The 57,671-nt window shown below is 65.4% G+C and carries 46 protein-coding genes (2 of these 46 cut by a window edge); 21 read left to right on the top strand and 25 right to left on the bottom strand.

Features of this window, described 5'->3' with window-relative positions; genetic code table 11:
• The 5 genes in view from ABZO33_RS13860 to rfbB are tightly spaced (at most 39 nt apart) and all read right to left on the bottom strand, a layout consistent with a single transcriptional unit that may run on beyond the window.
• Positions 1-89: the start of a sensor histidine kinase gene (locus ABZO33_RS13860; RefSeq protein ID WP_414536494.1), read on the bottom strand. 1,726 nt of this gene lie to the left of the window's left edge; 89 of the gene's 1,815 nt are visible here — the first part of the coding sequence; it begins with the start codon at positions 87-89; its stop codon lies beyond the left edge, outside the window.
• Positions 90-128: 39 nt separating this feature from the next.
• Positions 129-989: a dTDP-4-dehydrorhamnose reductase gene (gene rfbD / locus ABZO33_RS13855; RefSeq protein ID WP_414536493.1), complete on the bottom strand. Its 861-nt coding sequence runs from the start codon at positions 987-989 to the stop codon at positions 129-131.
• A complete protein-coding gene (rfbC, locus tag ABZO33_RS13850) occupies positions 986-1,531 on the bottom strand; it encodes a dTDP-4-dehydrorhamnose 3,5-epimerase (protein ID WP_414536492.1) in 546 nt (181 codons plus the stop codon). Before rfbC ends, rfbD begins: the two co-directional genes overlap by 4 nt.
• Positions 1,528-2,403, bottom strand: coding sequence for a glucose-1-phosphate thymidylyltransferase RfbA (rfbA, locus tag ABZO33_RS13845; RefSeq protein WP_414536491.1), 876 nt, complete (start codon positions 2,401-2,403; stop codon positions 1,528-1,530). Before rfbA ends, rfbC begins: the two co-directional genes overlap by 4 nt.
• Positions 2,400-3,482 carry a dTDP-glucose 4,6-dehydratase gene (gene rfbB, locus ABZO33_RS13840; protein ID WP_414536490.1) on the bottom strand — a complete coding sequence of 361 codons (1,083 nt, stop codon included), beginning with the start codon at positions 3,480-3,482 and terminating at the stop codon, positions 2,400-2,402. The genes rfbA and rfbB overlap by 4 nt, the downstream gene beginning before the upstream one ends.
• Before the next feature lie 187 nt (positions 3,483-3,669).
• Here rfbB and ABZO33_RS13835 point away from each other — a divergent pair, with 187 nt between their 5' ends.
• A complete protein-coding gene (locus tag ABZO33_RS13835) occupies positions 3,670-6,570 on the top strand; it encodes an aminotransferase (protein ID WP_414536489.1) in 2,901 nt (966 codons plus the stop codon).
• A 204-nt stretch (positions 6,571-6,774) separates the two neighbouring features.
• Complete coding sequence (gene aguA / locus ABZO33_RS13830) at positions 6,775-7,881, top strand: agmatine deiminase (protein ID WP_414536488.1); 1,107 nt, start codon at positions 6,775-6,777, stop codon at positions 7,879-7,881.
• A 478-nt stretch (positions 7,882-8,359) separates the two neighbouring features.
• Here the strand turns inward: aguA and ABZO33_RS13825 are convergent, their stop codons facing one another.
• Positions 8,360-10,450 (bottom strand): TonB-dependent receptor, encoded by a 2,091-nt coding sequence (locus ABZO33_RS13825; RefSeq protein ID WP_414536487.1) that lies wholly within the window; start codon positions 10,448-10,450, stop codon positions 8,360-8,362.
• Positions 10,451-11,059: 609 nt separating this feature from the next.
• On the opposite strand from ABZO33_RS13825, the gene ABZO33_RS13820 reads away from it, so the two are divergent.
• Positions 11,060-12,379: an OprD family porin gene (locus tag ABZO33_RS13820; RefSeq protein WP_414536486.1), complete on the top strand. Its 1,320-nt coding sequence runs from the start codon at positions 11,060-11,062 to the stop codon at positions 12,377-12,379.
• 30 nt (positions 12,380-12,409) lie between these two features.
• Here ABZO33_RS13820 and ABZO33_RS13815 read toward each other — a convergent pair whose 3' ends face one another.
• From ABZO33_RS13815 to tssA, 17 genes are all read right to left on the bottom strand, one after another.
• The gene (locus ABZO33_RS13815) at positions 12,410-14,080 is read right to left on the bottom strand and encodes an FMN-binding glutamate synthase family protein (protein WP_414536485.1); all 1,671 of its coding nucleotides are present in this window, start codon (positions 14,078-14,080) and stop codon (positions 12,410-12,412) included.
• A 150-nt stretch (positions 14,081-14,230) separates the two neighbouring features.
• Positions 14,231-14,896 carry a hypothetical protein gene (locus ABZO33_RS13810; RefSeq protein ID WP_414536484.1) on the bottom strand — a complete coding sequence of 222 codons (666 nt, stop codon included), beginning with the start codon at positions 14,894-14,896 and terminating at the stop codon, positions 14,231-14,233.
• Between the two features lie 89 nt (positions 14,897-14,985).
• Positions 14,986-15,771 carry a hypothetical protein gene (locus tag ABZO33_RS13805; RefSeq protein ID WP_414536483.1) on the bottom strand — a complete coding sequence of 262 codons (786 nt, stop codon included), beginning with the start codon at positions 15,769-15,771 and terminating at the stop codon, positions 14,986-14,988.
• A gap of 60 nt (positions 15,772-15,831) precedes the next feature.
• On the bottom strand, positions 15,832-16,431 hold the full coding sequence (locus ABZO33_RS13800; RefSeq protein ID WP_414536482.1) for a hypothetical protein: 600 nt from the start codon (positions 16,429-16,431) through the stop codon (positions 15,832-15,834).
• 1 nt (position 16,432) lies between these two features.
• Positions 16,433-20,839: an RHS repeat-associated core domain-containing protein gene (locus ABZO33_RS13795; RefSeq protein WP_414536481.1), complete on the bottom strand. Its 4,407-nt coding sequence runs from the start codon at positions 20,837-20,839 to the stop codon at positions 16,433-16,435.
• 9 nt (positions 20,840-20,848) lie between these two features.
• Positions 20,849-21,283 (bottom strand): DcrB-related protein, encoded by a 435-nt coding sequence (locus ABZO33_RS13790; RefSeq protein ID WP_414536480.1) that lies wholly within the window; start codon positions 21,281-21,283, stop codon positions 20,849-20,851.
• A gap of 12 nt (positions 21,284-21,295) precedes the next feature.
• Positions 21,296-23,233: a type VI secretion system Vgr family protein gene (locus ABZO33_RS13785; RefSeq protein ID WP_414536479.1), complete on the bottom strand. Its 1,938-nt coding sequence runs from the start codon at positions 23,231-23,233 to the stop codon at positions 21,296-21,298.
• 11 nt (positions 23,234-23,244) lie between these two features.
• On the bottom strand, positions 23,245-25,920 hold the full coding sequence (gene tssH / locus ABZO33_RS13780; protein ID WP_414536478.1) for a type VI secretion system ATPase TssH: 2,676 nt from the start codon (positions 25,918-25,920) through the stop codon (positions 23,245-23,247).
• A complete protein-coding gene (gene tssG / locus ABZO33_RS13775) occupies positions 25,913-26,962 on the bottom strand; it encodes a type VI secretion system baseplate subunit TssG (protein WP_038707645.1) in 1,050 nt (349 codons plus the stop codon). The genes tssH and tssG overlap by 8 nt, the downstream gene beginning before the upstream one ends.
• On the bottom strand, positions 26,926-28,788 hold the full coding sequence (gene tssF, locus ABZO33_RS13770) for a type VI secretion system baseplate subunit TssF (RefSeq protein WP_414536477.1): 1,863 nt from the start codon (positions 28,786-28,788) through the stop codon (positions 26,926-26,928). Before tssF ends, tssG begins: the two co-directional genes overlap by 37 nt.
• Entirely contained in the window at positions 28,785-29,300 is a 516-nt protein-coding gene (gene tssE, locus ABZO33_RS13765) for a type VI secretion system baseplate subunit TssE (RefSeq protein WP_038707176.1), read from the bottom strand. The genes tssF and tssE overlap by 4 nt, the downstream gene beginning before the upstream one ends.
• Positions 29,294-29,704 carry a hypothetical protein gene (locus ABZO33_RS13760; RefSeq protein ID WP_414536476.1) on the bottom strand — a complete coding sequence of 137 codons (411 nt, stop codon included), beginning with the start codon at positions 29,702-29,704 and terminating at the stop codon, positions 29,294-29,296. The genes tssE and ABZO33_RS13760 overlap by 7 nt, the downstream gene beginning before the upstream one ends.
• Entirely contained in the window at positions 29,701-30,135 is a 435-nt protein-coding gene (locus ABZO33_RS13755; RefSeq protein ID WP_414536475.1) for a type VI secretion system amidase effector protein Tae4, read from the bottom strand. Before ABZO33_RS13755 ends, ABZO33_RS13760 begins: the two co-directional genes overlap by 4 nt.
• Positions 30,136-30,210: 75 nt before the next feature.
• Complete coding sequence (locus ABZO33_RS13750) at positions 30,211-30,699, bottom strand: Hcp family type VI secretion system effector (RefSeq protein WP_023632508.1); 489 nt, start codon at positions 30,697-30,699, stop codon at positions 30,211-30,213.
• A 94-nt stretch (positions 30,700-30,793) separates the two neighbouring features.
• The gene (gene tssC, locus ABZO33_RS13745; RefSeq protein ID WP_414536474.1) at positions 30,794-32,287 is read right to left on the bottom strand and encodes a type VI secretion system contractile sheath large subunit; all 1,494 of its coding nucleotides are present in this window, start codon (positions 32,285-32,287) and stop codon (positions 30,794-30,796) included.
• 11 nt (positions 32,288-32,298) lie between these two features.
• Entirely contained in the window at positions 32,299-32,814 is a 516-nt protein-coding gene (gene tssB, locus ABZO33_RS13740) for a type VI secretion system contractile sheath small subunit (protein ID WP_023632506.1), read from the bottom strand.
• A gap of 72 nt (positions 32,815-32,886) precedes the next feature.
• Positions 32,887-33,921 carry a type VI secretion system protein TssA gene (gene tssA / locus ABZO33_RS13735; RefSeq protein ID WP_414536473.1) on the bottom strand — a complete coding sequence of 345 codons (1,035 nt, stop codon included), beginning with the start codon at positions 33,919-33,921 and terminating at the stop codon, positions 32,887-32,889.
• A gap of 398 nt (positions 33,922-34,319) precedes the next feature.
• Between tssA and tagH the strand changes: the two genes are divergently transcribed.
• The 15 genes from tagH to ABZO33_RS13660 all read left to right on the top strand — a co-directional run bounded on the left by tagH (position 34,320) and on the right by ABZO33_RS13660 (position 53,273).
• Positions 34,320-35,693: a type VI secretion system-associated FHA domain protein TagH gene (gene tagH, locus ABZO33_RS13730; protein WP_414536472.1), complete on the top strand. Its 1,374-nt coding sequence runs from the start codon at positions 34,320-34,322 to the stop codon at positions 35,691-35,693.
• A gap of 49 nt (positions 35,694-35,742) precedes the next feature.
• On the top strand, positions 35,743-36,237 hold the full coding sequence (gene tssJ, locus ABZO33_RS13725; protein ID WP_414536471.1) for a type VI secretion system lipoprotein TssJ: 495 nt from the start codon (positions 35,743-35,745) through the stop codon (positions 36,235-36,237).
• Between the two features lie 15 nt (positions 36,238-36,252).
• Positions 36,253-37,587 carry a type VI secretion system baseplate subunit TssK gene (gene tssK / locus ABZO33_RS13720; RefSeq protein ID WP_414536470.1) on the top strand — a complete coding sequence of 445 codons (1,335 nt, stop codon included), beginning with the start codon at positions 36,253-36,255 and terminating at the stop codon, positions 37,585-37,587.
• Positions 37,588-37,593: 6 nt separating this feature from the next.
• Complete coding sequence (locus ABZO33_RS13715; RefSeq protein WP_038707182.1) at positions 37,594-38,910, top strand: DotU family type VI secretion system protein; 1,317 nt, start codon at positions 37,594-37,596, stop codon at positions 38,908-38,910.
• Positions 38,907-42,413, top strand: coding sequence for a type VI secretion system membrane subunit TssM (gene tssM / locus ABZO33_RS13710; protein WP_414536469.1), 3,507 nt, complete (start codon positions 38,907-38,909; stop codon positions 42,411-42,413). The genes ABZO33_RS13715 and tssM overlap by 4 nt, the downstream gene beginning before the upstream one ends.
• Positions 42,410-43,066: a type VI secretion system-associated protein TagF gene (gene tagF / locus ABZO33_RS13705; protein ID WP_414536468.1), complete on the top strand. Its 657-nt coding sequence runs from the start codon at positions 42,410-42,412 to the stop codon at positions 43,064-43,066. Before tssM ends, tagF begins: the two co-directional genes overlap by 4 nt.
• Positions 43,063-43,782 carry a PP2C family protein-serine/threonine phosphatase gene (locus ABZO33_RS13700; RefSeq protein ID WP_414536467.1) on the top strand — a complete coding sequence of 240 codons (720 nt, stop codon included), beginning with the start codon at positions 43,063-43,065 and terminating at the stop codon, positions 43,780-43,782. The genes tagF and ABZO33_RS13700 overlap by 4 nt, the downstream gene beginning before the upstream one ends.
• A gap of 7 nt (positions 43,783-43,789) precedes the next feature.
• Positions 43,790-46,792 (top strand): protein kinase domain-containing protein, encoded by a 3,003-nt coding sequence (locus ABZO33_RS13695; RefSeq protein WP_414536466.1) that lies wholly within the window; start codon positions 43,790-43,792, stop codon positions 46,790-46,792.
• The gene (locus ABZO33_RS13690) at positions 46,792-47,496 is read left to right on the top strand and encodes an ABC transporter ATP-binding protein (RefSeq protein ID WP_414536555.1); all 705 of its coding nucleotides are present in this window, start codon (positions 46,792-46,794) and stop codon (positions 47,494-47,496) included. The genes ABZO33_RS13695 and ABZO33_RS13690 overlap by 1 nt, the downstream gene beginning before the upstream one ends.
• Positions 47,496-48,698, top strand: coding sequence for an FtsX-like permease family protein (locus tag ABZO33_RS13685; RefSeq protein WP_414536465.1), 1,203 nt, complete (start codon positions 47,496-47,498; stop codon positions 48,696-48,698). The genes ABZO33_RS13690 and ABZO33_RS13685 overlap by 1 nt, the downstream gene beginning before the upstream one ends.
• Positions 48,691-50,457, top strand: a complete 1,767-nt coding sequence (locus ABZO33_RS13680; protein ID WP_414536464.1) for a formylglycine-generating enzyme family protein — start codon at positions 48,691-48,693, stop codon at positions 50,455-50,457. Before ABZO33_RS13685 ends, ABZO33_RS13680 begins: the two co-directional genes overlap by 8 nt.
• Positions 50,458-50,535: 78 nt before the next feature.
• Entirely contained in the window at positions 50,536-51,462 is a 927-nt protein-coding gene (gene tagQ, locus ABZO33_RS13675; protein ID WP_414536463.1) for a type VI secretion system-associated lipoprotein TagQ, read from the top strand.
• Positions 51,463-51,536: 74 nt separating this feature from the next.
• Positions 51,537-52,439 carry an NAD synthetase gene (locus tag ABZO33_RS13670; protein ID WP_414536462.1) on the top strand — a complete coding sequence of 301 codons (903 nt, stop codon included), beginning with the start codon at positions 51,537-51,539 and terminating at the stop codon, positions 52,437-52,439.
• A complete protein-coding gene (locus tag ABZO33_RS13665; protein ID WP_414536461.1) occupies positions 52,439-52,855 on the top strand; it encodes a hypothetical protein in 417 nt (138 codons plus the stop codon). Before ABZO33_RS13670 ends, ABZO33_RS13665 begins: the two co-directional genes overlap by 1 nt.
• A gap of 4 nt (positions 52,856-52,859) precedes the next feature.
• Positions 52,860-53,273 (top strand): hypothetical protein, encoded by a 414-nt coding sequence (locus ABZO33_RS13660; protein ID WP_414536460.1) that lies wholly within the window; start codon positions 52,860-52,862, stop codon positions 53,271-53,273.
• A 31-nt stretch (positions 53,274-53,304) separates the two neighbouring features.
• Here the strand turns inward: ABZO33_RS13660 and ABZO33_RS13655 are convergent, their stop codons facing one another.
• Complete coding sequence (locus ABZO33_RS13655) at positions 53,305-54,669, bottom strand: GTPase/DUF3482 domain-containing protein (RefSeq protein WP_414536459.1); 1,365 nt, start codon at positions 54,667-54,669, stop codon at positions 53,305-53,307.
• Positions 54,662-56,053 carry a DUF2868 domain-containing protein gene (locus ABZO33_RS13650; protein WP_414536458.1) on the bottom strand — a complete coding sequence of 464 codons (1,392 nt, stop codon included), beginning with the start codon at positions 56,051-56,053 and terminating at the stop codon, positions 54,662-54,664. Before ABZO33_RS13650 ends, ABZO33_RS13655 begins: the two co-directional genes overlap by 8 nt.
• Before the next feature lie 54 nt (positions 56,054-56,107).
• Between ABZO33_RS13650 and ABZO33_RS13645 the strand changes: the two genes are divergently transcribed.
• The 3 genes from ABZO33_RS13645 to ABZO33_RS13635 form a co-directional block, all read left to right on the top strand.
• Positions 56,108-56,623, top strand: a complete 516-nt coding sequence (locus ABZO33_RS13645) for a dihydrofolate reductase (protein WP_414536457.1) — start codon at positions 56,108-56,110, stop codon at positions 56,621-56,623.
• Between the two features lie 100 nt (positions 56,624-56,723).
• Positions 56,724-57,257 (top strand): RNA polymerase sigma factor, encoded by a 534-nt coding sequence (locus ABZO33_RS13640; protein WP_414536456.1) that lies wholly within the window; start codon positions 56,724-56,726, stop codon positions 57,255-57,257.
• Positions 57,254-57,671 carry the 5' end (the start) of a FecR family protein gene (locus tag ABZO33_RS13635; RefSeq protein ID WP_414536455.1) on the top strand. It continues 566 nt past the right edge of the window, so 418 of the gene's 984 nt are visible here — the first part of the coding sequence; its start codon is at positions 57,254-57,256; its stop codon lies off the right edge, out of view. Before ABZO33_RS13640 ends, ABZO33_RS13635 begins: the two co-directional genes overlap by 4 nt.

Genomic DNA, 57,671 nt, shown 5'->3' with positions numbered 1-57,671 from the left:
AGCGGCCACAGCAGCGGGGCCAGGCACAGCGCCAGCAGGGCCAGGCTGCGCCAGCGGGGGCGGCGGGGAGGCGTGGGTCTTGGGATCATCGCAATAAGGGCGCCAGTAGGATCTGGCGCAATTATGCGCTACTTGAGGCAGTCGATGAGTGCATCGTGCCAGTGCGGTTGGCTGACCTGCCATTCACGGGCCAGACGCGAACAGTCCAGACGCGAGTTGAGCGGCCGTTGCGCCGGCGTCGGGTACTCGCTCGAGGGGATCGGCAGCAGTTCGGCGCAGGGCAGCCCGCGCGCCTTCAGCTGTTCACCGATGGCCTGGGCGAAGCCGAACCAGGAGGTCTCACCCTGGGCGGTCAAGTGGTAGGTGCCCCAGGCGCCAGCCTCGCCGTTACGCCAGCGCTCGATCAGTGTGCGGGTGCTGATGGCGATGGTGGCGGCCCACGTTGGAGCACCGATCTGATCGTCTACGACTTTCAGCTGTGGGCGTTCCTGAAGCAATCGTTGCATGGTCAGCAGGAAATTGCGCCCATGCAGCGAATAGACCCAGCTGGTGCGCAGGATCAGGTGTTCTGCGCCTGCTGCGCGGATTGCCTGCTCTCCGGCCAACTTGCTGTGTCCGTAGATTCCCAGGGGGTGTGGCGCGTCGTCCTCGTCGTATGGCGTGGCCTTGCTGCCGTCGAAGACATAGTCGGTGGAGTAGTGGATCAGTGGCACGCCGAGGCGTGCGGCTTCTTCGGCCAATATGCCCGGCGCCTCGGCATTGATGGCAAAGGCCTGTTCCGGCTCGTTCTCGGCCTGATCCACCGCAGTGTGGGCCGCCGCATTGATGATCAGATCTGGCGCCTGTCGGCGCAGTGGTTCGCGCAGCTGTTCCGGTCGGGCCATGTCGAACTGGTCGCGGCCAACCAGGCACACCTCGCCCAATCCGGCCAGGGCGCCCTGCAACGCCTGGGCAACCTGGCCACTGTGGCCGCAGACAAGGATTTTCACGGGAACAGCTCCGCATCCTTGAACAATTTGCCGGCCTGGTCCTTGGCGGACAGGGTCGGTGCTTCCAGCAGGCCCCAGTCGATCGCCAGCTGCGGGTCATCCCAGCGGATGCAGCGTTCGGCGCTCGGGGTGTAGTAATCGGTGGTCTTGTAGAGGAAGTCGGCCGACTCGCTTAGTACCAGGAAGCCATGGGCAAATCCTGGTGGTATCCAGAATTGACGGTGTTCCACGGCGCTCAGCCGCGTCGCGACCCATTTTCCACAGGTAGGTGAGCTTTGACGCAGGTCCACGGCGACGTCGAGGACCTCGCCCTGCATGACCCGCACCAGTTTCCCCTGGGGATTGTCGATCTGGTAGTGCAGGCCGCGCAGCACGCCCTTTTGCGAGCGTGAGTGGTTGTCCTGCACGAAGTTCACGTCAACGCCAGCCTTGTCGGAAAAGTCCCGTGCGTTGAAGCTTTCGAAGAAGAAGCCACGGCTATCACCAAAAATCTTCGGTTCGATGATCAGAACATCCGGGATTGCCGTGGCGATGATATTCATGGGGTCTCTGCTATCAATTTACTAAGGTACTGTCCGTACCCCGTCTTCTTCAGTTCTTCGGCCTTCTTCTGCAATTCTTGACGGCTGATCCAGCCTTTCTGATGAGCGATCTCTTCCAGACACGCGATTTTCAGTCCCTGCAGGTGCTCGATGGTCCGCACATACTGGGAAGCTTCCAGGAGACTGTCGTGGGTGCCGGTGTCGAGCCATGCAAGGCCGCGCCCCAAGCGCTCCACGCGCAGGTCGCCACGCTCCAGGTAGGCGTTGTTGATATCGGTGATCTCCAGTTCGCCCCGTGGGGAAGGCTTGACCCCCTTGGCAATCTTCACCACATCGTTGTCGTAGAAGTACAGGCCGGTAACCGCGTAGTTGGACCTTGGCTGGGCAGGCTTTTCTTCGATCGACAAGGCCCGGCCATTGCCGTCGAACTCGACCACGCCGAAGCGCTCGGGGTCCTTGACCCAGTAGCCGAATACCGTGGCGCCGGCCTGGTGCTTGACCGCGCGCTGGAGCTGTTCGCTGAAACCCTGGCCATGGAAGATGTTGTCGCCCAGGATCAGGCATACCGAGTCGTTGCCGATGAACTCTTCGCCAATCAGGAAGGCCTGGGCCAGGCCGTCGGGCGACGGTTGCTCGGCATAGCTGAGGTTGATGCCGAACTGGTTGCCGTCACCGAACAGTTGACGGTACTGCGGAAGGTCGGCGGGCGTGGAGATCAGGAGGATATCGCGGATACCTGCCAGCATCAGGACAGAGAGCGGATAGTAAATCATCGGCTTGTCGTAGATGGGCAGCAGTTGCTTGGAGGTGGCCAGTGTGATCGGGTGCAGGCGAGTACCGGAGCCGCCGGCGAGGATGATGCCCTTGGTCATGCGATCAAATCCTTGTAATCGTTATTGCCCAGTCGTTCACGCTGATAACTGCCATCCTGGACATGGCGGCACCATACAAGGTTGTCCAGGTACCACTGAACGGTCTTGCGCAGGCCTGTCTCGAAGGTCTCCTCGGGAACCCAGCCCAACTCGCGCTCGATCTTGCTGGCATCGATGGCATAGCGCTGGTCGTGGCCCGGGCGATCCTTGACGAAGGTTATCAGGTCAGTGTAGTTCGCAATTCCTGCCGGGTGTTGCGGGGCCAGTTCCTCGAGCAGGGCACAGATGCCGCGCACCACATCGATGTTCTTCTGCTCGTTGTGGCCACCGATGTTGTAGGTTTCGCCTACTTCGCCTTCGCTAACCACCTTGAACAGCGCGCGGGCGTGATCCTCGACGAACAGCCAGTCACGCACTTGCAGGCCGTCGCCATAGACCGGCAGCGGCTTGCCTTCGAGGGCGTTGAGAATGACCAGTGGAATGAGCTTCTCGGGGAAGTGGAACGGCCCATAGTTGTTGGAGCAGTTGGTCAGCAGCACCGGCAATCCATAGGTACGGTGCCAGGCGCGGACCAGGTGGTCGGAGGCCGCTTTGCTCGCCGAATAGGGCGAACTGGGGGCGTAGGGCGTGGTTTCGGTGAACAGGTCGTCGACCCCGTGAAGGTCACCGTAGACCTCGTCGGTGGAAATGTGATGGAAGCGGAAAGACTTGCGCTCCTCCTCGCCCAGTGTGTTCCAGTAACCCCGGGTTGCCTCCAGCAGACTGTAGGTACCGACGATGTTGGTCTGGATGAAGTCCGAAGGGCCGTCGATGGAGCGATCCACATGCGATTCCGCGGCCAGGTGCATGATGGCGTGTGGCTGGAAGCGGGCGAGTACTGCACTCACGGCGGCCTGGTCGACGATATCGACCTGGGCGAACTCATAGCGCGAATTGCTGGCGATGCTCAACAATGATTCCAGGTTGCCTGCATAAGTCAGCTTGTCGAGATTGAGGACTTCATGCTCGGTACTGCTGATGAGGTGGCGTACCAGGGCGGATCCGATGAAACCGGCTCCCCCGGTAATGAGAATACGCATGTTGGATTCCCTTTCCTTCCAATAATGACGGTGGCTAGCGGGCTCACAGCTTGTCGGCTGACAAGACTATAGGCAAGTTGAATGTGCTGGGCTGCAAGGCCTATGCGACGAAACGCCAATTGTACGCTGCCGGCTTGCCAATTTGCCTGCCTGATGGCGATATACGAGAAAAACGAGAGCTTTCGCCATGCCGCTTTCCATCCTGATCCAGCGTTCCAGTCTACCCGTCCCCTTACTGAGCGGGGCGCAGGCCCATGCCATGCTGCGGGCGCATTACGATCTGGACGGTGGTTTGCAGCCTTTGGGTAGCCAACAGGACCTGAACTTCCAGGTCAACGGCAGCGGTGCGTGTTATGTGCTCAAGATCTGTCACGCAAACTATGCCCGGCAGGAGTTGGAAGCACAGCATGCCGCGTTGACTCATTTGCGTGACTGCGGCCTGCCGGTACCTGCGGTACGCCTGGCCAGCAACGGGCAGGACCTGTTGGCGCTGGATGTCGACGGCCAGACCTTGCGCGTGCGCCTGCTCGACTACATCGACGGGCAGCCGTTGACCCGCCTGGGCCACCTGCCGGGGCGGGTAATGGTGGAACTCGGTGCGCTTTGCGCCCGCGTCGACAAGGGCCTGGCCGACTTCGACCATCCCGGCCTCGAGCGCACCCTGCAGTGGGATCCGCGCCATGCCCAGGCCCTGATCCAGCATCTGTTGCCGGTGTTGCGGGATGCACAGCGCCGGGAGCGGGTGGAGTACGTGGCCAAGGCGGCAAGCGCACGATTGCAGCCGCTGGTCGAACAGTTGCCAATCCAGGCCGTGCACCTGGACATCACCGACGACAACGTGGTCTGGTCGCGTGATGCCGAGCGGCAGTGGCAGGTGCAGGGTGTCATCGACTTCGGTGACCTGGTGCGTACCTGGCGCATCGCCGATCTGTCGGTGACCTGCGCGGCCTTGCTGCATCACGCCGAGGGCGACCCGCTGCGAATCCTGCCGGTGGTCCGCGCCTATCATGCCGTGAATCCCCTGCAGGACGCCGAGTTGCGCGCCCTCTGGCCGCTGGTGCTGAACCGCGCCGCGGTGCTGGTGCTCAGCAGCGAGCAGCAACTGGCCATAGATCCGGACAACCAGTACACCCGCGACAACATCGCCCATGAGTGGGAGATCTTCGATACGGCCTGTGCCGTGCCCGCCGCTTTGATGGAGGCGGCGATCCTTCAGGCGGCTGGGCGCAAGCCTGCCAGCATCGATCTTGGCGATTGCGCCGTGTTGCTGCCGTCGCTCAATGGCAAGTCGGTGAGCCGGGTCGACCTGGGTGTGCTCAGCCTTCACTGCGAGGCGGGCAATTGGGAGCAACCGGGCTTTGACCAGCGTCTGCTTGCTGCCCAGCCGGGGCCGGCGTGCAGCCTGCATGGGCAGTACCGCCTGTCGCAAACCCACATCGACCGGCCCGAAGAACCGGCCACCTGCGCCCTGGGCGTGGAGTTGAACCTGTCGTCCGGCACTGCGTTGCAGGCGCCCGAGGCTGGGGTATGGCAACACATCGGCGATGGCCGTGGCTGCCTGCGCACCGCGCGCTGGAACCTGTGGCTCGATGGTCTGGAAGAGGCGCCGAGCGATGGCCAGGCGCTGCTCAAGGGGCAGGCCCTCGGCGCGACCTGTGGGTTCCTCCGCGTGCAACTGTGCGTGGATACCGATATCCGTCCACCCTTCTTTGCCATGCCCTCCCACGCTGCCGCCTGGCTGGCCCTGTGCCCGTCACCGCGCACCCTGCTCGGCTTCGACTGCGACGCCGAGCCACTGGCTGACGCGCAGGCCCTGCTGGCCCGTCGCGATGCCAGCTTCGCCCGCTCGCAGAAGCATTACTACGCCCAGCCGCCGCATATCGAGCGCGGCTGGCGCAACTACCTGATCGACATGCAGGGCCGTTCGTACCTGGACATGCTCAACAACGTCGCGGTGCTTGGCCATGGCCATCCGCGCATGGTCGCCGAGTCGGCGCGCCAGTGGTCGCTGGTCAACACCAACTCGCGCTTTCACTACGCAGCCATCGCCGAGTTTTCCGAACGCCTTCTGGAGGTGGCCCCGGAGGGCTTCGACCGGGTGTTCCTGGTCAACAGCGGCACCGAGGCCAATGACCTGGCGATCCGCCTGGCCTGGGCCTACAGCGGCGGACGCGACCTGCTCAGCGTGCTGGAGGCCTACCACGGCTGGTCGGTGGCCACCGACGCGATCTCCACCTCGATCGCCGACAACCCCCAGGCCCTGGAGACTCGTCCGGACTGGGTACACCCGGTGGAGGCGCCGAACACCTTCCGCGGGCGCTACCGGGGCGCCGACAGCGCCGCCGACTACCTACGCGATGTCGATGCCAAGCTGGCCGACCTCGACGCCCGTGGTCGCCAGTTGGCGGGGATGATCTGCGAGCCGGTTTATGGCAACGCCGGCGGCATCTCGCTGCCGCCGGGCTACCTGCGCGAGGCTTACGCCAAGGTGCGCCAGCGCGGCGGGGTGTGCATCGCCGACGAGGTGCAGGTCGGTTACGGGCGCCTGGGCGAGTACTTCTGGGGCTTCGAGGAGCAGGGCGTGGCGCCGGACATCATCACCATGGCCAAGGGCATGGGCAACGGCCAGCCGCTGGGCGCGGTGATCACCCGGCGCGAGATCGCCGAGGCGCTGGAGGCCGAGGGTTACTTCTTCTCGTCGGCCGGTGGCAGCCCGGTCAGTTGCCGTATCGGCATGGCGGTGCTGGAGGTGATGCGCGACGAAGGGTTGTGGGACAACGCCCGTGACGTGGGCCGTTACTTCAAGGCACGTCTTCAGGCATTGATCGATAAATATCCGCTTGCCGGCGCCGCCCATGGTTCCGGGTTCTACTTGGGGCTGGAGCTGGTGCGCGATCGCCAGACGCTGGAGCCAGCGACCGAGGAAACCATGATCCTGTGCGATCGCCTGCGTGACCTGGGGATTTTCATGCAGCCGACCGGCGACTATCTGAACATCCTCAAGATCAAGCCACCGATGTGTACCACGCGGGCCAGCGTGGACTATTTCGTCGACAGCGTGGAGCGGGTCCTCGGCGAAGGGCTCTGATTCAAGGCATACAGGCCTGGCAAGTCGATTGTTATCGGTTCACCAGGCATTTTTATGCCTAAATATTTTGTGTTCATCTATTTAAAGTCGATATTTATCGGTTGTAATATCGGCTGATCATTACGCTGCCTATACTGGCGAGCCTGCATCTTTTTCGCTCACTGACCTGGCGCCCCTGGCCCCGGGCCTTCGCAGAGGTTACCCATGAAGACCCTCAACTCGACCCCCCGCGCCGACGGTTTCCACATGCCCGCCGAGTGGGCCCCGCAGACCCAGGTGTGGATGGTCTGGCCGGAGCGCCCGGACAACTGGCGCCTGGGCGGCAAGCCGGCGCAGGCCGCGCACGTGACCCTGGCCAAGGCCATCGCCCGCTTCGAGCCGGTCACCGTGGCGGTGTCCGCCGGCCAGTACGAGAACGCCCGTCGCCAGCTCGAGCTGCCCAACATCCGCGTGGTCGAGATCAGCAACGATGACGCCTGGGTGCGTGACACCGGCCCGACCTTCGTCATCAACGACCACGGTGAAGTGCGTGGCGTGGACTGGGGCTTCAATGCCTGGGGCGGTTTCGACGGCGGCCTGTACGCACCCTGGAACCGCGACGAAGAGCTGGCCGCCAAGGTCATGGAAATGGAACGCGTGCAGCGTTACCACACCGAGGGCTTCGTGCTCGAGGGCGGTTCGATCCATGTCGACGGTGAGGGCACCCTGATCACCACCGAGGAATGCCTGCTCAACCGCAACCGTAACCCGCACCTGAACCGCGAGCAGATCGAGGACGTCCTGCGCGAGCACCTGGCGGTGGAGACTGTCGTCTGGCTGCCGGATGGCCTGTACAACGACGAGACCGATGGCCACGTCGACAACTTCTGCTGTTACGTCAGCCCAGGCGAAGTGTTACTGGCCTGGACCGATGATTCCAATGACCCCAACTATGCGCGCTGCCACGCCGCCTACGAGGTGCTGAAAAACACCCGCGACGCCAAAGGGCGCGAGTTCGTGGTGCACAAGATGCCGATCCCCGGGCCGCTGTACGCCACCCAGGCAGAATGCGACGGTGTCGATCATGTGGCGGGCAGCCAGGAGCGCGACCCTTCGGTACACCTGGCCGGCTCCTACGTGAACTTCCTGATCGTCAACGGCGGCATCATCGCCCCGAGCTTCGACGACCCGGCTGATGCGCAAGCCAGAGCGATCCTGGCCAAGGTCTTCCCGGACCACGAAGTGGTGATGATCCCGGGGCGTGAGCTGCTGCTTGGCGGTGGCAACATTCACTGCCTGACCCAGCAGCAGCCGGCACCGGTCAAACGCTGATCGGCCATTGAGAGAAAAGCCCGTCGCAAGACGGGCTTTTTTTTGCTGGCGATATTCGGACAGTTGGAATGGCACAGCAATTGTATTGATTTTTCCTCGTACTTCAGGGGAATCGGCCTACGCCGTTCTGTAACGTGCCTGAAGTAACTTAGCCGCTCACTCGGCCCAGGGAGTACGTGAGGAAATGAACGCAGCAAGTGAGTCGGCTTTGCCCTCAACGGCGGCCAGTCACCAATCGCTCAGAATCCTGGCTCAGTGGTTGAAACGTCATGGAGACAATCGGGTCAGGACGACCGACCCACGGCGCCTGCTGGATGGGCGATACCCCCAAGGCTTGATCAGCGAGGAAGAGTTCGAAGCTCTGCTGGCTGTCTGGCATTGACCGGGAAGGATCCCGTCGCAGAAAAGAACGCCACCGCATTCGCGGTGGCGTTTTCGTTTGGACGACCCATCCTTGACGTCCGCTCCTGATTGCAACTCAGAAGCTGTAGGTTCCGGTCACCACCAGGCTACGTGGGTCGCCCACCTGGATCTGCGCCGCACTGGTGGCCGAGCTGTAGTAGGTCTTGTCGGTGATGTTGCTCAGCGCCGCGCGAACATCCCAGTCGTGGGTGCGATAACCCGCCAGCGCGTCCCAACGGCCGTAGCCCGGCAGCTTCACAGTATTCTGCGTATCCGCGAAACGGTCGCCAACCAGCGTCAGTCCCGTCTCCGCATACCAGCCAAGTTCAGGTTTCCATGTTACGAACAAACTGGCGTTGCGTTTGGCGACATCGTTGATCCGATTGCCTTCCTGGCCATTGTTGTCCTTGACGATGGTCGCATCCTGCAAGCCGATGCCGCCGCGAACATACCAGTTACCAATGACATTTCCGGTTGCTGTCAGCTCGATACCCTTGGAGCGTTGCAGGCCGGTCATCAGGATGATGTCGCGATCGAGCGGATCACGGGTGCGGCGGTTGTACAACTCGATTTCATACAGTGCGAGGGTAGTGCTCAGGCGCTCGTCGAACCATTCACTCTTGACCCCGATTTCCTTCTGACGCGTCTGCTCGGGATCGGTCTGGTTGGTGTTGCCCGCTGCCTGAGGCGTGACGCCGATCAAGCCGCCACCCACGGGGGCATAGCTCCTGCTCCAGGACGCGTAGAACGAGTGATCCTGCCATGGGGTATAGACCACTCCTACCCGGGGGCTGACACTGTTGTCATCGACCTTTTCGGAAAGGTTGCTGAGCTTGCTGGTCGTCTCCACTTCAAAGCGGTCGAAGCGCACGCCGGCCAGCAGTTGCCACTGGTCGTTGAGGCGGATCTGGTCCTGCAGGTAGACACCGCTGCTCTGGACGTCGGTGTGGTTGTTGCTGGATACCCGCATCGTGCCGTTGTGCAGTTGGCTGGCAGTGGCCCCCTGCAGCGGTACCGGGAGCACGCCAACGCCTTGGTGCAGCAGCGAGTTGCGACGCTGCTCGCCCACTTCCAGGCCCACCAGCAGTGTGTGTTCCAGGCCGAACGTTTCTACATGGCCTTCGAGTTCGACGGTGTTGTAGAGGTTGCGGGTGCTCAGGTCCTGTTGCCAGCGCTGGCGATCCACCAGCCCGGCAGCCGGGCGGTAGGCGGTCAGGTAGGTGTTGTCGAAGTCGCTCTCCAGGGTGAACAGGCTGAAGGTGTGGCGCAGTTGCCACTGGTCGTTCAGCTCGTAGTTCAGGCGCGAGCGCATCGACTCGGCGCGGTCGTTGATGTAGTCGCGCTGGGTGTCGCCGTAGGTGGTCTTGCGGCTGACGTCGGCCGGGCGCCCGGTGAGCGGGTTGCCGGGGATGCCACGGTCGGGGGTACGGTCGTAGCGGCTGTACTCGTACTGCACCAGCCAGTTCAGCTCGGGGCTGATCTGCCAGCTCATGGACGGGGCGAACAGTTGGCGGTGGTTGCCGTCGATACCGTCGCGGAAGCTGTTCTTGTCCTCGTTGCCCAGGTTCAGGCGCAGGCTGAGGGTATCGCTGGGGTCGGCACTGAGGTCGGCGTACAGGCTGCGCAGGTCCTGGCTGCCACCCTGGGCTTCGATGGTCGAGCGGCGGCTGTGTTCCGGCGCCTTGCTGATCCGGTTGACGATGCCGCCCTGGCTGCCACGGCCATAGAGCACCGCCGCCGGGCCCTTGAGCACCTCGACGCGTTCGATGTTGTGCAGGTCGCGGGTGTACTGGCTGTCGTCGCGGACACCGTCCAGGTAGAAGTCGTTGCTGGCGTCGAAGCCGCGAATGCGCAGGCTGTCGAAGCGGGTGTCGGCGCCGCTGCTGACGTTGGGGATGCCTTCCAGCGCCTTGCCCAGGTTGCTGCTGCCGTAGTCCAGCACGTTGCGGGTCTTCACCGAATCGATGGCCTGTGGCACGTAGCGCGCCGGGGTCGAGGTGCGGGTCGCGGTGCTCACATCCTTGACCCGCGGGTTGTCCTCTTCGCGGGTGCTGTCGGCGGTCACCGCGGTTTCCGGCAGGGTCGTGGTGGCAGCACTGGCCAGGCCGGCGCTGAACAGCAGCGACAGGCCCAGAGTCAAGGGTGAAAGGCGGCAGGGGGCAGGCATCGAGGGCGTCCAAGGGAGGGAGTGAGAAATTGGGCGCGAATGGTAATGCTTGCTATTTACTGTTGCATCGACATTTGTAAAGGGTTGTCTTTACATATGTTTCAAGATGTTGCTATTCACTTGGATTGATTTGAAATTGTCTTGGTATTCATGGGGGTGCATTACGGAATGGCTTGTGGAAGCGACGGTGCGTGCAACGCTGCTCTGCGCGTGACTGCGCAGCCGGAAGGGCAGGGCTCTTTTCAACAGGCTTTTGCCAGGCCTGCGGAAGCATGGCCGTATGACGGTTTTATGGATTTCGCCCGCTTTCCACAAAAGAGACAAATTTGCGCTGACCCACGGCAGATATGCATGGAAATGCACCAGCGCCGACCTTGTTTTTGGTTATATCAACCTGCATTTCACGTTTTTTTGACATGTATAAGCAGGCAGGGCTAGGATTCGGGCTCTACGCCTGCTGGCCATTCTCTGGCCATGCGGCTGCAAGGCCCGTTGCAGACCATTGGCGGGCCTTCGGCTTGGATCCGCATAGCGTCGAACCTACGAAGGGGCGTTGGTTCCTGGCGTTCTGATGCAGAGCGTTTTTGAATACGAAATAAGGAAAATAACATGTTGAAAACCAGGATCAGCCTGGTCGCCCTGGCGATGATCGCCGCGACCCAGGCACAGGCCAATGAGCAGGCCGAAAGCAAGGGCTTCATCGAGGACAGCCACGCCAACGTCCTTCTGCGCAACGCCTTCATCAACCGTGACAAGAAGCATCACACCAACGACCAGTCCCAGTGGGGCCAGGGCGTCATCGCCAACTTCTCCTCCGGTTTCACCCAGGGTACCGTCGGTGTCGGTGTCGACGCCTTCGGTCTGTACGCCTTGCGCCTGGATGGCGGCAAAGGCCGTAACCAGGGTGGCGGTGTCGACTTCTTCAAGCGCTCCGATCCCACTTTCGATGGTGAAAAGACCAACGCTCCGCACAACCTGGCCCGTGGTGGCGCTGCGGTGAAGTTCCGTGTTTCGAACACCGTACTCAAATACGGTGACCAGATGCCGGCCCTGCCGGTCCTGCAGTACGACGACGGTCGCCTGCTGCCAGAAAGCTTCACCGGCACCATGATCACCTCCAAGGAGATCAAGGGCCTGGAAATCAACGCCGGCCGCTTCACCCAGGAAGCGCGCAAGAGCGCCGAGCGTCGTGATGGCGGCGGCCTGAAGTCGATCAACGTGCTCGGCGGCAGCTACAAGTTCACCGACAACTTCACCGCGTCGCTGTACACCGCCGACAACGAAGACGTGATGAAGAAGCACTACCTGGGCTTGAACTACGTCTTCCCGATTGCCAGCGACCAGTCCCTGACCCTGGACTTCAACGGCTACAAGTCGGACATCGACAACAAATACGTGCGTGCCGCCAAGCTCAACGGCGACTCCAACACCATCTGGAGCCTGGCCGCCACCTACGCCTACGGCCCGCACTCGTTCACCCTGGCGCACCAGCGCAGCACCGGCAGCACCGGCTACAACTACGGCTGGTACCAGAACGAAGGTGGCGTGGGTGACGGTGGCTCGACCATCTACCTGGCCAACTCCTACTGGTCCGACTTCAACGCCGAGGACGAGCGTTCCTGGCAGCTGGGCTACGGCCTGGACTTTGGCGCCTTCGGCGTACCAGGGCTGACCTACAAGTTTGCCTATGTCGTGGGTGACAACATCAACACCCGTAAGGTCGGCGCCCCACAAGGCTTCGGTGAAGGTAAAGAGCGCGAGATCTTCAACCAGATCCGTTACGTGGTTCAGGAAGGCCCGGCCAAGGACCTGTCCGTCAAACTGCGTAGCTCCTTCCTGCGGACCAACAATGCTGTCCAGCAGAACGGTTACAACGACGACGGCAACGAAGTCCGCGTATTCGTCGAGTACCCGATCAGCATCTTCTGATCCTGATCCCGCGTCACCCGCAGCCCCGGCCTATGCCGGGGCTGTTTCTTTCCGGCGCACGCTGACCGCCAGCGACGCCACCTCGATCTCCCCCGTCTCCGGCGCAAAGCTGTCACTGCGTGCCATCCGCCACATCCGCGCATAGAACTCGCTGTCGATCGCGCCGCTGAGCAGTTCGCCCGGCTTGAGGAAGGTGTGCAGCTGCGAAAACAGGCCGATCTCGCTGGCGCTGATACGCCGCGCCAGGTGCTTGGGCTTGAGTTCAGAAGGGTGGTCCAGGCCGGCGGCGGCAAGCATCTCGGCCAGGGCGTGCAAGGTGTTGCGGTGGAAGCTGGCGACCCGCTCGGCCTTCTCCGGCACCACCAGCGCGCGCTGGCGCAGCGGGTCCTGGGTCGCCACGCCGGTCGGGCACTTGTTGGTATGGCAGCTTTGCGACTGGATGCAGCCGATGGCGAACATGAAGCCCCGCGCCGAGTTGACCCAGTCCGCGCCGATGGCCAGCACGCTGGCGATGTCGAAGGCGCTGACCAGCTTGCCCGCCGCGCCGATGCGGATGCGTTCACGGAGGTTCAGCCCCACCAGGGTGTTGTGCACGAACATCAGGCCCTCGCGCAGCGGCACGCCCATGTTGTCGGAGAACTCCCGGGGCGCCGCGCCGGTGCCGCCTTCCTTGCCGTCGACGATGATGAAGTCCGGAGTGATGCCGGTGGCCAGCATGGCCTTGGCGATGCCCATGAACTCCCACGGGTGGCCCAGGCAGAACTTGAAGCCCACCGGCTTGCCGCCGGACAGCTCGCGCAGCCGGGCGACGAACTGCAGCAGCTCCCGCGGTGTGGCGAAGGCGCTGTGGGCGGCCGGCGAGATGCAGTCCTCGCCGGCGCGCACGCCGCGGGTGGCGGCGATTTCGGTGCTGACCTTGTGCCCTGGCAGGATCCCACCATGGCCCGGTTTGGCGCCCTGGCTGAGCTTGATCTCGATCATTTTCACCTGTGGCGCGCGGGCCTGTTCGGTGAAGCGTTCTGGGTCGAAGCGGCCGTCCTCGGTGCGGCAGCCGAAATAGCCGCTGCCGATTTCCCAGATCAGGTCGCCGCCATGCTCGCGATGGTAGGGGCTGATACTGCCTTCGCCGGTGTCATGGGCGAAGCGGCCCAGCCGCGCGCCCTTGTTCAGCGCGGCGATGGCGTTGGCGCTGAGGGCGCCGAAGCTCATGGCCGAGATATTGAAGATCGATGCCGAGTACGGTTGGCGGCACTGCGGGCCGCCGATGCGGATGCGGAACGACGCAGGGTCGGGCATCGGCACCGGCAGCATCGAATGGCTGATGAACTCGAAGCCCGGCTTGTACGCATCGTTGAGCGTGCCGAAGGCCTTCTCGGCACTCTCGTTCTTGGCCCGGGCGTAGACCAGCGAGCGCTGGGCGCGGGAGAACGGCAGCTTGTCGTCGTCGCCCTCGATCAGGTACTGGCGGATCTCCGGGCGGATGGTCTCGATCAGGTAGCGAATATTGCCCAGGATCGGATAGTTGCGGCGCACCGCGTGGTGGCGTTGGCGCAGGTCGTTGAGGCCGACCAGGCTGAGCAGGGCGCTGATCACGGTGAAGGGCCAGAGCCAGGTGTGTGCAAGCAGGAAAGGAGCACTGGCAATCGTGAAGACCAGACACAGGAACAGGCAGGCATAGCGGCTGGGGAGCGAGTCTTTCATGGGTCCATCGCAGGCGGGATGACCCGGCCTAGGATAGGCAAAGGCTGCGGGGGGAAAACCTGGGGTTTCGGTAAAAGACTGTTACTCGACGCGGAATTGCCTGGAGAGCACATGGCCAGGTTTGACTGGAGCCAGGGCCCCGGTCTCCAATCAGGTGAACTGGATGAAGAAGAAGCCGGCTTCATCGCCTTGCTTGCCGCGCCGTGCCTGCCTGTCGACATACAGGTAGCCGATACCGTCCGAGAACAATCCCACGTGTTGCGGGCTGACGGCGGCCACATCACTGTCGAGCAGTTGCATCAGGAACAGGAAACGCTGAGGTTCGTAGATCGGGTCCTGCAGCCAGCAAGGCCTGCCGACGGGCTTGCTGAGGTCGATACCGCTGTCCTCGTCCTCCAGTTCCTGTTCTTCTTCCTCATCGCTGAAGGGTTCGAACTGAATGTAGGCACGTTCCAGCAGGAAGGCCGCGGCGGGCGGTGCGATAGACTGGTCGGCCAGCTCGTGCAGGATGACCCGGGCAAAGCCATTGGCGCGTTTTTCGTCGAGCTCGCTCTGCTGATTGACGGTGTAGTGGCGCTGGGTGGACCGGCTGAAGGCGCCATCATGCTGACGCGCGGTGATGAACACCGTGATCGCCATGCCGGGTGGAATGAAGGTGACAGGCAGGAAGCGTTCGCTCAATGTCAGCAGCGGGGTCATCGGCTCATCAGTGTCCGGGCTTCTTGGCCACAGCGAGGCATCCTCGAGGCGGGCACCGCCGCCGATCTGGCCCAGACCGTGATCCTGGTCGGAAAGCACGATTTTTTGCGAGGTCATGGTCAATAGCATCCTTTGCTTTTGGCGAGTCTGATTGTGCAGTGCCGCATTGGTCGTGGTTGTTGCTGTGTGATCTGCCTGCCAATGGCCTACGCCTTGAGCAACTCGGGATAGTCGCTGAACCAATAGTGCAGGGCGTCCTGGTTGAGGCCATGCTCACCGCGCCAGAAGTCCATCGGGTAGCTCCAGTCCGACGAGCGTGCACTGCGAGGTGCCAGGCCGAGGTTGGTGTAGCGGTACAGCAGGCCAGGGTGCTCCGGCGTCTGCAGTATCCCGCAGTGTCCAAGCAGGTCGAGGAAACCCCGGCCTTCTTCTTCGCTCATCTTGATACCGGGTAGTTTGCGCAGCAGCTTGAACAGTTCCTTGGGTTTGGTCGCGGGGGGCACGTTACGGATCAAGTCTAGAATCGACACCATCAGGTCCAGGTTCTCCGGCCCTTCTTTCGGACCGGCGTTATGCTCCTGCAGCTGGAACGCGATGTTGGACGGGCTGCCGAAAAGCGCTGCACCGATCAGAAAACGCACCCTGTTGAGGGCAATGAAGCTGACGTCACGTTCCTTGAAGAAACTGCAGACCTGACAATTCAGCTGGTCCTGCGCCGTGAAGGCGTGTTGCGGCAGGTGTGTCGCGCAAGCATAGGCCGACAGGGCCGCGCGCAGGTAGGCCTGGTTGCGCTCGACACCGGTGAGAAAGTTGGCGACCACCTCTTTCTTCACCACGGTCTCTCGCTCCTTGAGCAGCCAAGTCAGTATCTGGTCATGGCTCATTCTGCGGGTTTCGGTCGCCAGGCCTGTGGCGACCAGCGCCGAGCTCGGTGGCTCGCTGGGATGTTGGGCCTTCAGGACCTTGCATAGTTGTTCCGCGGTTGCAGTCATGTTCATTTCCCGCAGGAGCTTTTGTTGGCCTTGTGCGGCAGCTGCTTGTAATTGTCGAGCTCACTTTGAGGGGGGGATCAGGGCGAACTGGAATGCCCCTGAGCAGTGCTGCTCAAGCCAGTTTTTTGCCCGTTCGCTGACGAAATAGCCGCCGTGCACATCGGCCTTGAAGAAGTCGACGCGCTCATCAGCACGGACTACCTGCAGGTAATGAGAGGGATCGTTGCTCTTTACACTCTCGTCCATGCGCAAGGCGAGCTTGCCAGCGACGTAGGCGCACCAGAACGCCGGCATGCGTGCTGCCAGTTGTGGGTCATGGGGGCGTGACTCGATGATCGATTCGGGCTCGCCATCCAGCTCCAGGTAGACGCTGATGTCCTTGGCCGCGTCCCATTGCTGCCAGTCGAGTTCGACAATATGGGTCTTTTCCAGATGCTCGAAGCGGCTGATGCCTTTCAGGCCAGAGTTCTCCAACGCCTCCTTTGTCGGCTCGGTCAGTACCAGCAGGCCAGAGCGGATGTAGGCGGGCGGTGTGTAGGGGCCGGCACGCTCGATGCTGTCAATGTCGGTGTCTTCGTCCCAGGCGATCATGCCGTAGGCTAGCACCTCACCCCAATCGCCCCAGGGTGTTTGTGCGTTGCTGACAAAGTAGATGTTCATATTAAGCTCCACAGCTCTTGCTGTTCTGGCCATAGCGGCGCACATGGTTTCGAGTAGCCTTGGGCAGGTTGTACTGACGCATCATGGTTTTGATCTGTTTCTGCAGGTCTCTCTTGGTGAAGTTGCGATTGCGGCCAAACCAGGTTTCCCAGTCCTTGTTCCAGCCCTTGCTATGCAAGTCGGCGTGCTGGACGTTGGGAATGCGTGAAATCTGCTGGTCGATGTAGCGTTTGGGATTGGCTATACCGGCATTTTTCATCTGGGTCCGGAAGTCCCTGTCCCGCCACATCTCTTGTGGGATCATGTGGTGGTCCCGTAGGGACGCCGGTCCGTGGCGGCTTCTCCAGGCCTTGGACGCCCGATCCATGCCGCCCTTGGTTTTCCCAGTCAAGGTCAGCCAGCCCAGTGGGTCAATCCAGCTCAGAGGGCTGGGTGCATACGTGTATAGTTGATGTCCACCCGAAAGACCGATGGGGTCCGGTTGGGTGAACCGGCCGATGTCGGGGTCGTAGTAGCGGAAAGTGTTGTAGTGCAGCCCTGTCTCCCTGTCCAGATATTGGCCCTGGAACCGCAGGTTCTGCCCGTGCAGGCTACCGGTGCAAGATGACTCCTCGAACGTATTGCCCCAAGCGAGGTAGCTGGCCTGCCAGGTGATCTGGCCCTGCTCATCGGTCAATAGTTCGGGAAGGCCGCTGAGATCGTTGTGAAAGTGCAGGATCTGCTGGTCCGGGCCGATACCATCGACCCGCGCCAGGGGTTCGTAGCTCTCTCCCTCGTACAGATACAGGCTGGCACGGCCGTGGCGTTTTTCTTGCAGCAGACGCAGGCCATCCCAGGCGAAATCTGTCTGGCCGAGCAGAAGCCCGTGCTCGTCGTACTCGCTTTTTTCCACTCGCCTTCCCAGAGGGTCATAGCGCATGCGGACCTTGCGTTCACGGCCGGCATGAAGAGTGCGGACCTCCACAAGCCGATGTTCGGCGTCATAGCTGAACAACTGTCTTGCGCGTCTGCTACTGCGTTTCTCCACAAGCCGGCCAAAGGCGTCGTAACGATAACGCTTGTCCTGATAGGTGTGCAGGCGATCGTGTCGGAGGGCTCCGGCATTGCCTGCATCCTGCAGATTGCCGGCAGGATCGTAGCGATAGGACTCGTGCTGGGCACGATTGAGATCATGAATGCCAAGCAGGCGTCCACTGGCATCATGCTGGACCAGTTGGTCTTGGAGTGGCGCACCTGGCAACTGTCGCGTACGTCGGATCACCTGGTCGCGGGCGTCATACTCGAAACGCTGCTGGATAGCGGCCGGTAGCTGTACCGACTGGGTGGTCGGTCGGCACTTGCGGGTGCGCAGCCGCCCGTTGCGGTCGTATTCGCTGTGGGTCGTCAGCGGCCCTTGTGTGCGTGCCACCTCACGGTGCAACCGGTCGCGCTCATAGTCGTTGATGATATGGCCGTCGAGGTTGATCTGGTGCAGATGCCCGCTGCCGTAATACAGGCGATTGAGCCATCGGCCGTCGGGCAGTCGAGTACGGCTGAGATTCCCCAGTTCATCGTATTGATGACGCAGTAGGCCTTGTGGACTATGTTCCTCAAGCAGTTGGCCGAGCGGATCGAAGTGCAGGGAGAGTGTCTCGTCCTGGCCGGTTTTGTCCCGGAAACAGATGCTGGTCAACTGGTCGAGCGCATCGTAGCCATAGGTGGTGAGACCGTCTGCAGTGTATTTTCCGGTCAGGCGGCCCAGCGCATCGCGTTCGAGTCGATGCACAATCGGCTCGGGTGAGGCTGGCGAATCGTCCTGTGTGGGGGTGAAGGTCACCTGTACGACGTTATGCAACGCGTCATGCTGATACACCCTTGCAGTACCATCCAGGAATCGCTCCCGGACAAGGCGATCGGCATTGTCCCAGTGGAAGCTGTAGCGCTCGTTGTTCTCGTTGATCAGCGACAACAGGCGTCCATAAGCGTCGTACTCGTAACCAAGTGTACGGCCCTGCGGGTCAATGGTCTGTGTCCGGAGTCCGCGGCTGTCATAGCGGTATTGGGTCAAGCCACCCAATGCGTCCAGTGTCTGAACAAGCTGGCCGGCGCAATCGTAGCGATAGGATTCTCGATCTCCATCGGGTAACACCAACGCCAGCAGACGCCCTTGCGAGTCGTGCTCGAACTCGGTTCGCTCACCCGCAGCATCGGTGATCGATTGCAGATGGCTGTTCCGGTCATGAGCGTAGCGTGTGACAAAGCCGGAGCAGTCGGTTTCCTGCTGCAGCAGACCCAAGGTGCTCCAACGCAGTGTCCTCGATCTGCCAGCGGGGTCTATGATCTCACTCAGCTGACCATGGTCGTCGTGGCGATACTGCGTGACATGACCGAGGGGGTCGGTCTGGCGAATGCAATTGCCACGTGTGTCGTAGCCATAGATCCAACGATTTCCGGCAGGGTCCAGCACCGACTTTGGCAATGACCAGTGTTCCAGCCACTGTGTCGATTCGCTTCGTCCAAGTGGATCGATGGTCTGTGCGATATTCCCGGAGTCGTCGTAGAAGAACCGCCACTGCCCACCCAATGGATCGATAGCGCCAAGCAGTTGGCGATCTTCGTTCCATTCGAACTGCCAGGTGGACCCAACGTTGTCGACGAATTCGGTGATCTGGTACTGGCTGTTCCAGTGGCGCGTGGATATACGTTGCAGGTTGTCGACGACACGTGTGATCCCCGCTGCGATGTCGTACTCGAAGTGGTACTCGTCGCCAGCGCTGCTCCAGTAGCGCGTGACGCGCCAGTCGTCGTCAGTCAGTGTCCACGCGTAGCAACAGCGCAGACCTGCTGCATCCTGATGTTCGATCAGGCGCCTTTGTTCGTCGTAGGCGAAGCGCCGTCGAACTTGCCCTTGTTCGTCCAATACCGTGATCAGGTCGCCGCACGCGTCGTATTCATAGCGCGACAGCACCTGTAGCTCGCCATCAGCATGGCGTTGGGTGGCACTGCTCACCCTTGTGGGCCATTGCGTCGAATAATTCAGCTCGACCTGTGCCAGGTCAAACGTATCGCGCAATCGCACCAGGCGACCGCAACTGTCGTAATCCAGGTGGATACGGTTGTCATTGCGATCACCCATCATGCACAGACGTAGTCGCCTGGGGTTGTCAGGCGAGGGATGGAACAAGCGGTAGAGGCCTTTGTCGATGTCCTCCAGCAGCAACTCATTGTGTATGGAACGGCGCACACTCAGGCCTTCGGCGACGCTGAAAACCGCATCACCGAGAGCAATCGATCCCATGTCAATCAAACGTGCCTGCTCGTCGGTGAACAGCAGTCGTTCATTGCCGTCCGGATCGAGAACGATCTCTACCACGACCTCGTACTCGACACTCCAGCGAGCGCCGAACAGCCCGTCGAGACGTTCGTCGCGGCTGTTGTAGAACCGCTGCCAGTCCAACGGCAGCAAGGCCTGGACGCTGAAGTCGAGCTCGTCACCACCGCTGAGGATTTTGGCGCCTGTCGCCGCGTGCACCGGGTTAGGTGAGCCGGACATCGCTTGGACCAAGGCACCGGTTACCTGGCTCGTGGCGAAACTGGTGACGCCCCCAATCAACATGCACCCAAACTTGCTATAAAACTTCCCCCCCCGCCCCCGCAACATCATCAACGCCGTGATCGCCAGGCCGATCCCCGGCGTCTTGCCGCTGCGGATCTCGCGTACCACGATCGGCTCTCCGCCGATGCGTACGTTGTCCGATACCAGTCCGCCATCGACGATCACCGCCTCGCAGGTGCTGCGATCGCCGCTGCGGCAGGCCGGGTGGCCGTTGATCAATACCTTGCTCGAACCTTCGGCCAGGTACTGCGGCGGCATCGGCGGGTGCTTGGTGCACAGCACCTTGTCGTCGGGCGCTTCCTGGGTATTGGCCGCTGGGCTGGCGACGGTCGGCCGCCACATCTGCGAGAAGAAGCCCTTGGCCATGTCGAGGAAGGTCTCTTCCTGTTCCTCGGCCTGCGCGCCACCGCCCTCGCCACTGGCCGGGGCCGAGGGCGCGGTGACCACGCCGGCCGCGCGCGCGGCGCGCTTGCCGTTGGTCTTGGTGTTGGACGAGCCACTGGCGATGGTGGCCTGCACGGTCGGCGGGAACAGGGCGTTGCCGATGCCCTCGCATAATCGACTGAGCCCGGTATCGGCGCCGGTCTTGGCCATGACCACGCCGACCACCAGGCCCACCACCGCGCCAAGCACGAAGCAGCCCAGGCCGCCGGTGACCACGGTAATGCCCAGTGCCGCGGCCACCGCGGCGGTGGCCAGGGCGCCGATGGCGACGTTGGCGGCCACTTCCAGCACGCCGCCGATGATGTCGGCCATCACCGAGGTGTGCAGCAGCGCATCGCCTTCGCGGGCAGCCCAGAGTGCGTCGGACATGGTGCGGTGTCAGCCCAGGTTGTCGAAGTCGAGGGACTGCTTGAGCGCCGCCCAGTGTGTCGCCTCGGCCTCGCCCAGGGGGGTGGGTTTGACATAGCTCAGGGCGAACATCTTGCGCGTGCCCGGCAGCACCAGCGCCAGCTGGTACTGGTAGACCTTCTCCTGGCCCTTGCTGAACTGGCTGCTCAGCTCGATCGCCTCGATCGGCTGCGCCGCGCCCACCTGGGTGGCGCGGGCCGGCTGGAGCTGCAGGTCCTTGACCTGCTGCTGCAGGCGCTGCAACTGGCCGTCGAAGTTGCTCTGCAGGGTCTCGCCCTCTTCGAGCAGGCTGCGGCTGACAATCAGCGAGGTGCCCAGGGCTTCGAAGCGCAGGATGTTGATGCTGGTGTCGCGTACCTGTGCATCGGGCAGGGCGAAGCGGAATTCGTTGACGCGGTAGCTCATGGTTGGGTCTCGTTACTTGCCGGCGCCGGGGAAGAGGGCCTTCACCGCGCCGTCGATGGCCGTTTTCACGCCCTGGTTGTTCGGGTCGGTCTGCGCGCCGCTGCCCACGTTCAGGTCAAGGGTGCCGCCGGTGTTGATCTCGGCGTCGGCGTTGGCGTGGAAGCTAAACTGCTCGCAGCTGATGTTGATCTGCCCGCTGGCGTTGAGCTCGATCACGCTCTTGCCGCAGACCAGGCGCAGGTTCTCGCCGACTTCGATCAGGTAGCTGGTGCTGACACTGTCGGTCTTGCTCGCGCCGACCAGCAGCATGTCGTCGCGGCGCACGGCGCGGATGCGGTCCTGGCCGATGGTGATGGTCTCGAGCATGCCGACGGTCTGGGTGCGGTTGATGCCCACCGACAGCGTCTCGCTCTGCTCGACCACGGTGTCCATGTTGCGTTCGGCATGCATGTACAGCTGTTCGGCGCCCTTCTTGTCCTCCATGCGGATTTCATTGAAGTTGGCCGGGCTGCCGCCCTTGCTCGAACGGCTCTTCATGCCGCTCTGGGTGGCGCCGCCGGGCAGGTCGTAGGGCACGGTCTGTTCGGCGTTGTACACCCGCCCGGTGATGATCGGCCGGTCGGGGTCGCCTTCGAGGAAGCTGACGATGACCTCCTGGCCGATGCGCGGGACCTGGATCGAGCCCCAGTTCTTGCCCGCCGTGGCTTGCGATACACGGATCCAGCACGAGCTGTTCTCGTTGGACTGGTCGTGGCGGTCCCAGTGGAAGTGCACCTTGACCCGACCGTACTGGTCGGTCCAGATCTCCTCGCCGGCCGGGCCGACCACCACGGCAGTCTGCGGTCCTTTGACGATCGGGCGCAGCGAACTGCTCACCGGGCGGTAGCTCTGCTGCGCGTCGATGCAACTGAGGTTGCTTTCGAACTGTGCCGCGCCGCTGCCGCCACCGCTTTCCAGGCGTTCCTGGTGCACGTAGTAGCGGGCGGCGACGATCAGGTACTCGCGGTTCTGGTCCTGGCGGCTGAAGTTGCTCAGGCTGAACAGGTGGCCACTGCCCAGGCCCCGGGCGTTGCCGCGCAGCTCGACGCGCTCGTGCAGGCTCTGCAGCGACTCCAGGCGGGTACGGGCATAGTGCTCGCCATCCTGGGTCTGCTCATAGGCACCGGGGTAGTCGTACAGCGGGTAGTCGCCGGCCTGGTGCGGGCGGGGCATCGCCGAGCGCACATCGATGCGCGCGCTGGGGCGCTGGAAGTCATAGTCGTTGAGCTCCAGGGAGCCCGGCTGGACTTCCTGGGCCAGGTGCCAGTCGTTGATATGGTCGCGCTCGCGGTGCTGGCCGTCCGGCGGGTAGTAGGGCACGGTCTCGTAGCCCGGGGCCTTCTGGTGCGCGCCGTAGGCGTCGGCGAGCACCAGCACGTGGCGTTCCTGCTCGTGGCGGAAGAAGTAGTAGATGCCTTCTTCTTCCATCAGGCGGCTGACGAAGTCGAAGCTGGTCTCGCGGTACTGCACGCAATACTCGCGCTCGCGGTAGTTGCGGCTGAGCAGGTCCTCGAAATCCGAGAAGCCCAGGTCGCGGAACACCTGCTTGATGATCTGCGGCGCGCTCAGGTGCTGGAAGATCCGGCAGTCGCTGGTGCGCGTCAACAGCCACAGCCACGGGCGCAGGGTGACGCGGTAGGCGGCGAACTGGCCCTGATCCACCGACTGGCTGCAACGGGCCACGATGCCGTGGAAGTGCCGCGATGTGCCGGCGCTCTGCTGCACGCTCAGGCTCATGGGCTTGCCCAGCAGCTGGTTGAGGTCGATGGCCGGGTCGTCGCTGGTCAGCTGCAGCTCGTAGTCGAACAGGCGGCCGAGCTCCTCGCTGCCGCCCATCTCGGCAAGGATCAGCTTGTCCGGCCCCAGGGGGCTGTTGATCTGCGCCAGGCGCGTGAACTGCTTGAACAGCATGGTCGGTCCTGTCAGTCGGCGGCGCCGAAGTCATAGTGCAAGTCGTTGTCGCGGCGGCTGATGCTGACGCTGGCCAGCGGCTTGCCCTCGAGCAGGCGGGTCAGGAACTCGCGGCTCATGTCCGGCAGCAGGCCGTTGGTGAGGATGGCGTCGATCATGCGGCCACCGCTCTCGGTCTCGGTGCAGCGCGAGACGATCAGGTCGATCACGTCGTCGTCGTAGGCGAAGCCGACCTTGTGGGTGCCTTCCACGCGCTTGCGGATGCGCTCCAGCTGCAGGCGGGTGATGGCCTTGAGCATGGCGTCGCTGAGCGGGTAGTAGGGGATGGTCACCAGGCGGCCGAGCAGCGCCGGCGGGAAGATCTCCAGCAGCGGCTTGCGCAGCGAGGTGGCCACGGCCTCCGGGTCGGGCAGGGCCTGCGGGTCCTTGCAGGTGTTGGCGATCAGCTCGGTGCCGGCGTTGGTAGTGAGCAGGATCAAGGTATTCCGGAAGTCGATCTGGCGGCCTTCGCCGTCCTCCATCACGCCCTTGTCGAATACCTGGAAGAAAATCTCGTGCACGTCCGGGTGGGCTTTCTCCACCTCGTCCAGCAGCACCACGCTGTACGGGCGGCGGCGCACCGCTTCGGTCAGCACACCGCCCTCGCCGTAGCCGACGTAGCCGGGTGGCGCTCCCTTGAGGGTGGAGACGGTGTGGGCTTCCTGGAACTCGCTCATGTTGATGGTGATCAGGTTCTGCTCGCCGCCGTACATGGCCTCGGCCAGGGCCAGGGCGGTCTCGGTCTTGCCCACCCCGGAGGTGCCGGCGAGCATGAACACGCCGATTGGTTTGTTCGGGTTGTCCAGGCCTGCGCGGGAGGTCTGGATGCGCTTGGCGATCATCTTCAGCGCGTGGTCCTGGCCGATGATGCGCTTGGCCAGGTGCGAGTCGAGGTTGAGCACGGTCTCGATTTCGTTGCGCGCCATGCGCCCGACCGGAATGCCGGTCCAGTCGGCGACCACCGAGGCCACCGCCTGGTAGTCCACGGTCGGCAGGATCAGCGGGCTCTCGCCTTGCAGCTGGCTCAGGCGCTGCTGCAGGTCGACGAGTTTTTCGCGCAGCTCATGGCTGCCCTGCACGTCCACTTCCTGATCGACCACGCCGACCTGTTCACGCAGTTGCGCGCGGGTGGCCAGCAGCTCGTCGACCAGGGCTTTCTCCTCGGCCCAACGGCTTTCCAGAGCGGCCAGGCGCTCGCGCTCCTCGGCCAGCAGGCTGTCGGCCTGGGCCTGGCGCTGCTCGGTCTTCACCCCGATGGCGGCCTCACGGGCGATGATCTGCAGCTCGACCTCCAGCGCCTCGATGCGTCGGCGGCTGTCGTCCACCTCGGCCGGCACCGCGTGCAGGCTGATGGCCACACGGGCGCAGGCGGTGTCGAGCAGGCTCACCGACTTGTCCGGCAACTGGCGCGCCGGAATGTAGCGGTGCGACAGCTTCACGGCGGCTTCCAGCGCTTCGTCGAGGATCTGCACCTGGTGGTGCTTCTCCATGGTCGAGGCCACGCCGCGCATCATCAGCAGCGCCTTGGCTTCGCTCGGTTCGTCCACCTGGACTACCTGGAACCGCCGGGTCAGCGCCGGGTCCTTCTCGATATGCTTCTTGTACTCGGCCCAGGTGGTCGCCGCCACGGTGCGCAGGCTGCCACGGGCAAGGGCCGGTTTGAGCAGGTTGGCGGCATCGCCCGTGCCGGCCGCGCCACCGGCGCCGACCAGGGTGTGGGCCTCGTCGATGAACAGGATGATCGGCTTGGGCGAGGCCTGCACGTCCTCGATGACCTGGCGCAGGCGCTGCTCGAACTCGCCTTTCATGCTGGCGCCGGCCTGCAGCAGGCCGACGTCCAGGCTGCGCAGTTCGACGTCCTTGAGTGCCGGCGGCACGTCACCGGCGACGATGCGCAGGGCGAAGCCTTCGACCACGGCGGTCTTGCCGACGCCGGCCTCGCCGGTGAGGATCGGGTTGTTCTGGCGGCGACGCATGAGGATGTCGACCAGTTGGCGGATCTCCTCGTCACGGCCGACAATCGGGTCGAGCTTGCCGCTGCGGGCCTGCTCGGTGAGGTCGACGGTGAAGCGCTTGAGCGCCTCCTGCTTGCCCATCGCCGCAGGCGCCAGCGCGCCGCTGGCCTCGCCCGGGGCGGCGGCGCTGAAACCGTCGCTGGCAGCCAGGTTGTTTTCTGGCGAGTCGCCGACGTACTCGTCGAAACGCTCGCTCAGGGCTTCGATCTTCAGCTTGGCGAACTCACTGGACAGCCCCAGCAGGGCGTTGCGCAGGCTCGGGGTCTTGAGGATGCCGACCAGCAGGTAGCCGGTGCGCACCTGGCTTTCGCCGAACATCAGGCTGCCGTACACCCAGCCGCGCTCGACGGCTTCCTCGACCTGGGAGGACAGGTCGGTGATCGAGGTCGAGCCCCGCGGCAGGCGGTCCAGCGCGTCGGTCAGGTCGCGGGCCAGGCGTGCCGGCTCGACGTTGAACTGACGGATGATGCGGTGCAGGTCGCTGTCCTGCAGCTGCAGCAGCTGGTGCAGCCAGTGCGCCAGCTCGACATAGGGGTTGCCCCGCAGCTTGCAGAACACCGTGGCGGCCTCGATGGCCTTGTAGGCGACGCTGTTGAGTTTGCCGAACAGCGCGGCGCGGCTGATTTCACCCATGGTCCTGACTCCTTGTTGGCGGGGCGTTGACCGGCCGCTCGGCGTAGTACCGGGCAAGCTTCAGGTCGTTGGCATCGTGCGATGGCCGGCCGAGCCAGGTATCGAACCCCAGGCGTTGGCCGGCATTGAGTTGCAGCGCGGGCACCTGGCCCTGCGCGAGGATGAGATTGAGGTCCCAGTCCAGCTCCTGGCCCAGGTACTCGGCGACCCATGCGGCCAGTTCGACGAACGCCTGCCCGCCGGGGAGCAGGGCGTGGTACTGGTCGAGGGTCAGCGGGCCCAGGCACAGGCGGAACTTGTGCTGGCGGTCCCAGACGTAGCGGCCCAGGCACAGGTCGACGCCGAGGCGGTTGGCGCGCACGCCGAGCTGGCTGCGTTCAGGCAGCTCAAGCCACTGGCCGACGTATTCCTCGAGCTTCACCGGCACGCCGAAGTAGCTGGCCAGGATGCTGCACAGGCCATCCGGGTAGCGGGTCTGCGCGGCCAGGTGGCCGGACCAGTGCAGCTTGGCGGTGTCTGCCAGCGGGCCCTGGCCTTGCAGCTCCGGTTGACCGCGGCCGCTGAGGGCGGCCAGGCGCGCGGCCCAGTAGTCGTCGCCGGGGCGGTCATGGCTGACGGTCGGCCGGGCCTCGGCCCAGGCCCGATAGAACAGGCTCAGCAGGCGGTGGTGGAAGACATCGAGGAAGCGCTTGCTGGTCGGGTCGGCGTGGTTGCGCTGGCGCTCGCGCATGTACTCGGTCAGGTGCAGCGGCAGCGGGCCATTGGGGCCGCCGAGACCGAAGAAGAACTGCTCCAGGCGCGCTGGCTGGTCGTCGTTGGCGGTGACCGAGGCCAGCGTCGCCGGCGCAAAGCCGCAGTCCAGGCGCTGGCCCAGGCGCACCGGCTCGTCGGCCAGGCGCAGCGAGTGGCCGAAGCGGGGCAGCTCGGGGTTTTCCGCCTCGAGACGGCGCAGCGCCTGGAAGAAGTCGTACTCCCAGGGCTCGGCCTGCATGGCCTGTAGCGTGTTCACAGGTTCGGCCTGCGCCCGGGCTTGGCTTTCCAGCGCATGATCTCGCCACGTTCGCTGGTGCGCAGCACGGTTTCGGTGAAGCTGTTGATCGACACATAGCGAGTCAGGAAGCGCTCGAACACCGCACCCAGCAGGAACACGCCAGTGCCGCGGAAGGCGTTCTCGTCGAACGTCAGGATGATCTCCAGGCCACGGCCGAAGACGATCGGTCCGGGCATCGGCAGGCGCCGCGTGCAAGGTTTGCAGCTGACCTCGCGCAGGCCGTCGATCTGCAGCTGCAGGGCGCTGTCCTGCTGGTCGCCGTACAGGCGCAGCAACTCGCGCAGGGCGGCGGCACCCTGGCCTTGCTCGGCCAGCGACAGGTAGTTCAGCGACAACTGGCTGATCAGGCGCCAGGCCCGGTTGTCGTGGGCATGGCTGGCCTTCGGGCGGCTCGGGCCGGCCAGGCAGCGCACGGCGGACACCGGCGCGCTGTCGGCCAGGCTGAAGTCGCTGCGCCCGTCGCCGACATTCATGAACAGCGGCAGGTCGCGGTTGCTGCACAGCGCGCTGATGCCCAGCTGGCGCAGGTCATGGCGGTACGGCGCCTGGTTGCCATCGACCAGGCTGACGAAGGTCTCGCTGCCCATGTAGCTGGAGCGCGTACCGTTGCGCCGCTGCTCGCTGGAGAGCACGCGCGGTTCGCGGCGCACCAGGTAGTACGCCTGGTCACGGCCATAGCGCGACGGGTCGCGCACCGCGTAGAACGGCAGGAATTCCTGGTCCGGCCCGGTACCGTGGCCAGCGACCCGCTGCAATGAGTGGATCTCGAAATCGGTGGGCCGGGTACGGTCGGCGATCACATGGTGCTCGTGGACCCGGTCGGTCAGGTGGATGCGATCCACCCGGCGCGGAAACAGGTTGATCGCCGGGGTGCAGAACGGCACGAACTGGGCGGGGCCCACGCTGCTTTCCAGCGCGGCGTCGATACGGTCGAACAACACCAGCAGCTCCAGCTCCTGGCCGTCGCAGCGCTTGACCGCGCGCTCCAGCCCGGCGAAATCGACGAACAGGTAGCGCTGGGGCAGGGCGAAGTACTCCTGCAGCAGGCGATAGCCCTGGAAGGCCTGCGGCACCACAGGCAGCGCCGCTTCGCGGTCATCGAAGCCACAGGGCAGCAAGGCCTCCTCGACCGGGATGCGTTCGACCCAGTCGGCGCCCGGCTGGCGCACGAACACCGCGCAGGCGCTGCCCAGCAGTTGTTCGTACAGGCGGAACGGGGTTTCGTCGGCACCGTTGAGGTACAGCGGCAAGTGCGTCAGCGGCAGGCTGGAGAACGGAATCTCGGCGCCGCTACGCAGGGTCAGGCGCAGCCCGGCGCGGGCTTTCGGTTCGCTGGCGGCCAGGCGCCCGAGCACGGCGCCGGGGTTGCCGAAGTATTCGGCGCGGGCCACCTGCAGCGGCCACAGGGTGACGTCCTGGGTGCTGCGAAATTCGCACGGCGTCTGCGAATTGCGGCCGAGGTTGGCGCGCAGCACGCTGTCGCGAGGCAACTGGAAACCGGCGGCCAGGGATCCCTCGTCGGGGTCGGTCTGCAGTTGCACCACGGTCATCGACGGGGTCGGCGCCAGGTAGTGCGGGTAGGCGATTTCCAGCAGGTTGTGGGTGAAGGTCGGGTACTCGGCGTCGAGCTTGAGCTGTACTCGCGCGGTGAGGTAGGCGAAACCTTCGAGCAGGCGCTCGACGTAAGGGTCGGCGCATTCGATCCCGGACAGCGTCAGGCGCCCGGCGATCTTCGGGTATTCCTTGGCGAACTCCGCGGCACCCTCGCGGATGTGCTGCAGTTCCTGGTTGTACAGCTCGAGCAGGCGCGGGTTCATGCGCGTCTCCGGCGGTCGGCGGGGGCCACGCGCACGTGCCCGGACTCCAGGTCGACGTCGGTCTGCAACAGCAGCGGCAGGGCCGCCGGCTGGGCCCACAGGTCGCCCTCGATCTCGAAGCTCAGGGCGTTGGCATTCATCTCGCCGGGTGCGGCCTGGGCGCGTACTTTCAGGGTATGGGCGAGGATGCGCGGCTCGTAGGTGGCAATGGCCTGGTGGATGATGCGTTCGAGCGCGTTGAGGTCGATGTTCGACGCGCTGTTGCCGGCCAGGGCCGGCAGGCCGTAGTTGATCACCGAGGCGCCGGCCGGTGAGTTCAGCGTGGCGCCGGTATCGAGCAGCGAGGTGGTGTTGAGCAGCCAGGCCAGGTCGCGCAGCACCGAGGCCTTGAGCTGCTGCAGGCTGAGCACGCGTTTGTCGGGGGCTTCCTGCGGGTTGCCCGGGTCATCGTCGGTCAGGCGATCCAGCAGCGAAGGCTGCAGGCGGTCGCGGGTGGCGATTTCGGCTACCACTGGAACATCCCTGTGAACATTTTCTGGTCTTCGAAGCCGGTGTCGCACGAAGCGCTCGGCGCCGGCGTTGAGGCTTCCAGTCCGGCCTGGGTCAGGCGCACGGCGCGCGAGGTCTTCAGGCATTCGCCCTTGAGCGTCGGGTGCGGCTGCACATGGGTCACCAGTACGATCGGCGTGCCATTGAACTGCTCGACCCGGGCCTTGCCGGCGCGGTCCGGGCTCAGGCCGCAGGGCCATGGCATATCCAGCGCCAGGCGCTGTTCGCCGCGATCGAGTACGCACTGGCCGGCATTCTCGCTCAGCTTCACGGTCTGCCCACCCAGGTTGGCCTCGTTCAGCAGTTCGGCGTCAGCGCAGGCGCTCAGGGCCAGCAGCAGGGCGCCGGCCAGGGCGACGCGAGTCATGTGAGCTCCCAGAACCAGACTTGCTTGGACTGGTAGTTGTGGTCGGAGAAACCCTTGGTCAGGCCGCGGTTCCACAGGTCGATATGGTCGCCCGTGCGGTTCTCCTGGCTTTGCCCGGTGCGGGCGAAGCAGTCCTTGTAGAAGATGATCCCGGTCTTGGCCTTGAGCGCTTCGCGGGCCTTGGCGGTACCGGCAATCTTCAGCGGGTAGAACAAGCGTGTCTCCAGCCAGTTGGCCAGGGATTCGGCGCCACGGGCATGGCCATGGTCGCACTTGGGTTCGGTATAGGTCGATTTGTTGACCTTGAGGCTCATCTCGCCATTGAGCGCGATGCTCATGCGGATGGCACACTGGTTGTCCCACCCGCCGTCGCAGGGCGATGACACGCTCGGGTAGGCATTCCACAGGTTGATGAAAGAAGGCTTGGCCATGATGTTCACCGTGAGCGGGTGACGCGTGGGGAGGTGCGCCCATGCCGCGCAGTGGCGCGGCATGGGCGCGGTCGATCAGATCTTGACGTTCGAGCGGATGTTCCAGCCGTACTTGATCGGGCCGCCTTCCTTGGTGCCGTCGGCTTTCTGCGGCTGGTAATCGACGGTGACCTTGGCGAAGTTCAGGGTCACGTTCTCGGTCAGGCGGTCGTCGCTGCCCGAACCGCCGGTGCTCAGCGAGCTGATGATCACCTCTTCGAGGTTGATGATCAGGTACTCGACCTGGCTTTCACCGCCGGCCTTGCGCACCGTCAGCTTGACCTTGTCGATGTGCTTGCCGCTGGAGCAGTGGGCCATCAGGTTGGGGCTGGACTTGTCGATGTACTTGGTGATCGACAGGTCCTGGATGTTGACCTTGCCCGAACCGCCGCCGCTGCCCAGGTGCATGTTGCCGGACTGGGACATGCCCCAGCTCCAGTTCAGCACGTCGATTTCGTCCTTGTGGGCCTTGTCGTGGGACTCGCCCTTGATGTCGCCGATCTTGATGAAAATATCTACAGCCATGATGTCCTCGGGATTTCGCGTCGGTTAGCGGTAGTAGTGGCTAATCGCGGGGCCAGCCTGCTCCCACCGTGGGAACAGCCTGGCGCCGCGATGATCAGGCCCCTTTGGCCGAAGGCAGCTTCGACACCAGGCGCAGCGACACGGTCAGCCCTTCGAGCTGGTAGTGCGGGCGCAGGTAGAAGCGCGAGTTGTAGTAACCCGGGTTGCCTTCGACTTCCTCGACCACCACTTCGGCGGCCGCCAGCGGGTGCTGGGCCTTGGTGGTCTCGGTGGAGTGCGCCGGGTCGCCGTCGACGTAGTTGAGGATCCAGTCCTGCAGCCAGCGCTGCATCTCGTCCTTTTCCTTGAACGAGCCGATCTTGTCGCGAACGATGCACTTCAGGTAATGGGCGAAGCGGCAGGTGGCGAACAGGTACGGCAGGCGCGCGGCCAGGTTGGCGTTGGCGGTGGCGTCCGGGTCGTCGTATTCGGCCGGTTTCTGCAGCGACTGCGCGCCGATGAAGGCGGCGAAGTCGGTGTTCTTCTTGTGCAGCAGCGGCATGAAGCCGTTCTTGGCCAGCTCCGCTTCGCGGCGGTCCGAGATGGCGATCTCGGTCGGGCACTTCATGTCCACGCCACCGTCGTCGGTGGGGAAGGTGTGCGCCGGCAGGCCTTCGACTTCACCGCCCGACTCCACGCCGCGGATGCGCGAGCACCAGCCGTAGTGCTTGAACGAGCGGTTGATGTTCACCGCCATGGCGTAGCCGGCGTTGGCCCAGGTGTACTTGCTGCTGTCGGCGCCGTCGGTGTCTTCCTCGAAGGCGAAGGCCTCCACCGGGTCGGTCTTGGCGCCGTAGGGCAGGCGTGCCAGGAAGCGCGGCATGGTCAGGCCGATGTAGCGCGAGTCTTCCGATTCGCGCAGCGAGCGCCAGCCGGCGTATTCCGGGGTGGTGAAGATCTTGGTCAGGTCGCGGGGGTTGCTCAGCTCCTGCCACGAGCCCATGCCCATCACCGTCGGCGAGGCGGCGGAGATGAACGGCGCGTGCATCGAGGCGCAGACCTTGGACACTTCGCCGAGCAGCTCGACGTCGGGTGGCGATTGGTCGAAGTAGTAGTCGCCCACCAGGCAGCCGTACGGCTCGCCGCCGAACTGGCCGTATTCCTCTTCGTAGAGCTTCTTGAACACCGGACTCTGGTCCCAGGCGGTGCCCTTGAACTTCTTCAGGGTCTTGTGCAGGTCGTTCTTCGAGATGTTGAGCACGCGGATCTTCAGCTGCTCGTCGCTCTCGGTGTTGTTGACCAGGTAGTGCAGGCCGCGCCAGGCGCTTTCCAGTTTCTGGAAGTCATCGTGGTGGATGATCTGGTTGACCTGGGCGGTGAGCTTGGCGTCGATGGCGGCGATGATCTGCTCGATCGAGCCGATGGCATCGTTGGACACCAGGCTGGTCTGCGCCAGGGCCTGCTCGGCGAGGGTGCGCACAGCGCTCTCGACGGCTTCCTTGGCCCGCTCGGTCTTGGGTTTGAACTCCTGCAGCAGGAGGCTGGCGAACTCGCTCGGGTCCTGGGTGGCCGCCTGCGGGGCCTGGCTGTCGCGCAACGGATCGTTCATGGTCGGTCTCCTCAGGCCTTCGGCTCGGTGTCGGCGGGTTTCGGCGCGCTGGCCAGGGCCTGCAGCAGGGCCGGGTCCTTGATGGCCTTGAGGATGATGTCCTCGGCACCGGTCTTGCCGTCCATGTAGGTCAGCAGGTTGGCCAGCTGGGTGCGGGCCTCGAGCAGCTGGTTCAGCGCGTCGACCTTGCGCGCCACGGCGGCGGGGCTGAAGTCGTCCATGCTCTCGAAGGTGATGTCCAGGCTCAGGTTGCCTTCACCGGTCAGCTCGTTGGGCACGTTGAACGCCACGCGGGGCTTCATGGCTTTGAGGCGCGAGTCGAAATTGTCGACGTCGATCTCCAGGAACTTGCGGTCGGCCACCGCCGGCAGCGGCTCGGCGGGCTTGCCGGCGAGGTCCGAGAGCACGCCCATGACAAAGGGCAGCTGGACCTTCTTCTCGGCGCCGTACAGTTCGACGTCATATTCGATCTGCACCCGCGGCGCACGGTTGCGCGCGATGAACTTCTGGGAGCTGTCTTTCGCCACGTTGTTCCTCCTGGTCGCCGGTACGGCGGCGTTGCTTGTTGCAGGCGTCGGTGTTGATGCGGTGTCGAGGCGTCAGTCGCCTTCGGGGCCGCGCAGGTTCTCGAATTGCGACAGACCCTCGGGGATCAGGTCGCGGACGATGGTCGCGAAGTCGGCGTTGACCAGGTTCTTCGCCCGGCGCAGCAGCACCGGCAACGGGCTCGAGGGCTCGTGGCGGGCGTAGTACTGGAGCAGGCGTTCGAGGCTCTGCAGCACGTCGTCGCGGCTGTTCACTTCGCCGGGCCGCGCCGTTGGGCGTGGTGCGGCGGCGCTGGCAACGGGTTGCCGGTCGTCATGGCTGCTGGCGGGTTGCTCTTCGCTGCTGCTCGAAGGCGGCGCTGCGCCTTCCGGGCTGTAGTCGGCCAGCACTTGCTGGACCTGGCGCAGCGGCTGGCGCAACGCAGACAGATCGACGCCGCTGGACGAGCCGACCTGGTCATTGACCCGGCTCTCGATGACGTCAAGGGCGTCGCGGGCCAGTTGCAGCGCCTGGCGGCACTGCTCGAGCTGCTCGGAGTCGGCATCGCGCAGGGCGGCGGCCAGTTCCTCGGCGCTCAGTTGTTCGCTGGCGAAGTGCTGCACACCGGCTGCATGCAGGGCGGCGCGCAGGGTCACCGGGCCGAATGCCCGGGAGCGCACCAGCACGGCATCGCGCAGCAGGCCGATGTTGGTGTCGCAGGTAAGGCCGGCCAGGGCATTGATGCGTACGGTAGGGTCGTTGTCGTCGGCGGCGTCCAGCTGCGGGTGCAGGTGCAGCCAGTATTCGCCGAGCAGATCGCGGATCAGCTCGAGGCTGGCGGCCAGGCCCGGCAGACCGTGCAGGGCCAGGTTGGCCTGGACCAGGAAGTGGGTGATGCGCAGGTCCTTGCTGCGTTGCAGCAGGGCGCTGCAGGACTGTTCGATGGCGCGCCACTGCGGCGGTTCGGCTGCTTGCACGGCATCGCCCATCACGCGCTCGGGGCGGCCCTGGGCATCACGCTCCAGTTGCAGGAAATCGGCATCGTATTCGAGGTCGTCGCCGCACGGGAAGTCTGCGGAAACAGCGGCGAGCAGCTGCGGTGAGTTCACCAGAAATCGATCTCCGTATCGGCCCTTGGCGAGGGCTTCGTATGCGCCAAGTTACAAACTGTGACTTGGCGCACAAACTTGTCAAAGAATGCGAAGTTGATATCACGGTGATATCACTTTGGCACTCTTAAGTTGCGCATTTATGGTTTATTTCCAAATTGCTGTCAAGGTAAGCTACGCGCCGCGAAGGGCGACTGTGAACCAGTTGGCAGGTAATCGTGTCCATTGGTCAGGTGCCATCAAAGTGCCTTGCCGATAGGGTTTAATACGGCCTTCCCGGGAAGCGAATTTCGGTGTGATGCCCAGTATTTACAAGGGTTTAACCGGAAAGCGGGGTCGGGCTCGCGAATCCACTCAAATGGATGTGCGAGTGTTTCATATATATGCAAGGAGGCATGATGGCACTTTGCCTAACCATTACCAGTTATCACAAGATCACCCCTGGGCAATGCCCGGAGAAGTTGCTGGAAAACGGTGCCATCAGTGTTGGGCGGGCGGCGGATAATGACTGGGTGCTTCCCGATCCGGAACGCCTTGTTTCTTCGAAACATTGTGTGATCCAGTTCAAGGACGGTCGTTACTATTTGACCGATAACAGCACCAATGGTGTGGAATTGGTGCATGCCGGTATTCGCCTGCGTCGCGGTAACAGCGAGCCGCTGATGGACGGCGAAGTTATTCGAATTGGCGATTACGAGATCCAGGCACGTATCGACGCAGGCCTGTCGATTGCGCTCGCCGGGCAGCCCCAGGCCCATAGTTTCGAAGCGCTGATGGCCAACCAGGGCGCAGCTCCGAGCGCGCCCATCTTCGGCGCGCCGGCCGCGTTCCTGCAGGGAGCGTCGAGCCACGATACCCTGCCGGATCTGTTCGATTTTCTTGGCCCCTCCAGCGTGCCACCGGTCAGCCAGCCGGACCATGTCCCCGCCCAGCAGCATGACTTCCGCCCGCCCACGCCAGTGGCGCCGCCACCCGCGCCGGTGCCGGCCGCCATGCCCGTTGCGCCGGGGGTGATCCCCGATGACTGGAACCTGTTCGACGAAACGCCCGCGGTTGCGCCCCAGCCGGCCCCTGTGATCGCCACGCCCCTGCCCGAGCCGCCGGCACCGGCGCAACCCATTGTCACGCCTGCGCCGCCGCCCGTCGCCGTGTCGGCGCCTGCGCCCGGCCCGGCTGAAGGCGCCGATGCCTTGCTCCAGGCCTTCCTGCGGGGTGCGGGCATCGAGCACCTGCGTATCGACGCGGCCGATGCCGCTGCGCAGATGGAGGCGGTCGGGCGCAGCTACCGCCTGATGGTCGAGGGCCTGATCGATGTGTTGCGCGCGCGCAGCAGCCTGAAAGGCGAGTTCCGCATGCAGCAGACCACCATCGCCCCGGTACAGAACAACCCGCTGAAATTTGCCCCCAATGCCGACGAAGCGCTGTTGTTGCTGCTGCGCGAGGGCAACCAGGCGTTCATGGCCCCGGATCAGGCGGTACGCGACAGCTTCGACGACCTGCGCGCCCACCAACTGGCGGTGATGGCGGGTATCGAGGCGGCGCTCAAGCACCTGCTCAAACGCTTCGAACCCGCCCGCCTGGAGGAGCGCCTGGCACCCGCCGCCGGGCTCGCCAAGCTGTTCGGCGGTTCGCGCCAGGCCCATTGCTGGCAGCAGTTCACCGAGCTCTACAGCCAGATTTCCCGGGAAGCCGAAGACGACTTCCAGGACCTGTTCGGCCGCGAGTTCAGCCGCGCCTACGAGGCCCACAGCCAACGCATTCAACGTTCCTGAGGCCAACGCCCGGGACACAGGAAGAACACAAGACGCCATGAGGACGAGGATGAGTGCAACAAGACTGATCGCAGCCCTGGCCATGGTGCTGCTCAGTGCCTGCAGCAAGGACACGCCGAGCGAGCCTGCCCCCGAGGCGGCGCCCGCCACGGGCGTCACCCTGTACTTCAGCGCCGCCGCCGGGCTCAACCCCGGTGCCAGCGGCATGCCTGCGCCGGTACGGGTGCGCATCTACGAGCTGAAGAACAGCGCCGCCTTCACCCGTGCCGACTACTTCGCCCTGGCCGAACGCGCCCAGGCCACCCTGGCCGCCGACCTGATCGACCAGGATGAAGTCCTGCTCCAGCCCGGTGAGCAACTGCGCCTGGAGCGCCCGCTCGACCCGGCCACGCGCCATGTCGGCCTGGTGGTCGGCTACCGCGAGGTCGACCGCGCCCAGTGGCGCAGCGTGCTGCCGGTGCCGCCCCGTGACTATCAGATCAGCCTCGATGTGCGCGCCGTGCGCAGCGCCGTGGCCACCCCACAACCTGAGCCTGCCCGCTAGGCAATCGGAGAAAGCATGTCCTGGAACAATCGCGTGGTCTGGTCGGAAGGGATGTTCATCACCACCCAGCACTTCCAGCAACACGACCGCTACCTGGAAAACTTCGTCGATGCCCGCAGCCGGCCGCTCAGTGCCGCCGCCTGGGGCTTTTCCGAACTGCTGATCGATCAGGGCCTGCTGGCCCAGGGCAAGCTGGCGATCCTCAGCGCCCGTGGCCTGTTGCCGGATGGCACGCCGTTCGACATCCCGCGTGATGACCTGCCGCCCGCGCCGCTGGAGATCCCCGACGACCTGCGCAACGGTGTGATCTACCTCGGCCTGCCGCTCAAGCGTGCCGGCGCCCGCGATACCGTGGACGACGGTGAGGTGCCTGACGGTGCGCGTTACGTCAGCCGTGTCAGTGAAGTGCGCGACGACAATGCCCCGTTCGAAAACCGCGCGCCGCTTGCCCTGGGCAGCCGTGCCCTGCGCCTGCTGCGCGCCGAGGATGGCCTGAGCGACTATGCCGCGTTGGGCGTGGTGCGTATCCGCGAGAAGCGTGCCGACCGCGCACTGGTGTTGGATGACAGCTACATCTCGCCGCTGCTCGACGTGGCTGCCAGCAACCAGCTCTCGGGCTTTCGTGGCGAGCTGCTGGGTCTGCTGCACCAGCGCGGCGAAGCCCTGGCTGGGCGCGTGGTCGCCTCGGCCAATGGCGGCGCCTCGGAGATCGCCGACTTCATGCTGCTGCAACTGGTCAACCGCGCCCAGCCGCTGGTCGAGCACCTCAACCAGCTGACGCCGCTGCACCCCGAACGGCTGTACAGCGAGCTGGTGGCCCTGGCCGGCGAGTTCGCCACCTTCACCCGCGATGGCCGCCGTCCGGAAAGCTACCCGGTGTACCAGCACGACGACCTGGCGGCGACCTTCGCCCCGGTAATGGCCGCGCTGCGCGAGGCGTTGTCGATGCTGATCGACAGCAAGGCCGTGGCCATTCCGCTGGTCGAGAAGGCTTATGGCATCCACGTCGGCATGCTCGCCGACCGCAGCCTGCTCGACAGCGCCAGCTTCGTGCTCGTGGTGCGCGCCGACGTGCCCAGCGAGACCCTGCGCAGCCGCTTTGGCCAGCAGAGCAAGATCGGCGCGGTGGAGCACATCCGTGACCTGGTCAACCTGCAACTGCCGGGCATCGGCCTGCTGCCGCTGCCGGTGGCGCCACGGCAGATTCCGTTCCATGCCGGTTCCACCTACTTCGAACTCGACCGGGGCAGCGAACACTGGAAGCAGCTGCAGCATTCCGGTGGTTTTGCCTTCTACGTCGCCGGCGAGTTCCCCGGCCTGAACCTGGCCTTCTGGGCCATTCGAGGATAAGCCGCGATGCAATCGGACGATCCGCTCGCCAACGACCGCACCCAGTTCATGCCGCGCCCCGGTGGCCGAGGCCCGCAACCGGCCGCGCCGGGGCCTGCGCAAGCTGCGCCGCCGCCACCATTGAACGTGCCGGCCGAGCCGCTGGCGCCGGGCCAGGCGGCGGGCCTGAACCCGCTGGAGCAGGCGGCCGGTCCATTGCTGGCGCTGCTCACGCGCCTGCGCAACACCATCGCCCATCCGGCCCCGGCCAGCCTGCGTGCGCAACTGCTGGCCTACCTGCGCCAGTTCGAAGAGCGCGCCGAGGCCGCCGGGGTACCGCGCAACGAGGTGCTGCTGGCGCGCTATGCCTTGTGTACCGCGCTCGACGAGGCGGTGCTGAGCACGCCCTGGGGCAGCGCCAGTGACTGGGGCAAGCAGAGCCTGCTGATCACCGTGCACAACGAGGCCTGGGGCGGCGAGAAGGTGTTCCAGCTGATGGAGCATTGCCTGCAGAGCCCGCGTGAACGCCTGCACCTGCTGGAGTTGCTGTACCTGTGCACCAGCCTGGGCTTCGAAGGCCGCTACCGGGTGATGAACGGCGGCCGCGCCCAGCTCGAAGCCCTGCGCGAGCGCACCGCCGCGACCATCCGCAGCGCCCGTGGCGAGTTCGAGCGCGAGCTGTCGCCGCACTGGCGCGGTGTCACCGTGGCCCGCGATCGCCTGGCGCAGTTCGTGCCGCCCTGGGTCGGCCTGGCGGTAGCCCTGGCGTTGCTGCTGCTGGTGCTGTTCGGCCTGCGCCTGAAGCTGGCGGCCGACGCTGAGCCTGTGTTCCGCGGCATTCATGCCCTGGGCGAGATTCCGGTGCAGGCCATGGACCGCCCGGTGGTGCAGCCCAAGCCCGTGGAGCGTCCGCGCCTGGCCGGTTTCCTCGCCGAAGACATCAAGGCCGGCCGGGTCGCCGTGCAGGACGCGGTGGACCGTTCGGTGGTAACCATCCGTGGCGACGAACTGTTCGCCTCGGCCAGCGCCAGCATCAAGGGCGACTTCGAGCCGTTGATGCTGCGCATCGCCGAAGCCGTGGCGAAAGTGAAAGGCAACGTGAAAGTCACCGGCCACAGCGACAACCAGCGCATCGCCACGCTGCGCTTCCCGTCCAACTGGGCGTTGTCCCAGGCCCGCGCCGAAGAGGTGAAGAACCTCCTCGCCGCCCGCACCGGCCAGCCCGAGCGCTTTACCGCGCAGGGCCTGAGCGACACCGAACCGCTGGCGTCGAACGACAGCGCGCAAGGCCGGGCGAAGAATCGTCGGGTTGAAATCACCGTTCTGGCGGAGGGCGTCGAGTGAAGGCGTTTTTCAGTTTTGTCATTCGCTGGGTGATTCCGCTGCTGGGCCTGCTGGCCCTCAGCCTGATCATCTGGTTCCTCGGGCCGCTGCTGGACATGCTGGTGCCGGCCGCCCCGCGCGTGGTGCTGATCGCCCTGTTGTTCACGGTGTGGATCGCCTACCGCGTGTGGCGCATCGTTCAGGCCCGGCGCCAGGCGGCCAAGGTCATGCAGAGCCTGGCCGCAGAGACCGCGCCGGACCCCGCCAGCGTGGCCACCGCCGAAGAGCTGGCGACCCTGCGCCAGCGCATGGACGAAGCCCTGGTACTGCTGAAGAAGGCACGCCTGGGCGGCGACGAGCGGCGCAACCTGTATGAACTGCCGTGGTACGTGATCATCGGCCCGCCCGGCTCGGGCAAGACCACCGCGCTGGTCAATTCCGGCCTGCACTTCCCGCTGGCGGCGCAGTTGGGCGAGGGCGCCATCCGTGGCGTTGGCGGTACGCGCAACTGCGACTGGTGGTTCACCGACCAGGCCGTGCTGCTGGACACCGCCGGCCGCTACACCACCCAGGACAGCCATGCCCAGGTGGACAAGGCGGCCTGGCTGGGCTTCCTCGACCTGCTCAAGAGCCAACGCTCACGGCGCCCCATCGACGGCGCCTTCATCGCCATCAGTCTGTCCGACCTGCTGCTGGGCAGCGACGCCGAACGCGCCGCCCACGCGGCGGCGATCCGTACCCGTATCCAGGAACTGTACAGCCAGCTGGGCGTGCGTTTCCCGATCTACCTGATGCTGACCAAGCTCGACCTGGTGCCGGGGTTCATGGAGTTCTTCGACACCCTGAGCAAGGAAGAGCGCGCCCAGGTGTGGGGCATGACTTTCCCCCTGGATGACGGTCAGCACGGCGATGGCCCGCTGGCGCAGTTCGGCAGTGAATTCGCCTTGCTGGAGCAGCGCCTGAACCAACGCCTGGTCGAGCGCCTGCAGCAGGAGCGCGATCCGGCGCGACGCGACCTGGTGTACGGCTTCGTCCAGCAGTTCGCCGCCTTGCGCGGCAACCTGAAAACCTTCCTCGACGGCATCTTCAAGCCCAACGCCTTCGAAGCGCGCGCACTGCTGCGCGGTGTGTATTTCACCAGCGGTACCCAGGAAGGCAGCCCCATCGACCGCCTGATCGGCAGCATGGCCCAGAGCATGGGCCTGGACCGTGCCCACCTGGCGCGGCAGAACGGCACCGGGCGCAGCTACTTCATCGAGAAGCTGTTCAGCGCCGTGGCCTTCGCCGAGCGCGGCCTGGTCGGCAGCAACCCCAAGGTCGAGCAGCGGCGCAAGTGGATCGCCTGTGGCGCCCTGGCCCTGAGCGTGGCCCTGGTGCTGGTGGTCGGCACCCTGTGGACCCTGAGCTACCGCGCCAACCAGCAATACATCGCCGAGGTCGACAGCCGCCTCAAACCGCTGGGCAAGAGCGTGCAGGAGCTGAGCCCGGCGCAGCGCAACGTGGTCGAGGTGCTGCCGCTGCTCAATGGCGTGCGCCGCCTGGCCGAAGATCCGCCCGGCTGGGCCGAGGGCCTGGGGCTGTACCAGGGCGACATGCTCGAAGGCGAGTCGGACAGCGTCTACCGCAAGTTGCTGATCGCCATCTTCGCCCCTCGCCTGGTCACCCGCATTGAAGAGCAGCTGTACGCCGGCGGCCCGTCCGACTACCTCTACGAGGGGCTCAAGGCCTACCTGATGCTGGCTGACGGCGAACACTACGACGCCGAGTTCATCAAGGCCTGGGTCACTCTCGACTGGGAGCGCAGCCTGCCCCGCGACCTGGCCCCGGACCTGCGCCAGGCCCTGGAGCAGCACCTGGCGGCGCTGTTCGACAAGCGTCCGCCGAACGCCCGCCTGGACCAGCGGCTGATCGACGACACCCGTCGCCAGTTGCAGCAACTGCCGGTGGCCCAACGGGTCTACGACCGGGTCAAGCGCCAGAAGCTGCCCGCCGGGGTCAGCGACTTCCGGGTCAGCGATGCCGCCGGGCGGGACGCCGCGCTGGTGTTCCGCTTCAAGGACGGCAAGCCGCTGAGCGAGCCGCTGCCGGGCATCTTCACCGTCGAGGGCTACCGCAAGGCGTTTCTCGCCGCCAGCCTGGCCCACAGCGAGACCCTGGCCGAGGAGCGCTGGGTGCTGGGCCGCGAGGCCAGCGAGTCGGCCGATGCCAAGCGCCTGGCCGACGATGTGCTGCAGCTGTACTACCAGGACTACATCCGCCATTGGGATGCCTTGCTGGCCGACCTCGACTTCGTGCCGATCACCAGTGTCGGCCAGGCCGCCGATGTGCTGCGGGTGTTGTCCGGGCCGACCTCGCCGATGAAGAAACTGCTGCAGGCGGTCGCCAAGGAGACCAACCTGGCGCAGCCGACCACCCTCGACAAGGTCCAGGCCAAGGCCGAACAGGCCGGCGTCGATCAACTGCGCCAACGCCTCGGCGGCCTGCTCGGCGATGCCCCGTTGCCCAGCGACAACCCGGCCGCCCGCGAGGTGGACCCGGTGACCGCGCACTTCGCCGAACTGGCCGGCCTGGTGGAAACCGGCGAAGGCCAGCCCGCGGCCATCGATGGCCTGCTTACCGACCTCAACGCCCTGTACGTGCAGGTCAGCGCCATGGTCGGCGCCAGCGGCGACGCGTTGCTGGGCGAGGCCAAGAACCAGGCCCAGGCCGCCGCGCAGCGTGTCGCCCTGGGGGCCGCGCGTCAGCCGAAGGTGGTGCAGAACCTGGTGAGCTCGGTGCTCGGCTCGACCCACAACCTGGTCATGGGCGGGGTGCGCAACCAGCTCAACGCCGCCTGGACCAGCGAAGTGGTCAACGTCTATCGGCAGTCCCTCAGCGGTCGCTATCCGTTGGTGGCCGGCAGTTCGCGTGATGCGACCCTGGAGGACTTCGGCCTGTTCTTCGGCGTCGGCGGGGTGATGGACAACTACTTCCGCAAGTACCTGCAACCCTACGTCAACACCTCCAGCACGCCCTGGAGCTGGCAGCCGGGCGCGGCGCAGAAGCTGGGGATCAACAGCAACGTGCTGTACACCTTCCAGCGCGCGGCGAGCATCCGCGACGCGTTCTTCCGCAACAGCAACGGCGTGCAGCCGGGGGTGCGCTTCGAGCTCAAGCCGGTGGCGATGGACGCGACCATCACCCAGTTCCTGCTCGACCTCGACGGCCAGCAGGTCAGCTACGACCACGGCCCGAGCCGGCCGGTGGCGTTGCAATGGCCGAACCCCAACAGCATCGGCGTGGTGCGCCTGTCGATCTCGCCACCTTCGGCCACCGGCCGTTCCGGGCTGACCGTAGAAGGGCCGTGGGCCTGGTTCCGCCTGCTCGACCAGTCCGACCTGGTGGCCGGCGGCTCGCCGGAGCGCTTCAACCTGCGTCTGCGCGTCGACGGCGCCAGCGTGTCCTATGAGCTGCGTGCCAGCAGCGCCTTCAACCCGTTCCGCAGCCGAGTGCTCAGCGGTTTCAGCCTGCCGGAGCACCTGTGAACGACGTGGGTTTCTACGGAAAACTGGCCAGCCGTGGCGACTTTGTCAGCCGCGGTTTGCCGCACAGCTTCATCCAGCCCTGGGACCAGTGGCTGGCGGCGGGGATGCAGGCCAGTCAGCAGGCGCTGGGCGAGCGTTGGCTCGAGGCGTACCTGGTCAGCCCCTTGTGGCGTTTCGCCCTGGCCCCGGGGCTGTGCGGGCCCGAGGCGGTCATCGGTGTGCTGATGCCGAGCATCGACCGAGTGGGGCGGTACTTCCCGCTGGCCGTGGCCCAGGTACTGGAGCCGGGGGAGCCGTTGGCGCCTGTGGTGGCCGGGGCAGAGGAATGGTTCGAGGCGGTCGAGGAGGCCTTGCTGGCGACGCTTGAGCCGGGTGCTGCCTTCGAAGATTTCGAGGCTGCTTTGCAGCCTTTTCCCGGCGCGAGGCCGCTGGTGCAAGAGCCGCGTACGACGGTGGGCGGCTTGCAGCGGTTGGATGCGACCACGCCGCAGGGGCGCGCACTGGCCTTGGCCGAATGCGCCTGCGAAGGCATGAGCCTGTGGTGGGGCAGGGGTTCCGAACGTATCGCCCCGGGTCTGATGCGCTGCGCGGGGCTGCCCCGCAGCGAGGATTTCGCCGGGTTTCTACTGGGTAGCGAGGCGCGGACGGAATGACCGACATGCAGTACACAGCAGCCAGCTACAGCCATGTCGGCATGGTGCGCAAGATCAACGAGGACGCCTGCCTGGAGTTGACCTGGGCGGGCCTGTGGGCGGTGGCCGACGGCATGGGCGGCCATGCGGCGGGCGATTATGTCAGCAGCCTGGCCATGGACAGCCTGCGCAGCCTGCCGATGCTCGACTCGCTCGACGATTTCAGCGGCGAGGTGCGCGACGGCCTGGCCTGGGTCAACGGCATCGTGCGTGAGGAAACCGTGCGCCGCGGCGTGGCGATGATGGGCAGCACCGTGGTGGTGATGGCGGCGCGTGGCGACCAGGCCATCGGCCTGTGGGCCGGCGACAGCCGCCTGTACCGCCTGCGCGACGGCCGTATCGAGCGTCTGAGCCACGACCACAGCTACGTCCAGGAGCTGCAGGACAGCGGCCTGCTCAACGAAGCCGAAGCCCGTGTGCATCCGCGCGGCAACATCGTCACCCGCGCCATCGGCGTCGAGGACCACCTCGAGTTGCAGGCCGTCGCCTTGCAGGTGCAGCCCGGCGACACCTACCTGCTGTGCAGCGACGGCCTGAACAAGACCGCCGAGGACCATGAGATCGCCGAAGTACTCGGCCATGCCGACCCTTATGAGGTGGTGCGCAGCCTCGTACACCTGGGGTTGACCCGTGGCGCCCCCGACAACATCACCGCCGTCGTTGTGAAGGCCAGCTGAAGACATCATGGACATGCAGATTCCCGGATTCGACATCGACAGCGAGCTTGGCCAGGGCGCCATGGCCAGCGTGTACCTCGCCACCCAGCGTTCCCTGGAACGCAAGGTGGCGCTGAAGATCATGGCGGCGAGCCTGGCCGCCGACCCGACCTTCTGCGAGCGCTTTCTGCGCGAGGGCCGCACCCTGGCACGGCTGGCGCACCCGAACATCGCCACCATCCATGACATCGGCAATGTCGGCGAGCTGTACTACATGGCCATGGAGTACCTGCCCAGCGGCACGCTGAAGGAGCGGATCGCCGAGGGGCTGACGCCCGAGCAAGGCCTCGCCTATGTGCGCCAGATCGCCCAGGCGCTGGGTTATGCCCACGCCCAGGGCCTGGTGCACCGCGACGTCAAGCCGGCCAACATCCTGTTCCGCGCCGACGGCACCGCGGTGTTGTCGGACTTCGGCATCGCCAAGTCGCTGGATGACCGCACCCAGTTCACCCAGGCCGGTTTCGCTGTCGGCACGCCGAGCTACATGAGCCCGGAGCAAGCGCGTGGCATGGAGATCGACGGGCGCGCCGACCTGTATGCGCTGGGTGTGGTGCTGTACGAAATCCTCGTCGGCAAGCTGCCGTACAACGGCACCGACGCACTGTCCACGGCGCTGGCGCACCTGACCGAGCCGCTGCCGGAACTGCCCATCGAGCATGGCCGCTACCAGGACATCCTGCGCGGTCTGCTGGCCAAGGATCCCAACGAGCGCTTCGCCGACGCGGCGGCGTTGCTGGCGGCGCTGGACCGCTTGACGGTCCAGGCGCCGGTCGAGGGCAACGACAGCACCTTGGTCCGCCCGCTGCCGATCCCGCCACCGGCCACCCCGCAGCCGGTGTCCATCGACATTCCGCAGGCCGCTGCCGCTCCCGTGAGCGAGCCTGCCCGGCGGCCCGATCCCAAGCCCACTCCCGCAGTGAAGCCCGCCTCGAACAAGCCGGCCAAGGCCGTGCTGGCGGTGGCTATCGCGGCGGCGCTGGGCCTGGGCGGTGCGTTCTTCTGGTTGCTCGGCGGCAGTGACGCACCCACGCCCGAAACGCCGGTGGTGCAGGCGCCCGCCGACAGCGTGGCCCCCGCCGAACCCAAAGTCACGCCGGTAGCCGCCTCGGATGATGGTCGTCCACTGCTGATGCCCGGCAAGAAGACCCTGTTCCAGCGTGTGCTGACCAAGCCCGACGCCCAGCTGGTGGCCCAGCCCGGCGATACCGCGGGCGAGAAACTGCCAGCCTTCTCCGTGCTCTATGTCTATCAGCGCAAGGACGTCGGTGGCCAGGCCTGGGTCCAGGTCGGCGCCGCCAGCGACGGCCAGCGCGAGGGTTGGCTGCCGGCGGCGCAGACCAGCGACTGGAAACAGAGCCTGGTGCTCAAGTTCACCGAACGCTCGGGCCGCTCGCCAGTGATGTTCATGCGCCAGGTGGATGATGTACAGCATCTGCTCGACGACACCCCCCTGGCTCGCGACAGCCTGCTCAAGGCGCAGAACAATCCCGACCAGGTGCCCCAGGTGATGGCCCTGGAACCGGCGGCCAGCGCCGTGCCGCAGAACCAGTTCTACCTGATGCCGATCTTCGACTACCGCGAAAGCTTCGACGCTGGCGGCCAGCCAGTGCAACTGCTCAACATCGCCTCCATCGACCCCGGTGCCAGCGCCCGCGACAGCGCGCCCAAGGCGGCCGGTGTGGCGGCGGTCGGCGACAACAGCTTCCGCACCGGTATCGTCCTGGTGGTGGACACTTCGGTGTCAATGCAGCCGTACATCGATCGGGTGCGCCAGGTGGTCAGCGAACTACAGCAGCAACTGGCGGCCCGTGGCGAGCTGGACAGCGTCAGCTTCGGCTTGGTGGGCTTTCGCAACAGCGTCAAGCGCACCCCGGGCCTGGAGTACCTGAGCAAGACCCTGGTCAATCTGGAGCAGGGCCGCGATCCGGCGCGCTTCCTCAAGGCCGCCTCGCAGGTCAAGGCCACCAGCGTCTCCAGCCATTCTTTCAACGAGGACGCCTTCGCCGGGGTGATGCAGGCCGTCGAGGGCATGGACTGGTCCGGCTACGGCGGGCGCCTGATCCTGCTGGTCAGCGATGCCGGCGCACTGCGCAAGAACGACCCGTTCAGCAGCACCCAGATGAACGAAGCCGAAGTGCGCCAGGCCGCGCTGAGCAAGCAGATCAAGATCTACGCCCTGCACCTGCGCACCCCGGCCGGGCTCAAGAACCACGGTGCGGCCGAGACCCAGTACCGCGTGCTCACCGCCGACAGCAACCCACAGATCGGCGACCTCTACGTCAGCGTGCCGGGCGGCGAAGTCGGCGCCTTTGGCGACCGCGTGCGCGAGATCGGCTCCACCTTCGCCGAGCTGGTGCACCAGGTGCGCAACCAGCAACCGCAACTCGTACCGCTGCTGACCTCGGCCTCGAGCCTGGCGGCCAAGTCGCAGGCCATCGGTTACGCCATGCACATGGACTTCCTTGGCCGCCACGGCGCCAGCCAGGCGCCGCAACTGGTCAGCGCCTGGACTGCCGACCGCGACCTGACCAACCCGGCGCTGCCGACCCTGCAGGTGTGCGTGATGCTGACCAAGCTGCAGCTCAATGACCTGCAGCAGTCGCTCAAACTGATCGTCGATGCCGCACGCAAGACCCGCAGCTCGCCGGGCGACTTCTTCAACGAGATCGCCAGCGCCAGTGCCTACATGAGCCGCGACCCCGGCGCCCTGCGCAAGGGCGCCAACCTGGCCCAGGGTGGTGTGCTCGGTGAATACCTCGATGGCCTGCCGTACCGCAGCAAGTCCCTGAGCATGACCCAGGACCTGTGGCTGTCGCTGTCGGTGGCCGAGCAGGAAGACTTCATCGACGAACTGGACTCGAAGATCCGCCTGTACGAAACCTTCCACAACGACATGGCCAACTGGGTACGCTTCGGCAAGGCCGAACCGGGCGATGCCCTGTACCGTGTCCCGCTGTCGACGCTGCCGTGATGATCCGCCTGGACGGGGTGCGCAAGACGCGCGGGCAGGGTGCCCAGCGTTACAGCCTGGAGATCGACCGGTTGCACCTGGCGGCGGGCGAGCGGGTGGCGCTGGTCGGGCCCAGCGGCTGTGGCAAGAGCACCCTGCTCGACCTGCTGGCGCTGGTGCTGGCGCCGGATGCGGCGCAGGGCTTCGCCCTGGGCGGCGAGGATGTCGCCGGGCTGTGGCGTGCCCGGCAGCTCGACCGCCTGGCCAGCTGGCGCAGCCGCCACCTGGGCTATGTGCTGCAGGCCGGTGGGCTGCTGGGGTTTCTCGATGTGCGCGGCAATATCCGCCTGCCACGCCAGCTGCTGGGGCTCGGTGATGACGGCAGCGTCGAGCGCCTGGCCCAAGCGCTGGATGTGCACGATCAACTGGGCAAGAAACCCGCGACCCTGTCCCTCGGCCAGCGCCAGCGGGTCAGCTGTGCCCGTGCGTTGGCCCATGGCCCGGCGTTGTTGTTGGCCGACGAACCGACCGCCTCGCTCGATCCGGTGAACGCCGAGCGGGTAATACAGTTGCTGCTGCGCGAGGCCGAGACACGGCAAGTGACCTGCGTAGTCGCCACCCATGACGAAGCCCTGGCCCGCCAGGCCGGGCTGACGGTGCTGCGCATGGCCTGCCGGCGCGACACTGACGGCGGCGTCACCGCGAGCCTGGAGCGGGCCGCCTGATGCGCCCGCTGCTGATCGCCGGGCTGGCCTGGCAGGACTACCGCAACGATGCGCGGTTGTCGGCGTGCGCCGTGCTGGCGCTGGTGGCGGTGATCGCGCCGCTGCTGGTGCTGTTTGGCTTGAAGTTCGGCCTGGTCGGCAGCCTGACCGAGCGCCTGCAACGCGACCCGGGCGTGCGCGAGATCATTCCCCTGGGCGGTGGACGCTTTCGCGCCGAGTTCATCGAGGAACTGGCACAACGTCCGGGAGTGGCCTTCACCATCCCGCGGACCCGGCAGATCGCTGCCACCGCCGAACTGCTGTTGCCCGCCCACGGGCGTGGCCTGACGGTTGAAATGCTGCCCACCGCCGAGGGCGACCCCTTGCTGGCACAGGTCGCTCCCCCGTCGGGGCTGCAACAGGTGGTGCTGAGCTTTACCGCTGCGGAAAAACTCGGCGCCAGGGCCGGGGACGAGCTGCAGGCCAGCTTCAGCCGCCAGCAGGCCGGGCAGGTGCAATGGCGCCAGACGCGCCTGCAGGTCATCAGCGTTTTGCCCTTGGCTGCGTTCGAGCGCGATGGACTGTTCGCCTCGCTGCAGTTGCTCGAAGCCGCCGAGGACTACCGCGATGGCCGCGCGGTGCCAGCACTGGACTGGCAGGGCGAGGCACAGGGCAGTGCAGCGCAGCGGGTGTACCCGGCATTTCGCCTGTATGCCCGCGAACTGACCGATGTCGAGCCGCTGCGCCAGTTCTTCGCCGAACGAAAGCTGCTGGTCTCGACCCAGGCCGCGCAAATTGCCCAGGTGCAGTCGCTTAGCCGCAATCTTGACCTGGTGTTCTGGATCATCGCCAGCCTGGCGGTAGCCGGCGCCGTAGCGGCCATCGCCGCAGGCGCCGTGGCGGCTGTCGAGCGCAAGCAACGCGAGCTGGCGGTGCTGCGCCTGCTGGGTTTCGGCACCGCCGCGCTGCTGTTGTTCGTGGTGCTCCAGGCGCTCTACAGCGGGCTTTTGGCCGCCGCCGTGGCAGGGCTGTTGTACCTGCTCGCCGAACATGGCCTGAACCGACTTTTCATGCAGGTGCCCGGCGAGTTCGCCAGCCACCTGCTGCCCATGCACTACCTCGTTGCGTTGTGTGCCGTGCTGCTGGCCAGCACCGCCGCCGCCGGCCTTGGCGGCTGGCGGGTGGCGCGCATTGAGGCTTGCCAAGGAATACGTGATGTCTGATCGCCGTCTCGGGGCCGCCGCCCTGATCCTCTGCGCGCTGAGTCTGGGGGCCTGCTCCCCGGCCGACGGCGACGACAAGGCCAAGCCCGCCGCCCAGGCCCAGCCGGGGACTGAAAGCAAGTTCGACAACCCCAAGCCGTTGCCGGGCGACGTCAGCCTGCCGCTGCCGTGCGGCGGCGAGCTGGTGATGCGCAGCGTCTACGTATTGGCCCAGGGCAGCCTCGACGACCGCGAGGTCAACCTCGGCTACCCGTTCAGCGAAGGTGAGGCCGGCTACAAGCAGTCGTTCATCTCCGGTTACCGGCGCGATTTCATCAACGGCCAATTCAGCCTGCAGGACCTGGCGCCACAGTGGCAGAAGGCGGTTGCGCCAAGCCTGCCGAAGGTCGAGAAAGGCAGCCCGCTCACGCCGATGATGTACTTCATCGGCAAGTACGAAGTGACCGCCCGCCAATACGCCCAGGTGATGGCCCAGGCGCCGTCGCTGGCCGGCGGCGAGGCCGCGCCGGCCTGCGAGGCCAACAACGACGCGGCGGGGCGCCTGCCCAAGGTAAAACTGTCGCGCTTCGAGGCCGAACGCTTCGCCGCCGTCTACAGCGCCTGGCTGCTGAAGCACCACCGCGACCTGCTGCCGGTCAGCGGCCGCGGCAGCAAGGCCGAGGACGGCGGCACCGGCTTCGTGCGCCTGCCCACCGAGGTGGAATGGGAGTTCGCCGCCCGTGGCGGTTCGGCGGTCAGCCGCCAGGAGCTGGAAGGGCGCTTGTTCCCGCGCAAGGTCGAGGGGGCCGACAGCGAAGGGCCGCTGGGCGACTTTGCAGTGTTCAACCAGGTCGCCGGTGGTACCGGGCAGGCGGCGCGGTTGATGCCGATCGGCACCAAACAGCCCAACCCGCTGGGCTTGTTCGACGTGATCGGCAACGCCGCCGAGATGGTTCAGGAGTCGTTCCAGCTGGTCAACGCCGGGCGCCTGCAGGGCGCCTACGGCGGCTTCGTGGTCAAGGGCGGTAACTACCTCGAAGGCGAGGGCACCTTGTTCACCGGCATGCGTCGCGAGTACCCGCTGTTCGGCGTCGACGGTACCGAGCAGCGCAACGAGACCACGGGTTTCCGCGTGGCCATCGGCGCTTTGTCGGCGCCGCGCTCGCGCTACCAGGAACTGTTCGAGCAGTGGCAGAAGGAAGGTCGCCTGGCCGGCCTGACCGACGACATCGACGCCGCCCAGGACCCGACCAAGCGCCTGGACAGCATCATCGCCGCCGCCACCGACCCGCGCCAGCAGGCCGAGCTTGGCCTGGTCAACGAAGAGCTCAAGCGCAACGTCTCGCTGATCGCCCGCCAGCGTGAAGAGGCCGCTGGCAACCTGATCCAGTCCGCCGCCCTGGTGGCCGAGACCGTCAACAACTACAACATCCGCCTGACCAACCTGCAGAACACCCAGGCCAAGGCCGAGGCTTCCGGCGACCAGACCAGCGCGCGCATGTACGGCGCCGCCATCGCCAATGGCCGCGCCGCCCTCGACGGCGCCGTGGCGATCTACATCGACAACCTCGCCAGCGGCACGCGCTACACCGACGCGGTGATCCAGGCGCAGTTCCAGCGGGTCAAGGAAGAGCTCAATCGCAAGCCGGTGCTGGGCAACAGCCTGGTCACCCGCGCCACCCTGTTCGTCCGCCACGTCGGGGAGTACCGCCAGAACCGGCGGGCCGATCCGGCGACGATCCTCAAGGAGCTGCTGGCATCGGCCGCCCCGCGACCCTAAGGACAGCTTCGACAGAAAGGACTCCCGGGTGGCACGAAGCCCCCGGTCACCGAGAAACCCAAGAAGAGAAACCAGACCATGTTCACCCGCAAACCCCTGATCACCGCATCCCAGGCCCGTACCGCGCTGCTGCTGGCAGCCGGTTTCAGCACCGTGCTGTTGAGCGGTTGCGCCAGCTCCCCGGCGTCCAAGGTCGGCGCCACGACCAAGGTCGAGTACTACCCCAACTGCTACGAGCCGGTGCAGCACCTGCGCTCCACCGACGGAGACATGACCCGCTCGGTCACCACCGGCGCGCTGCTCGGCGCGGTCGGCGGCGCCCTGACCGGTGCCCTGGTCGACAAGGAAAACCGCGGCCGCAACGCCGCCATCGGTGCCGCCGGCGGTGCCTTGGTCGGCGGCGCCGCCGGTTACTACACCGAGCGCCAGAAGCAGATCAGCGACGACAAGCAGCGCATCGCCTCGTACGCCACCGATATCGACAAGAGCGCGGCCGACATGGACCGCACCACGGCCTATGCCAAGTCGTCGCAGAGCTGCTACCAGCGCGAGTTCGCCAGCCTGATCCAGAACCGCAAGTCCGGCCGCATCAACGACACCGAGGGCCGCAAGCGCCTGGCCGAGATCGTTGCTGGCCTGCAGGAGTCGAACAACCTGCTGACCACTGTGAACGGTCGTCTGGGTGAGAACCTCAACAACTACACCCAAGCCTACGAGCAGGACCTCAAGCAGGTGGGCGTGCAGCGCACCGAAGTGGTCGCCGTGGCCGAACCGCCGAAGGTGGCGACCACCGGCAAGAAGAAGGATGTGAAGAAGGTTCAGCCGGCCAAGACCAACACCAAGGTGCCACAGGAAGCGGTGGCCACCGAGAAAACCCTGCAGAACGCCAACGGCAAGAAAGCCGAGGCCCAGCAGGTGGCCAAGGCGGGTACCGACCAGGTCAACGCCATGTGCCGCAACCCGGACATGGGTGACTGGGCGCCGGTGCCGTGCCCGAACGTGTGATGCCTTGAGCGCCTGTGGGACCGGGTGAGCCCGCTCCCACGGGCGTGCAGCTATTTGTGTAAGGAAACCACTTCGTGACAGATCTTCTGGTCAACTCCCTGGCCAACAACTCCCAGTTTCTGGCACGCCAGCGCATCCAGGGGCGGATCAACCTGCCGCAGATGTTCGCCGCCATCGACGCCGACCCGCGTATCGTCGGTGCCGGTGTGGTGTACATCGACGCCGAATACAACATTGTCACCCTGCGTGAGTTTCAGCCGATCTGCAGCATCCGCCCCAAACGCGTGATTCTGCGCGAGATCAAGAAGTACCAGACACCTGACCAGTACACCCAGCAACTGCAGCACAATCCGCGCGAGTCGCGGGTGGTCAAGGAGGCGGTCAACACGACCCTTTCCTGCGCGGGCGCTGTAATCGGCTGGTTCGTGGTATTCAGTGGCACCATTGCCGCGCCCTTTTCCGGCGGTACCAGCCTGGTACTGACCTATGTCGGTGGCGCCGCCGCCACCGCCAGCAGCATCCAGTGCGGCATCGGTGTAATGCGCACTGTGCGTGAAGTGACCAACCCAGCGGCCAACGATGCCCTCGATGAGAGCCAGTGGTACCAGGCCGCCTCGATGGTGCTCGATGGCGTCTCGTTGCTGGGTGTCGGCGCGTCGGGCCTGAGCACGTTGAAGTACCTGCAAGTACATAAGGCCGCCACGGGTCGGAGCTGGCTGGAGTTGTCCAAGAGCCTCAGCCGCCAGCAGCGCAAGGCGCTGACCGACGAGCTGTTGTCGATCAAGCACCCGAGCCTGACGGCCAAGCAGATCAAGTTGCAGCAGGCGGCAGGGACCATGACCAAGCGCTACACCCCGACCGAGATCAGTCACGCCACGCAGACCCTGATGCGCGACTCGCTCGGCGCCTCCTTCGGGCTGGCCGGGAGTGCCACGGTGCAGAGCATCGCCGTAGGGCTATACGAAGAGATCGAGTGATGATGAAGCCTGCGCAATTCCAGACTTTCATGCGCCGTTACTTCCCGACGTTCTTGCTGGGATTTTTCATATGCCTCCTGTCGGCGGCGTTGTCAGCAACCCTGTGGATCGACAGTCACTGGCGCAATCACCCGGATAACCCCTTGTTCACCATGATGTCCAGCGCAGTGCTGGTCTTGCTGCTGTGTTCCGGGCATTTCGCGATGGTCCGCGGCTTCACATGGGCAGCCTGGGTGGTGCTCCCTGTACCCACTGTGGCCTTGCTGATGGCGTTGAGCCTGTTCGGTAGTGGTGTGAATGCTGTGTTGCTGGCAATCCTGCTGGCGTTGCCATTGCTGGCGCTGCTGGTTTTCAACAGCCGGCGGCATCGGGAAATGCGCCGACGGTTGGTGGAACTGCGCAAGGTGCGGCGTTAGCGCAATGACGCTCAAGCCTTTTCTGAAGCGTTACTTCGGTGTATTCATCGGCGCCTACTTCTCATCGATCATTGCCGTTTCCTGGACATTTGCGCTGGTGTGGAGCACGTATTGCCGGAACTGCCAGAAGGATGGTGCCTTTGCTTCGAGTCTGTTCCTGACGCTGGCAGTCTTCATGCTGGGCCATGGCGCTGTAGTTCGAGGGCGGACGTGGGGGGCCTGGCTCGTGGCAGGGATGTGTCTGGTCAGTCTGGTGATAGCGCTGCCGGCCTATGGATATCGGCCCAACCTGTTCATCTACACGAGCAGCCTGCTGGCAGCGCTGATAGCGTTGCTGTTGCTCAATAGCGACAGGTACAGAGAAATGCGCGTTCTCCTGGCGCAGTACCGCGAGCAAAGGCGCAAGGCGAAACACTAGCCATCATCGCGGGTTTACGTCGCGGATGGAGCTACAGTTCCGCCACCAGGGCTTCCAGTTGCTCCTGTCGTTCGGCCTGGTTGACCCGCGCCCCGGGATTGAGCGTCGACCACTGCGGATGCGCCCGCGCCTTGCGCAAGGCCTCGGGCAGCTTGCCTTCGCGCCAGCCTTTGTCCTCCGGCGCCGCCAGGCGGATGCTGTCCTGCGCCGCGTGTCCTCGTCCTTCCAGGGCCGTCATCAACTGCTGCTGACGCAGCGCCAGCAGGCGCAGCACGGCGTCATCCACGGTCAGCTCGCGCTGGCCCTTGAGCTTGCCCATCAGGCGCGAGCCATAGTTACGTGCGGTCTGCAGCGCGCCGCCGGCAATGGCCCCGGCGAGCGCGGCGGCGCCCAGGGTCAGGCCGCCGACCAGCAGGTCGACGCCGGCACCCGCCGCCGCGCCCGCCGCCACGCCGCTGCCCAGGCGCACACCGAGCAGCTTCAGGGTCTCCGGGTTGAACAGGTCGTCGCCCCAGCGGCCGTCGAGCAGCGGCAGGTCGCCGGCATTGGCGTCCTCGCGGCGGAACGCATACAGCTTGAGCAGCGCCTCGACACAGCGTTGCTCGCGCTGGCGCACCGCCTGGCGCAGGGTTTCGATGGCCTGCGCCTCGGCGGCGGGCTCGGCCTCGACGCTGCGCCGGCAGGCGGCGCAGTCGAGCAGCAGTTCGGCAACCAAACGCTTGCCGCTGTGGCGGCGGGCTTCACGCTGGGCCTGTTGGTCATCGATCAGCCGTTGCAGCGCCGGGCGGGCCTCTTCCAGCAGCAGCGCCAGGCTTTCGTAGAGGCGGCGCTCGCCATCCTCGGGCGGGGCCACGCTGTCGAAACGCACCAGCGCATGCAGGCCCAGGCGCGCCAAGGCCTCGCGCCATTCGGGCTCGCGGTGCTGGCTGCTGGCGACGAAGTTGAGTACCGGCAGCAGCGGCTTGCCGCAGCCAGCCAGTACTTCCAATTCGTCGCGGTATTTGGCCAGCACCGGTTCGCGGGCGTCGATCACATACAGGCCGGCATGGCTTGCCAACAGCTGGCGCAGCACCTTGGCTTCCTGCTCGAAGCGCTGGCGCGCCTCGCTGCCCTGGAGGAAACGTTCAAGGCGAGCGGGACCGTCCAGGCGCTCGCCCGGGCGTTCGAGGCGCTCCAGGTAGTCGAGCAGGGCGATGGCGTCTTCCAGGCCGGGGGTGTCGTACAGCTCCAGCAACGGCTCGCCGTCCACCGACAGGCGGGCGCCTTCGACATGGCGGGKGGTGCTGGGGCGGTGCGAGACCTCGCCGAAGCCGACGTCGCGGGTGAGGGTGCGCAGCAATGAGGTCTTGCCGACATTGGTATGGCCGACCACGGCCAGTTTCAGCGGCTCAGTCATGGCCATGCTCCAGCCAGGTCAGGGGCGAGGTGTCGGCATGGGGCAGGCCCAGGCGGTCGAGGGCCTCGTGCCAGTCGCCCAGGCGCGCCGCGTCCAGGGCCTGGCCGGGTTGCGCCTGCAGCAGCCAGATGCGCGTGGCGCCGGCGTTGCGCGCCAGTTCAGCAAGCAAGGCCAGGCTGCCACGGTCGGGCGAGCGACGTGGGTCGCAGGCAATGGCCAGACGCGCCGGGGGGAAGCGACTGAGTTGCTCGAGCAGCTTGTTGCGCGACTCGCGGCTGTCGAGCACGCCTGCGTGGGTGACCGATCCGGGCAGGGCCGGTGGCCAGGGGCGCTGGTCGTCCAGCTCCAGTCCGACCAGCAGGGCACCGCCGCTGTCACGCTCCAGCTGGCCGGCCTCGAAGCGGGGCAGGGTGTCGGGGGCTGCGTCCTGCACGCCGAGGCGTTCGCTGCACGGCATCAGGGCTTCGCGCAGTTGCGCGTAGCCGGGCAGGTTGAGGTCCAGCGCCAGGCGCTCGCGGCCCTGGCGCCAGCGCCACAGGCACAGCGCGGCCAGTGCCAGGCGCGGCAGCAGGCCGTAGACCAGGACCACGCCGAGCAGCCAGCTGGCCCAGGCCTGGCGCGCCAGGTCGAGGGCGGGCAGGGTGTCGCCGCTGGCGCGGATCATCGCTTCGTCCGGCACGGCGAAGCCGAGCAGCGCGGGCAGGGCGCCGAGGGCCTGGGTAAGGCTGATGAAAGGTTCTGCGGCGAGCAGCGTGGTCTCCCAGACGAAGCCGTAGCGTCGCGTCGCCAGCAGGGCCAGGAGCATGCCCAGCGCGGCGAGCATCGCCAGCAGCCACAGGCCATGCACCAGCAGGCCGAGCAGCCAGCGGTTCAGGCGCTGGCGCTGCAGCAGCACCAGCAGTGCGGGGGCCAGTTGCGCGGCCTTGGCGTCACGGGCAAAACGCTCGCTTAGCCACAGCCACAGGCGGCCCAGCGCCGCGCCCTGTTCGCCGGCGAAAAAGAAGCCCACGGCCCAGCCGAGCAGCAGCATGAGGTTCAGCCCGAGCAGGCTGCCCAGGGCCCAGAACACGTTCACTGGCCGTTGGCCGTCGCCCAGGGCCGCCAGCCCCAGGCCGGCGCCGCTGAGCACGGCCAGGAGCATCAGCGCCAGCAGCGCCAGGCGCGCGCCCTGCTTCCAGTGGCGCAGCGCCGCGTCCATGCCGTCGCGCTCGGCCAGCCACAGGGCGCGGGCCTCGATGCGCGTGGCCAGGTCGCCGCCTTGCTGGCGGGCGCGGCGGTTGGCTTCCTGGTCTTCCAGGGGGCCGGCGTGTTCCTCGCGCAGGCGTACCGCTTCGGTGAGCCAGCGCTTGTCGAGTGGAGTGGGTGCCGTCACAAGCTCTTCCATTGCACAGGTCAGGGCGCAAGCATAACCCACGTGCCCGATGCTATCCTCGCTGGCATGAACACATCACTCCCCCTCAGCCTGATCGCGGCGCTCGCCGAGAACCGTGTGATCGGCATCGACAACACCATGCCCTGGCACCTGCCGGGGGACTTCAAGTATTTCAAGGCCACCACCCTGGGCAAGCCGATCATCATGGGGCGCAAGACGTGGGATTCGCTGGGCCGGCCATTGCCGGGGCGGCTGAACATCGTTGTCAGCCGCCAACCTGGGCTGCAACTGGCCGGCGCCGAGGTGTTCGCCTCGCTGGAGGCGGCGCTGGTGCGCGCCGAGCAGTGGGCGCGGGAGCAGGGCGTCGGGGAATTGATGCTGATCGGCGGTGCGCAGTTGTATGGACAGGCGCTGGAAAAAGGGCTGGTGAGCAGGATGTACCTGACCCGGGTGGAATTGTCGCCGCAGGGTGATGCCTGGTTCCCGGAGTTCGACCACGGGCAGTGGCAGTTGACGTCGAGCGACGCGCAGTCCGAAGCGGACAAGCCGGCTTATCACTTCGAAGTCTGGGACAAGGCTTGATAGTGTTCGGGCTCCGCTGATACACGACGGTTGCAATTGCGAACAAATATCATCTTCTGCTAGCGTTCGTTCCTCTTGAGACCCAGAGCCAGGATGTGCCGTGTCTTCGTGGAACAAGCAGATCGCCCGGTTGTTCACCGAGCACAAGAAGGCCCTGGAGGCGTTCGTCGCACGGCGTACCGGCAACAGCCAAGTGGCCGCCGACCTGACCCAGGAGTCCTTCCTGCGTCTGGCGCGGCTGCCTGCCGACAAGCAGATCGACAACCTGCCGGCCTTCCTTTTCACGATTGCCAGCAACCTGGTGCGCGATCATCAGCGCCAGGCCATTCGCCGTGAGCGCCTGGAGGACGGCGAGCCCAGCGAGGAGCTGGCCAGCGATGCCCCTGGCGCCGACGACCAGTTGGCCGCGCAGCAGGAGCAGGCGCTGATGCAGGCGGCGATCCAGGCACTGCCCGAGGCGACCCGGCACATCTTCCTGCTCTATCATGTCGACGGTTGCACCTACCGTGAGATCGGCGAGCGCATGAATGTCACCCCTCGCAGCGTCGAGTACCAGCTGCGCCGGGCGTTGCTCGACTGTCGCGCCTTTATCCAGGCGCGCCTCGCCGGTGACGCGAGAGGGCAACGTCCATGAGCCGTCATTCCAAGAGTGCGCCCGATCCCATGAGCGACCTGCCCGACAGCGAGCGCCTGTTCGCTGAAGCCACAGCCTGGTATTACCGTCTGCACGCCGAGGACGTCACCCTGGCCGAACGCCAGGCGTTCGCCGTCTGGCGGGCGCAAAGGCCGGCGCATGCCAAGGCCTGGGAGGAAGTGCTCGACCTGTTGGGGGCTTTGCAGGGTCCGGCCAGGCGCCTGCGCGAAGACCAGCAGGCGGCATGGCGCCCCCCCCGACGCCGGATTTGGCCCAAGGTAGCAAGTGCTGCAGCGGCGGCGGTGCTGTTGGGTGTGCTGCTCGTCCAGACGCCCTGGCTCGACCGCTGGCGTGCCGATTACGCCACCGCCACGGGTGAAACCCGCAGCCTGCAACTGGAGGACGGCTCGCGCA

Source organism: Pseudomonas sp. CAM1A, from assembly GCF_047501685.1.
GTDB lineage: Bacteria > Pseudomonadota > Gammaproteobacteria > Pseudomonadales > Pseudomonadaceae > Aquipseudomonas.
The sequence above is the reverse complement of the archived record's forward strand: the minus strand, read 5'-3'. Positions and strand labels throughout refer to the sequence as shown.

What these genes read in the sequence shown, in the direction of transcription:
- rfbC (WP_414536492.1), bottom strand. Translation starts at nt 1,531, where the DNA reads ATGAATATCATCGCCACGGCAATCCCGGATGTTCTGATCATCGAACCG.
- ABZO33_RS13645 (WP_414536457.1), top strand. Translation starts at nt 56,108, where the DNA reads ATGAACACATCACTCCCCCTCAGCCTGATCGCGGCGCTCGCCGAGAAC.
- ABZO33_RS13790 (WP_414536480.1), bottom strand. Translation starts at nt 21,283, where the DNA reads ATGAGCTACCGCGTCAACGAATTCCGCTTCGCCCTGCCCGATGCACAG.
- rfbB (WP_414536490.1), bottom strand. Translation starts at nt 3,482, where the DNA reads ATGCGTATTCTCATTACCGGGGGAGCCGGTTTCATCGGATCCGCCCTG.
- ABZO33_RS13700 (WP_414536467.1), top strand. Translation starts at nt 43,063, where the DNA reads ATGACCGACATGCAGTACACAGCAGCCAGCTACAGCCATGTCGGCATG.
- ABZO33_RS13660 (WP_414536460.1), top strand. Translation starts at nt 52,860, where the DNA reads ATGACGCTCAAGCCTTTTCTGAAGCGTTACTTCGGTGTATTCATCGGC.
- ABZO33_RS13785 (WP_414536479.1), bottom strand. Translation starts at nt 23,233, where the DNA reads ATGCTGTTCAAGCAGTTCACGCGCCTGGCGCAGATCAACAGCCCCCTG.
- ABZO33_RS13755 (WP_414536475.1), bottom strand. Translation starts at nt 30,135, where the DNA reads ATGGCCAAGCCTTCTTTCATCAACCTGTGGAATGCCTACCCGAGCGTG.
- ABZO33_RS13835 (WP_414536489.1), top strand. Translation starts at nt 3,670, where the DNA reads ATGCCGCTTTCCATCCTGATCCAGCGTTCCAGTCTACCCGTCCCCTTA.
- ABZO33_RS13750 (WP_023632508.1), bottom strand. Translation starts at nt 30,699, where the DNA reads ATGGCTGTAGATATTTTCATCAAGATCGGCGACATCAAGGGCGAGTCC.
- ABZO33_RS13820 (WP_414536486.1), top strand. Translation starts at nt 11,060, where the DNA reads ATGTTGAAAACCAGGATCAGCCTGGTCGCCCTGGCGATGATCGCCGCG.
- ABZO33_RS13795 (WP_414536481.1), bottom strand. Translation starts at nt 20,839, where the DNA reads ATGTCCGACGCACTCTGGGCTGCCCGCGAAGGCGATGCGCTGCTGCAC.
- ABZO33_RS13760 (WP_414536476.1), bottom strand. Translation starts at nt 29,704, where the DNA reads ATGACTCGCGTCGCCCTGGCCGGCGCCCTGCTGCTGGCCCTGAGCGCC.
- ABZO33_RS13815 (WP_414536485.1), bottom strand. Translation starts at nt 14,080, where the DNA reads ATGAAAGACTCGCTCCCCAGCCGCTATGCCTGCCTGTTCCTGTGTCTG.
- ABZO33_RS13690 (WP_414536555.1), top strand. Translation starts at nt 46,792, where the DNA reads ATGATCCGCCTGGACGGGGTGCGCAAGACGCGCGGGCAGGGTGCCCAG.
- ABZO33_RS13685 (WP_414536465.1), top strand. Translation starts at nt 47,496, where the DNA reads ATGCGCCCGCTGCTGATCGCCGGGCTGGCCTGGCAGGACTACCGCAAC.
- ABZO33_RS13665 (WP_414536461.1), top strand. Translation starts at nt 52,439, where the DNA reads ATGATGAAGCCTGCGCAATTCCAGACTTTCATGCGCCGTTACTTCCCG.
- ABZO33_RS13650 (WP_414536458.1), bottom strand. Translation starts at nt 56,053, where the DNA reads ATGGAAGAGCTTGTGACGGCACCCACTCCACTCGACAAGCGCTGGCTC.
- ABZO33_RS13715 (WP_038707182.1), top strand. Translation starts at nt 37,594, where the DNA reads ATGCAATCGGACGATCCGCTCGCCAACGACCGCACCCAGTTCATGCCG.
- aguA (WP_414536488.1), top strand. Translation starts at nt 6,775, where the DNA reads ATGAAGACCCTCAACTCGACCCCCCGCGCCGACGGTTTCCACATGCCC.
- tssK (WP_414536470.1), top strand. Translation starts at nt 36,253, where the DNA reads ATGTCCTGGAACAATCGCGTGGTCTGGTCGGAAGGGATGTTCATCACC.
- ABZO33_RS13800 (WP_414536482.1), bottom strand. Translation starts at nt 16,431, where the DNA reads ATGAACATCTACTTTGTCAGCAACGCACAAACACCCTGGGGCGATTGG.
- ABZO33_RS13810 (WP_414536484.1), bottom strand. Translation starts at nt 14,896, where the DNA reads ATGACCTCGCAAAAAATCGTGCTTTCCGACCAGGATCACGGTCTGGGC.
- tssJ (WP_414536471.1), top strand. Translation starts at nt 35,743, where the DNA reads ATGAGTGCAACAAGACTGATCGCAGCCCTGGCCATGGTGCTGCTCAGT.
- tssF (WP_414536477.1), bottom strand. Translation starts at nt 28,788, where the DNA reads ATGAACCCGCGCCTGCTCGAGCTGTACAACCAGGAACTGCAGCACATC.
- tagH (WP_414536472.1), top strand. Translation starts at nt 34,320, where the DNA reads ATGGCACTTTGCCTAACCATTACCAGTTATCACAAGATCACCCCTGGG.
- tssC (WP_414536474.1), bottom strand. Translation starts at nt 32,287, where the DNA reads ATGAACGATCCGTTGCGCGACAGCCAGGCCCCGCAGGCGGCCACCCAG.
- tagQ (WP_414536463.1), top strand. Translation starts at nt 50,536, where the DNA reads ATGTTCACCCGCAAACCCCTGATCACCGCATCCCAGGCCCGTACCGCG.
- ABZO33_RS13695 (WP_414536466.1), top strand. Translation starts at nt 43,790, where the DNA reads ATGGACATGCAGATTCCCGGATTCGACATCGACAGCGAGCTTGGCCAG.
- tssH (WP_414536478.1), bottom strand. Translation starts at nt 25,920, where the DNA reads ATGGGTGAAATCAGCCGCGCCGCGCTGTTCGGCAAACTCAACAGCGTC.
- ABZO33_RS13805 (WP_414536483.1), bottom strand. Translation starts at nt 15,771, where the DNA reads ATGACTGCAACCGCGGAACAACTATGCAAGGTCCTGAAGGCCCAACAT.
- ABZO33_RS13680 (WP_414536464.1), top strand. Translation starts at nt 48,691, where the DNA reads ATGTCTGATCGCCGTCTCGGGGCCGCCGCCCTGATCCTCTGCGCGCTG.
- ABZO33_RS13825 (WP_414536487.1), bottom strand. Translation starts at nt 10,450, where the DNA reads ATGCCTGCCCCCTGCCGCCTTTCACCCTTGACTCTGGGCCTGTCGCTG.
- rfbA (WP_414536491.1), bottom strand. Translation starts at nt 2,403, where the DNA reads ATGACCAAGGGCATCATCCTCGCCGGCGGCTCCGGTACTCGCCTGCAC.